The following is a 57,044-nucleotide window of genomic DNA, read 5'->3' as shown; positions in this document are numbered from 1 at the left end:
ATTGAAAAACCGCAATTGGTCCAGTAAATGACTCACGGTGTACACCTCTCAGGCTTGCTGCGGGGTTCTGTGCCCCGCCCACGCAATGGTTGGATTCGGGTCGTCTCAGCAGGGTGTCGCGGCGCCTTTGCGCGCGTACCACCACCAGGTCACGACGATGCAGCTCAGGTAAAAGCCGACGAACATGTAGAAGGCCATCTCCGGGCCGCCGGTCTGGGCCATCGAAGTGCCGAAGGATTTGGGAATGAAGAACGCACCAAAGGCGCCCATGGCCGAACTGAAGCCCAGGACGGCGGCCGATTCTTTGCCGGCATCCTTGAGTGCTTGTTCGCGCACGGCGGCTGGTTTTCCGGCAGCGGATTTTTCATGCAGGGTGCGGAAGATCACCGGGATCATGCGGAAGGTGGAGCCGTTGCCCACGCCGGTGGTGATGAACAGCAGCATGAACATGCCGAGGAAGCCGTAGAAGTTGCCGCCCGAACCGTTCTGGGGCAAAAAGTGCAGCACACCGAAGACCATCAGGATCATCAGCACGAAGTTCCACAAGGTCACTTTCGCACCGCCAAGCTTGTCCGCCAGCCAACCGCCCAATGGGCGCACCAGTGCACCTACCAATGGGCCGAGGAAGGCGAATTTCAAGGCAATGACGTCCGGGAAGGAGGTCTTGATCAGCAGCGGAAACGCCGCGGAAAAGCCGATGAACGAGCCGAAGGTCGCCAGGTACAACCAGCACATCAGCCAGTTGTGCTTGCGTTTGAAGATCACCGCCTGCTCGCTGAACGACGCGCGGGCACTGGACAGGTCATTCATGCCAAACCAGGCCAGCACCGTCACCAACACAATGAACGGCACCCAGATGAAACCGGCGTTTTGCAACCACAACTGACCACCGTCGGCCAGCACTTGCGGCTTACCGCCCATGAAGCCGAACACGCCGAAGGTAATCACCAGCGGCACACAGAACTGCATCACCGAAACGCCCAGGTTACCCAGCCCGGCATTCAGGCCCAGGGCTGTGCCCTGCTGGGACTTGGGATAGAAGAAGCTGATGTTGGACATGCTCGAGGCGAAGTTGCCGCCACCAAAACCGCAGAGCAAGGCGATCAACACGAACACGCTGTACGAGGTGCTCGGGTCTTGCACCGCGAAGCCCATCCAGATCGACGGCAACAACAGTGACGCTGTGCTCACGGCGGTCCAGCGCCGGCCGCCGAAGATCGGCACCATGAACGAATAGAAGACCCGCAAGGTCGCACCGGAGAGCCCCGGCAACGCCGCCAGCCAGAACAACTGGTCGGTGGTGAAGCTGAAGCCGATGGCGTTCAACCGCACGATCACCGTGCTCCAGACCATCCACACCGCAAAGGCCAACAACAGCGCGGGAATGGAGATCCACAGGTTACGGGTGGCGGTCTGTTTGCCGCTACTTCCCCAGAACGCGGGGTCCTCGGGGCGCCAGTCATGAATGACCGGGCCTTTGTCAGGCTTTTGCAGAACGGACATGTTCTTCTCCTTGGGCAATGCTGGAAAACGGGGACGAGGTCGCTGGCGGCTGTTTGCCCAGCAACGGGCGCTTGCGTATTTCGCTGAAGTACATCCAGGTGAGGGAGACCCAGACCACGCCGTACATCAACATGAAGCAGGAAGAGCGCACGCCGGTGAGGTCCACCAGGGCGCCGAACAGGATCGGCAGCACGAAGCCGCCCAGACCGCCCGCGAGGCCGACGATGCCGGACACCGCGCCCATGTTTTGCGGGTAGTCATTGGCGATGTACTTGAAGACCGAGGCTTTGCCGAACGCGAAGGCAATGCCCATGACGAACAGCAGCACGGTGAACAGCGCGGGATTCAGACCGATGTGGAAATCCAATGGGCCGTTGAGGGTCTGCACTTGCAGTTGGGTCTGGGGATACGAGAGCAGGAACAGGCAGATCCAGCTGACCCATAGCACCCACCAGGTCACGCTTTGCGCGCCCCAGCGATCCGACATCCAGCCGCCGACGGCACGCAACACGCCACCGGGCAGAGAAAAACAGGCCGCCAGCAACGCGGCGCTTTGCAGGCTGAAACCGTATTCCTGCACGTAGTACTTGGTCATCCACAATGCGAGGGCTACATAGCCGCCGAAGACGATCGAGTAGTACTGGCAGTAGCGCCACACCGCCGGGTCCTTCAGCGAGTTCAATTGCTCACGAAGGCTGGCGCCGGTAGCACTGCGGTGGTCCTTGTTTTCGGCACTGAGGAACCAGAACAACAACGCGGTAATAAAGAGGATGGCGCTAAAGACTTTCGGTACCAGCTGCCAACTGCCGGCAGCAATCAGTGCCGGGGCGAGAAACTTGGTCACTGCGGACCCCGCATTACCGGCGCCGAAGATGCCCATCGCGAAGCCCTGATTCTCCTTGTCGAACCATTTGGCGACGTAGGCAATCCCCACTGAAAACGAGCCACCGGCCAGGCCGACGAACAAGCCCAGCACCAGGAACTGCCAGTAGGCGGTGGCGTGGCTAATCAGGTACAGCGGTGTCACGCAGGTCAGCATCAGCAGGAAGAACACGCTGCGTCCGCCAAAGCGGTCAGCCAGCAGGCCCAGCGGTAAACGCACCAGCGAGCCGGTCAGCACCGGGGTTGCGGCCAACAGGCCGAACTGGGTTTCGTTGAGCTGGAGCAGTTCCTTGATCGGCACCCCGAGCACGGCAAACATCATCCAGACCATGAAACACACGGTGAAGGCCAGCGTGCTCATGCCCAACACCAAGCCTTGTCGTACACGCGGTGGGGTCACAATGCTCTCCAGTCAGTTAGCCATGGCGGCAGACTAGAGAGGCCAACCCCGCAAAAACTTGATCCATGTCAACGAAGCCCAAGGGGGTGTAGGCCTATGCTTGTGCCGTCTACCTCTAAGGAGGTAGCTCATGGACACCTTGAAAACCTTTATTTATCAGCCTCTTAAGGTTTTCCAGCCATACCATTGCTGACAAGGAGCCGGCGACAACTCTTTAGAGGTAGCGCACCCGGGACTGGATGCAAAACCGCATTCCGGGGCGCCTCATGCTCAGTCTTCGTGCCTTTCCCCAGGATCTGCGCTAATGATGCGCTGGTTGCGCAGCTCCCTGCCCGCTCGCGCCGGGCTGGCGGTGATTCTCATCGCCATACTCGCCCTCGCCAGTTCATTGAGCGCCGGTTTGATCGCCTGGTTCAGCCAGGGCGATGCAGCCGCCATCAACACCGCCGGGTCGGTGCGCATGGAGACTTACCACCTGAGCTGGAAACTGGCCGCAGGCGCCCCCCGCGAAGAAATCGTCGCCATCACCGACAGCCTGCAAACCCGCCTCAATAGCCATTCCCTTAAAGCGGTGCTGGAAGATGGCCCGACCACCGATCTACAAATCAGCTATGGGCAAATCCAGCAACAGTGGAACGAGGATTTGCACCCGGCACTTGAACGCGGCGATGCAGCCTCATTTCAGGCCATGGCCCTGCCATTCGTTGAACAACTGAACCAGTTCGTCAATTTGTTGCAGAGCCAAAGCGAACAGAAGCAAGGCTGGCAACAGATGATTCAGGGACTGGCCCTGTTCACCACCCTGTTCGTCCTGCTGATTGGGTTATACGAATTGCAGTACGGCGTCGTCACGCCCTTGAAAGAGTTGGTAGACGCCACCCAGCGCTTTCGTCGCGGCGATTTCAAGGTGCGGGTCAACCATCAGTCCCAGGACGAACTGGGCCAGTTGGCCATGAGCTTCAACGCCATGGCCGAGACCATCGAAGAGTCGCATCGCACGCTGGAGAGTCAGGTCCAGCAAAAAACCCTGAACCTGCAACAAGCAAACGCCGCCCTCGAACTGCTGTATCAAAGCAGCCGAAGCCTGGCCACGCGCCTGGCCAATGCCGAAGGGCTGGATGAATTGATCCGGCGCTTCCAGCAACGCCTGCCCGGCTTGCGTCTGTCGCTGTGTCTACAAGGTCACTTGCAGGCGCCGGCCCAGCAATTGCTCGCCCTGCATGGCGAAAACAGCCGGGATGTCTGCGCCAGCAGCGATTGCTCCACCTGCCAGAAACACCACAAAACCAGCACGCAAACCTTCAGCATCAGCAACCAGGGCAGCGAACTGGGTGAGCTCAAGGCTCATTTTGTAGACGGGCACCCAACGCAAGCCTGGGAAACCCAGTTGATCCAGGCCCTGGCCAACCTGATTGGCACTTCGCTCTCACTCAAACGCCAACGGGAACAGGATCATCGCCTGCTGCTGCTCGAAGAGCGCACGATCATCGCCCGCGAACTGCACGACTCACTGGCCCAGGCCCTGTCCTACATGAAGCTGCAAGTCAGCCGCATGCAGACCCTGCTGCGCCGTGGCGAACCGGTCGAAACCCTGGAAACCGTCACCGCCGAGTTGCGTGAAGGGCTGAACAATGCCTATCGCCAGTTACGCGAACTGCTGACCACCTTCCGCTTGCAGATTCACGATGCGGGCCTGGTGCAGGAGCTCAAGGACACCGCAGAAGAGTTCTCCCGTCGCGGGGAGTTCCAGGTGCACCTGCACGTCGACGCGTTGGCCTTTCAGCTCTCGGCCAGCGAGCAGATCCACATTTTGCAGATTACCCGCGAGGCGCTCTCCAACTGTCTGCGCCACGCCCATGCGCAAAACGCCTGGCTGCAACTACGCCAGGACGGCGAAACCGTCAGACTCATCGTCGAAGACGACGGGCGTGGATTCAGCGGCAACGTCGACCAGCGCGAACACCACGGTCTGAACATCATGGATGAACGCGCGCGCAGCTTGCGCGGCCAGCTGCAGATATTTTCCAGGGAGCCGCAAGGCACCCGCGTCCAACTGGAATTCCAACCGGAGTTTCTCGGACAGCACACAGAAGGTAGCGTCACATGAACCCATCCCTGCAACACACCATCCTGTTGGTCGACGACCATCCGATGATGCGTCACGGCATCCGCCAGATGCTTGAGCTCGAAGATGATTTCGAGATCGTCGGCGAAGCCGGCAACGGCGAAGAAGCACTCGGCCTGATCGAGCCGCTGCAACCGGATCTGGTGTTGCTTGATAACAACATGCCGCAGATGAATGGCATTGAAACCCTGCGCCGGTTACGGGCGATGCACTACACCGGCAAGGTGTTGCTATTCACCGTGTCGGACGCTGAAGACGATATTCGCGACGCACTGCGCCTGGATGCCGATGGCTATCTGCTCAAGGACATGGAGCCCGAACTGTTGATTCAGTACATCCGTGATGCCCTGAACGGCGCACTGGTGATCAGCCCGGGGCTGACCCAGGTCATGGCGCAGGCACTGCGCGCTCCTGCACGCCAGCCCGTGGTGGAACTGACCGAGCGTGAGCGTCAAGTGTTGAAAACCATCGCCAGCGGTTTCAGCAACAAGGTCATCGGGCACAAGCTGGGCATCACCGAAGGGACGGTCAAGGTTCACGTCAAGAACCTGCTGCACAAACTCGGCTTGCGCTCGCGGGTCGAGGCGGCGGTGTGGGCCATGGAGCATCTGCGCAGTGCGGGCTGACGGCATGCCTCTTCCGAGGTAGGCCTGCAGAGGCATAGGTCATCCGGCTCGCGCTCACTACTATGACCGTTAGCGGAGGTACCCCATGCTGACCCACCCTTCAATTGTTTTAACATTGCGCCGTCATCACCTGTTCAGCCAACTGCCGGAGAAGGTCTTCGAGGAAGTCTGCGGCCTGGCCATGCTCAAGCGCCTGCCGTGTCACAGCACGCTCATGCATCAAGGGGATCCGGCCAAACGCTTTTTTCTGCTGGTTAGCGGCCAGATCAAGTTGTACCGGCTCACCGGCGAAGGCCAGGAAAACCTGGTGGAGATCATTCAGCCCGGCCAGACCTTTGCCGAAGCCTTGCTGTTCAGCCAGGCCCGGTGCTACCCGGTGAGCGCCACGGCGTTGAAGGACAGCGTGCTGGTGAGTATCGAGGGCAACCACTACCGCGGCGCCCTCGAAGACCAGCCGAAGGTTTGCCTGGCCATCCTCGCGAGCATGAGCGTTCACCTGCACCTGCGTCTGCGGGACATCGACACCCTGACCATGGCCAGTGCGAGCCGTCGGGTGATCAACTTTCTATTCCAGGAGCGTCACCCGGTCAGCGGTGTGATTGTGCTGCAGGTATCCAAACGTCTGGTGGCCTCGAAGCTGGGGATTCAACCGGAAACCTTCTCGCGGATTTTGCACCGCCTGGTGGACAGCGGCCTGATCGCCATGGAACGACGCACTATCAGCATCCTCGCCGAACAGGATCTCGCAGCGTTCCAATAAGCGGAATTGACCGCAATCAAGGCGCAATACCACCTACCTTGCACACTGGAGGAGCCCATCAATGGAGAGTGTCAATGTCCCCTTCAACCTTGCCTTTGGTTTACTCCTGCTCCGGCTGCTCCAACGTGGCCCAACTGGCCAATACCCTGGCCGTGCGGCTGGATCGCAGCGGTCTGGCTGAAATGTCCTGCATCGTCGGGGTCGGCGGCCACGTGGCGGCACTGGTCAACAAGGCACGCTCGGGACGGCGGATCTTCGCGCTCGACGGCTGCGCGCTGCAATGCGTTGAAAACTGCCTGAAACAGCATGGCTTGCATGCTGATGTGCACCTGATTCTCAGCCATTACGGGCTGCGCAAACGATACGGCGAGGACTGTACGCAGGCGCAGAGTGATGAGTTGTTTGAAGGGATCAAGCAGTTGATTGGCAAGGGGGATCTTCAGGAGGAGCAGCAAGCTGTTTATGCCGCTTCGCCAATGGCCTGAGTCTGGCATTAGCGCTTTGGCAGCCGCCAAAAGATCGCAGCCTACGGCAGCTCCTACAAGGGAATTCGTTCGACGTAGGCTGCGATCTTTTGACGTTAATGGCTACCCCGCCGCCAACCCCTTCCCTGCCCGCTCCAGATTACGCCACAGCCAGACAGGCAAGACGTCGGGGTCGAGGCTGTCGATCAGGTTCTTCAGTGCCAGCCCCAGTTCGGTATCGCCCTCGATGACCAGGCGTCTGCGAAAAAACAGCGTGTCCGGATCTTCCTGGCGGCTGGCCAGGAGCAGAAACTCTCGCCAGTTACCGCTGATGGTCACCTGCGCCGTGGCCTGCTCGGCAATCCGCAAGCCCTCACGGCTGAGCGTCAGGTACCAGGACAAGCGCAGATCCGGAATTCGCAGGCACAGCCAACGCCCGCGCAGCACGTCGAACTCACCCTCGCGCAACGGCTCGGCGAGGCAGCGATTCAGCGCCTGCTGCAACGCCAGGCGCTGCACCACAAACGGCACCCGGCGTACCAGCGGCAGCAACCGGTCGGCACCTTTCAACAGCCATTTTTTTCGGTTCAACACAGGCCGATCTCCTCGACGCGCAGCATGCCGGCCTGACCATGCCAGTAGCCATTGCAACCTTCGACAAACAGCGGCGGTGTCTCGCCCAGTCGAACCCGTTGATAGGCAGCAATCACCTCGGCCATGCCTTGAGCGCGAGGGCTCAAGCGCAACAGATCGGCACCGCAGGCCACCAGCCCGGAATAATCAGCCAACAGATTGGTCACCTCGGCCGACATCGTTTGAATACCGTTGAGGGTAAACAAGGGTTGTCCTTCCTGGCTGGTCAGCGCCAGGCCGTCGGGGTAGTTGATACAGCAAAACTGGCAGTCGTCTTTGGGCCGGTTCTCCGCCCGGGCTGTAAAGCAGCGAGCGGAATAGGCCAGCGGCAAATGCCCATAGGCGAAGATTTCCACTTCCGGCACCTCACGACCGAGTTCGCGCACTTGCTCGATCACATCGCCAATCAGCGCCGCCGAACACTCCACCGGCGGCACCCAGCGGGTCATTCCGCAGTCCAGCAATTGCGCCAGCGTGTGGCCGTTGTACAGATTGAGTGCGGGACCTGCGACGAAAGGCAATTTGCGCTCAGCCAGGAACTGCACCGCGCCCATGTCGTTGGCCTCCACCAGCAATTGGCCGTTGTCGCAGAGCCGGCGCAAGCTGGAGAGTTCGGACGCGGCTTCGATCAGCGTCAGGCTGGAGATCACCAACTGTGCCTGGCTGCACGCCTGTAACTCGCGTCCCAGCCCCAGCCACTGATCCAATGAAAATGCCCGGCGTTTCGAACACACGGTTTCCCCCAGATAAATCACGTCCAGGGGCAACGCCGACATCTCGGCGTAGAAGTTGCTGAGTTGCTCTTTGTCCCAGTAAAACAGGACCGGTCCCAGGCTGAGCTTCATGTTCCGTCCCTCATTGCCATGATCGATGATAAGCACCCAGGGTGGTCTGGCTGCCTTCGGACAAGCCGGCCAGAACCTGACGCCATTCCTCCTTGACCCGAAAACTGCCTGGGGAACCACGATGGGCATCCAGTGCCGCCCGCCAGACGCGGGTGACTTGTTCGACATAGGCCGGACTGCGTTGGCGACCCTCGATTTTTACTGCTTCGACACCGATGGCCGTCAGTTCCGGGAGCAAGTCCAGGGTATCGAGGCTGGTGGGTTCCTCCAGCGCATGAAAGCGTTTGCCATCGACCAGAAAGCGGCCTTTGCACAAGGTTGGGTAACCGGCCGGTTCGTCAGGGGTGTAGCGGTCGATCAGGACGTCACTGAGGCGCGCGCTCAAGCCTTCGGCGTCTTCGGTCCAGCGCACGGCCTTGGCCGGCGAACAGACACCGCACAGGTTCGGCGACTCGCCGGTAATGTAGGAGGACAGATGGCAACGCCCTTCAGCCATAATGCACAAGCTGCCGAAGCCAAAGACTTCGATGGGCACCGGGCTGCTCGCAGCAACCTGGCGGACCTGCGCCAACGACAACACCCGTGGCAGCACGGCGCGACGAATACCGTAGCGCTGCGCATAAAACTCCAGCGCCGCGGCGTGGGTCGCCGAGCCCTGGACAGACAGGTGTAACGCCAGTTGCGGGTGACGCTGACTGGCATAGTTGAGCACCCCGGGATCGGCGGCGATCAGCGCATCCACGCCGAAATCGGCGGCACGATCCACTGCCCGTTGCCAGCGTTCCCAGCCGTTGGGTTGCGGGTAGGTGTTGACCGCAACGTAGAGTTTGCGTTGATGCTGGCGGATGTGGGCGACCGCTGCGTCGAACTGCTTGTCGTCCATGTTCAGCCCCGCGAAATGCCGGGCATTGGTGTCATCGCGAAAGCCGACATAGACGGCATCGGCGCCTTGGCGCACTGCCGCTTTAAGCGCAGGCAGATTCCCTGCCGGGCAGACCAGTTGCATGGGTAATCCTCATGAAAAAATGCGTCTCGACCGTCGTTTGATGCCCGTGACGCGAGGGTCCGGGCCGATCGAAAAATGCGCTGCCAGTCTAGCGAGACCGGCAGGCACGGCCTTGATGGCAATCAATTGCGATCAATGCATCAGGTCGGCGAAGGACAGGAACATCACGTTGTCGTGCTTGAGCACTTGCTGCTCGCACTCGATCACCGCCAACCCGTCGGCCCAACACGCAGCGGTCAACATCGCCGAGCTTTGCTGAGGGTGCAGTTCCACGCTCAATTGGCCGTCAGTGCCAGGGGTCAGCCTTGCCCGCAGGTACTGCCGACGCTTGTTACGCTGCAACCAGTCGAACCCGGCCGGGATGGCCAATGGCACCGGCAGCACGTCAGTCACGCCCTGGGCCCTGAGCAGGAACGGACGCACCACCACCAACGCGGTAATCAGCGCCGCCGAAGGATTGCCCGGCATGCCGATCCAGGGTTTGCCGGCGACTTCGCCAAAAGCCAGCGGTTTACCGGGCTGAATGGCCAGCCGCCAGAAATCCACGCTGCCCAATTCCTCGATCGCCTGCTTGAGGTGGTCCTCCTCGCCGACCGACACGCCACCGGAACTCAGCAGCAGGTCGCATTCCGAAGACGCCAGGCTCAAGGCATGCCGGCTGGCCGCCAACTCATCGGCCATGACGCCATAGTCGTGTACCTCGACGCCCCAACCGCGCAACAGCGCAGCCAGGCAATAGCGATTGCTGTTGTAAATCTGCCCCGGCGCCAAGGGATCACCCGGCTCGCGCAGCTCATTACCGCTGCTGAGCAAGCACACCTGCAACGGCCGATAAACCTCGACCCGCGCTACGCCAGCGCCGGCGAGCAACCCCAGTTCTTGTGCGCGCAAGCGCTTGCCGGCCTTGAGCAACAGCTGCCCCCGGCGAACTTCCTCGCCCTCCTTGCGCACATGATCGCCATCGCGCACAGACGGGAACCAGACGTGCTCGCCTTCGATTCGGCATTGCTCTTGTGGCACCACCGTATCGGCACCCGGTGGCAATGGCGCGCCGGTAAATATCTGCACCGCCTGATGCGCGAGCAAGGGTGAGCACGCCTGATCCCCCGCCGCAATTCGCCCGCCAATCGGCAAATATCCACCCTCCGATGACAGGTCAGCTGCCCTGAGGGCATAACCGTCCATGGCGCTGTTGTCCCAGGCCGGCAGGTTCACCGGGGAATGAATGTCCGTCGCCAGAACCCAGCCCAAGGCCTGATCCAGACCGATCATTTGCGTCAGGGGGGTGGCGGTGCCTGATCCAACAGACGGTGGATGGCCTCGTCCACGGGCATCAGGTTGCCGAGGTCGCACACCCGACCGGTCATGAGCGCGTCTCGCAGGCGTCGATGCCCCGCTGCGCTTGCGGCTTCAAATGCGGAGCAAAATTGCACGGGCCGGTGCGACTGTCCAGTTGCTCCAGCAGGATCATGTTCCAGGCCGTTCGGCAGGCCCCCGGCGAGCCCGGAACGCAACACACCAGCACACCGTTGCTCATCCCGGCCAATGCCCGTGACTGCAAACTGGACATGCCGATTTCTGCCAGGGACACCTGCCGGAACAGTTCGCCGAAGCCTTCCACATGCTTGTCGAGCAGTGGCAGGACCGCTTGCGGCGTGTTGTCGCGAGCGGTGAAACCGGTGCCGCCGGTCATCAGTACAACCTGCACCTTGGGGTCGGCGATCCACCGCGAGACGGTTGCGCGGATCTGATAAATGTCGTCCTTGACCAGATCACGATCGATCAACACATGCCCGGACGTTTGCAGCAGATCGGTCAGGGTCTGCCCCGAGGTATCGGTGTCAAAGGTCCGCGTATCGCTGATGGTCAGCACGGCGATGTTCAGAGGTTCAAACGTGCGTTGCGCCAAATGGGCCATATCCAAGCCTTCCCGTAGATGAGGGTTTGGCCAAGCCTGAACCGGAATCCAGACCGAGCCTATTCCTCCATGGAGGTACCTCGACGGGGACATTGAGTGAGTGCCGGTAAATTAAGCATTCAGCGCCCCAAAAAGATCGCAGCCTTCGGCGGCTCCTACGGAGTGTGGCGTGCCTCAGTATCAAGGCATGCCCTGGTCGGCGTAGGAGTTGCCGAAGGCTGCGATCTTTTGCGCGCTCAAGGCGCCAGGCGGGTGCGACACCACTCGCCGTTCTGCAAGCGGTAATCGAGACGGTCATGCAAGCGGTCGGCACGCCCCTGCCAAAACTCCAGACGCTCTGGGTGCAGGCAGTAGCCACCCCAATGCTCGGGTCGCTGCACGCTCTGGCCAACAAAACGCTTGATAGTGTCTGCCAACAAAGATTCAAGCGCTGCCCGACTGGCCAGCGGCCGGCTCTGTGGTGAAGCCCAGGCGCCCAGGCGACTGGCCACCGAGCGAGAATCAAAGTACGCATCCGAGAGTTGCGGATCGAGCCTGGACACCTGGCCTTCAATACGCACCTGACGCTCCAGCCCCGGCCAGAAAAACGTCATGGCGGCATTCGGGTTAGCGGCCAGTTGCAGGCCCTTGTCGCTCTGGTAATTGCCAAAAAACGTAAAGCCGTCGTCGCTCAAGCCCTTGAGCAGCAGGACCCGGCAGTGCGGACGCCCCTCACTGTCGACCGTCGCCAACATCATGCTGTTGGCCTCGACAGGCGCGCACTCGGTGTCGCGTGCCTGCTGCAACCACTGTCGAAACATAGCCAGGGGATCGTCCAGCGCAGCCTCATCCTGCAAGCCATTAAGGGTGTAGTTGCGGCGCATTTGGGCCAGGGAAAGGGGCATCGCGGTGATCTCCGGAGGGTTTTGCGCAGTGTGCGAGCCACTGGGCAAAGCCACCTTGATCGCCATCAACATGCCGCGCCGCCCCGGCTTACTTAAGGCGAAGCCGCCGGGCCAGTTTGTGCAGATTGCTGGGATCGACGTCCAGCAGCCGCGCGGCACTGGCCCAGTTCTCCCCGGAAAGACTCAGGGCATGGAGAATTTTTTGTCGCTGACAATCGTCGACGGCGTCGCCCAAGGCCTGGAACGGCGCATCAGATGTCACCTCCAGCGGCCGCTCGACGATCATGCCCGCCGCGCCCGCCGCACTGTCGAGATCGAGGACTGGCGGCTCCAGCGTCATGATCAGCGCGCGACTGGTACCGCGACTGAGCTGTTTCAGCGCAGCGCGACTGATCACATGCTCCAGTTCGCGCACATTACCCGGCCAGCTATACGCCAGTAACGCCCGCTCGGCCGCGGGCGACAAGCGCAAACCGCGCAGGCCGAGTCGTGCCCGATTCAGTTCAAGGAAATGCCCGGCCAGCATCAACACATCATGACCGCGCTCACGCAGCGCCGGAATCGGTACCGGGTACACCGAGAGCCGGTGATACAGATCGGCGCGAAACAGGCCGTCGCGGATACTGTCCGGCAGATGCCGGTTGGTCGCGGCGATGATTCGCACATCGACATGCAACGGCTTGTCCGCCCCCAGTCGCTGGATCTCGCCGTTTTGCAAAGTGCGCAGCAACTTCGCTTGAACGCTTAGCGGTAATTCACCGACTTCATCGAGAAACAGCGTGCCGCCGTTGGCGGCATCGAAACGTCCGGCGCGGTCACTGGTGGCGCCGGAAAAGGCGCCTTTGACATGCCCGAACAACTCACTCTCTGCCAGCGACTCCGGCAACGCGGCGCAGTTAACCTGTACCAACGGTTTGTGGCTGCGCCGTGACAGACGATGCAGCCGCCTCGCAAACAGCTCTTTGCCGACGCCGGTTTCGCCCAACAGCAACACCGGCAGATCGGAGTCGGCCAGTACATCCAGCTCATTGAGCAACTGGTGCAACACCTCACTCTGCCCGAGGATTTCGCCTTCATCGGCGGGCATGCGCACGTCTTGAAGATCGCTGCGGGACAACCGCAGGCTGCGGTTTTCCTGTTCAAGCCGGGTGACGCGCACGGCGGCTTCGATCTGCAAGGTGCAACGTTTGAGTTCCTCCCGCGCACGACTGTCGAAGGTTCCGGCATGCAGTGCATCGAGGGTGATCGCGCCCCAGATCCGTCCCTCCACATACAGACTGACGCCCATGCAGTCATGCACCGGCAACGGTTCACCAACATGGTTGTCGAGCAAGCCGTCATAGGGGTCCGGCAGGCGACTGTCGGGCTCGAACCAGGTCGGCTCGCGCGACGCCATGATCGCCGCCAGTCGAGGATGCTGGGCGATGACAAACCGGCGCCCCAACGCTTCATGGACCAATCCCACGGTCGCGACCGGTCTGAGACTGTCTTCATCCAGGCGCAGCAATCCCACGGCGCCACTATTGAAGTACTCGCGCAGGGTCTGGACCAGTCGTTGCAAACGTACGGCGTTGGGCAACTCGACGATCAGGTCGGCTGCCAGGCTTTCTCGCAGCATGGTAGTAATCACCCTATATGGTTGGATTCACCCTAAAGCCTCAGGGTGACTATCACCACAACTAAAAATTAATTCATATTTATCAATTACTTAACTATGGCATGCCGAATGCAATGACCTTGGGGAACCGTTGAAATCCAAACAAGGAACCCTGATGAGCCAGACCTTACTGGAACAAAGCCTCGGCCAACTGGCCTGCGACATACCCGGTGCCACCCGGATTTTCCACACCTTCAAACTGGACTTCTGTTGCGGCGGGCATAAAAGCCTGCGTGAAGCAGCCCTTGCCAAAGACCTCGACCCGCTACTGATTGCCGATGCCCTGCACATTCTGCAAGACGCCGGCGAAACTCAGCACGACTGGCGCAACGAACCGTCGGAGGCGTTGATCGCCCACCTGCTGACGCGCTATCACGCCCGCCACCGCGAGCAACTGCCGGAACTGATCCGTCTGGCCCGCCGTGTCGAGCACGTCCACGGGGCGCGCAGCAGTTGCCCCAACGGCCTGGCCGATCACCTGACGGACATGCAACAAGAACTCGAAGGCCACATGCTCAAGGAAGAACAAGTGCTCTTCCCGATGCTGCAACAGGGCATCGGGCCTCAGGCTGCTCCGCCGATCCAGGTGCTGCGCTTCGAACACGATCAACATGGTGAAGCCCTGGAGAAGATGCTCGCGCTGACCAACCACATCACCCCGCCGGCTGATGCCTGTAACACCTGGCGTGCCCTTTATCGCGGGCTGCTGGAGTTTCGAGACGATCTGATGCAGCACATCCATCTGGAAAACAATGTGCTGTTCGTAAACGCCTTGAACCCTCACCATTGACCGATTGCCGCTCACACCAAACCCGCGCCAGCCAACCGGTTGCCGCGGGTTTTGTCTGCCGGGGACTTTTTGCGCTCAGCCATGCCAATAGAACATCGCCTTGGCGAGGATCACGATCAACACCATGTGCCCGAGGATGCTGCGGCGAATCCAGCTCGCCCGGGTGGTGGTCAGTTGAGCGCTTTTCAGCCAATACGCCAGCAAAAAGTAATGGCCGATGATGCTCAAGGCCAGCAAGATTTTCAGGCTCAACAAGGTGCCAAAACTGCTGGCCAGCGGCTGGCTCAATGCGCCCCGGTATTGCCACGCCAAGCTGATGCCGGCGCCATACAACAGCAACACCACACCGTGCAGCACCTTGCGTGAGCGCACCGCGATCGCTTGATCCGCCGTCGCTTGCCCGGCATCCGCCAACTGCTGGCGCGCGTGATGCCAGATGATGACCTCGAAAAACAGCGTCCCGATGAAGGCAATCGCCGCCAGCAGGTGTGTCACCAGTAAAAAGGGATACATCACCGGTAGCCTCCATCAGTTCACTTGATCATCCCGGATGACCGTCAACCCGGGTTCGCAGCAGCATCGGCCCGTAACGCCAGGCGTACAGCGCAAACGCCAGCGCCCAGCACAGACCCGCCAGCCACAACGCCGGCAAGGGAAAGAAGTTGATCAATACGACCCGACTGAGACACGCCAGATTCAGCAAAATGAACGCCAGGGTCATGCCCGACGGCGGTTCCAGTGCGCGGCCGGTATGCCCCAGGCTGACCCGCGCGATCATCGCCAGCACCAGGCCCCCCATCGCACCTATCGTCAGGCAATGCACCGCCAGGCTCGGGTTCAGCGGCACGCCGAAATGCCACAGCGCCATCCCCAGACACGCCAGCGCCAACCAGCCATAGGCCAGGTGCAACGACCACAGCAACGGCACGCGCCAAAGTGCCCGATCATGCCAGCGAACCAGGCGCACCAGATGCCCTGCGGCCAACACGGCGAACAGCAAACCCACCCAGACATTGGGGTTGAGCGCAGGCCCCACCGCATACAACAACGCCACCAGCGGTGAGCCCACCAACAGTAGCCAATCCAGCCAGGGCCAAGGGGCAACGCCATCGACCCGACCGAGGCCGCGCTGGGTGAAAAACGGAATGACCCGCCCGCCGATCAAACCCATCATCGCCGCCACCAGCCAGATGCCGGTCAGTACGCCTTGGCGCTGCCAGCCTTCATGACCTTCGAGCAAGCCACACAGGGACAGCCCGTCGGCCGCGGCTAACAGCAGCAACACCACCACAATCGGGTAGTTACGCTTCTGCCGCACCTTCCACAGGGTCAAGCCCATGAGAAACGCCACCGCCAGCGGAAACGCCAACTCCAGCGCCGCGAGCAACGGCCACGGCAGATTGGCCAGCCACGCCACTCGTGCGCACAACCACAGCAGCGCCAGGGCAGCCAACGGTTTGCCGCTGAGGCCGGGGCGACCGGACCAGGTCTGCACGGCGGTCAGCAGAAAGCCCGCGATAATCGCCAGCCCGAACCCGAACAGCAATTCATGCCGATGCCAGCCCAGCCAACCGCCCGCAGGCGTCCAGTTTGAGACTGAGCCGCTGAAGGCTGCCAGCCAAAGCGGTATGGCCAGCACCGCCAACAGACAGCCTGCGAGGAAAAATGGCCGAAAGGCCAGCCGTAACAGCGGTGGGATCGCCATCGCTTTACGGCGCTCAAGCACTTGCATAAAGCCACTCCTCTGCCTTGTTGCTGACCTGACACCCACCTGCAAGCGTCGAGGTAAATCCGCGGGCAATCATTGGTTATTCGCAACCAAACGCCTTTGTCGCAGATCAAGAGTGCAAGGGCCGTGCCTCCGGCACCGATCCGTGCAGGGGCTGGCTTGCGTTGTCAGCGCAGCCATCCATTTAGGGTACAAATGACCCTTTAATGGTTATTTAAACCCTAAAAAACATGGTCTTTTTTACCTCATATTTTGATGAGCCCAAGCAAACAACGGCTTGGGGGCATGGCCCGCGTCTTGCTCAGCATGGGCAACCTTATAGAAACCTTCGCCCCCTCTCGATTACCCGGAGTCGTCATGAAAAAACTCATCCAGCCACTGGCCTGGTTTGTGGTGTTGAGCTCAATCCTGGCCCTGGCCAGCAGTCTCTCTCTGGGCCTCGTCTGACGGGATAACCTCCCCTTCCTCAACCTTCAGGATGAACTTCCATGGTGCTTCATCGCGTCCACCACCAGATTCTGCGCAGTCATCATTTGTTCGAGCCGCTGAACGAAGAACAGCTGGATGAATTGATGAGTACCAGCCACCTGCTGAGCATCGACAAAGGCGAACCGCTGTTTCGTCAGGGCGAACCGGCCGACTCGTTTTATTTCGTGATCGCAGGGGCGGTGAAAATCTACCGTTTGACACCTGATGGGCAGGAGAAAGTGTTTGAAGTCATCGGCGATCGGCAAACCTTCGCCGAGGCGATGATGTTGATGGACACCCCGAACTATGTGGCCTCGGCAGAGGCGGTCTGCCCTACTCAGCTCTACCGGTTATCCAACAGCACCTACATGCAGCTGCTTCAGAGCAATAGCCGGCTGACCTTTGCGCTGCTCGGCAAGCTCTGTGTTCGTTTGCATCAACGGGTCAACGAAATCGAAACCCTGTCCCTGAAAAACGCCACCCACCGGGTCGTGCGTTATCTGCTGACGCAGCTGGTGCGCTTGCAAACCGTAGAAAGCCAATTCGAACTGCCGATGGCCAAGCAACTGATCGCCGGGCATCTGTCGATCCAGCCGGAAACCTTTTCGCGGATCATCCGGCGCCTGATCGATGAAAAAATCATCACCCAGGACGGCCGCCAAATCGCCATTCTTGATCGTCTGCGCCTGGAACAGTTCGAGTGAGTGCCATGCCCGTCTGCCTGTATTGCCAACACACGAATCCGCCACAGCAATCCGAATGCCGCCAATGCGGCATGCCGCTGCCGGTGATGGCCGAACGCGTCCAGGAACGTCGACTGCGCCGGTTCAGGTGGTTCTGCATCGGCCTGACGATCTTTTGCGTCGCGATGTTTTTCTGGCTGCCGCGCAGCATCAGTTGATGCTGCTTGATTCAAACCCGGGCTCAAGGCTGGGTCAGTTGGCGATACAGCTGCGGCAAGCGCAGGGGTAGTTGTTCAGGCTGGCGGATCAAGGTGTAGCCATTGGCGCCGAACATGTACGGCAGGTAATCCCCGGCCTCGCGATCAATCGTGATACAGAACGGCGTCAGCCCCTGACGCCGAGCCTCCAGCACTGCCTCGCGGGTGTCTTCAACACCGTAGCGGCCCTCATACAGATCCAGATCATTCGGTTTGCCATCCGTCAGCAGCAGCAACAGTTTGCTGCGCCGCCTGCTCGTGCCCAATAGTTGCGTGGCCTGGCGAATCGCCGCGCCCATGCGCGTGTAGTACCCAGGCTTGAGCCCTTGAATACGACCTCGACTGTGATCGTCATAACGCTGGGTGAAAGACTTGAGTTCCTGCAGGCGCACTTGCTGACGACGCAGCGAGGAAAATCCGTACAGGGCGAAATCATCACCCAGCCCCGACAGGGTTTCGCCGAACAGCAGCAGGCTGTCGCGGATGACATCAATGATGCGATGCTCATCGTTCAGGTGGGCATCGGTGGACATCGACACATCAGCCAGCAACAGGCACGCCAGGTCGCGGCGAGTCTGGCGTTGCTCCATGAACAGACCGCGTTCAGCGCACTGGCCATGCTCGCGTTCAACGTGAAAATCCAGCCAGGCCTGCATGTCCAGTTCTGACCCTTGAGTTTGCTGGCGTAACCATTGGCGATCATTGCGCAGGTGCTCAAACTGACGCCGCAGACGCTGTGCCGAGGCCTTCAGCCGTGGCGGCAGCGGCTGCGCCTCACAGTCACGGGGCACCATCATTTGCAGATTGACGAAGGCGTCCTGCATCTGCTGTTTGCGATAGTCCCACTCAGGCAACTTGATGCCCTCGCCCAGGGGAATATCGTCGACATCGGCGGGTGGCAAATCCAGGTGCAGCTTCAAGCCGCCGCCCTTGCGCAGCCGGGTACGCGACAGGGTCAACTCGTCCAGATCGTCGGCGACCCTGGCGGCGTCCGGGTCTTCGCTGTCATCCGACCAACGATCCAGATCCACGTGTTCGGTCCAACTGAACAGGTTCTCCAGACGCACCACCAATAGCCCGCCCGCTCGGGTGCTTTCATCAATCCGTGTGGCGCGCTTGCGCCCGCCTTTCTGCTCGCCGGGAGGCGTAGCCAGAGACTCTTCCGAGTCCTCGCCCAGATCCGCAGCCTGCGGGCTGGCAAGATGTTGCGGCGGGTACAACCACAGCGGCAGCGGCCAGGCCGCCCGTTCGCTACGGGGAAAATGTTCGACACTGCCCGGCTCGCGCAGCGCCTGGCATAACGCCCTTTCCAGTGCCGCTTCGCTGCGGTTCAACGAGGCCGGATCCGGGCGCAATTGCAGATGGGCATCGACCAGGCGTTTATAGCGGGTACGCAGCGCTGGATAGCGCCGCAACAGCCGTTGCGTCCAGCGTTGGTTGTCACGACCCCAGTGCCGCATCTGACCGGCCTGCGCTGCCAGCAACGCAAGCCAACGATAGAGCTCCTCATTGAGTGCGACTTCAGGGAAAACCGCGAGGCTCGCCGGCAGCCGAAGGCTATTCTCGTCACACCACGCCAATGGCACTTGTTTGCAGGTGCCGGCGATCTGTTGCAGTACGTTGCGCCGCAGCAACAGGTCGCGGTCACTGGCCGCTTCCACACTGATGCCATTGGCGCCGCCCATGGCGCGAAACAACAGCGCCAGCAGGCGTTGCTGGTTGGCCAGTTCGACGCGCGCTTCGGGGAAATCCGGGCTGGCGCGCCGGGTGATGAAGCGATGCCAGACACTGCCGACCCACTCTTCCAGTTCGACGGTAAAGGCCATGCTGTTTACCCTTCTTGGAAAGCCAAAAAACGGCCCGCTGTATCAGCCGGGCCGACCTTTTCTAGCCGTTATCCCGGCTCATGAAGGAACCACCGCCGCCGGGGCACGCAAAGCGGCGCGTCCCCGCTGCTTGAAGCTGAACAAGTAACAGAGCAGCCCTGCGAGGAAACCGACGCCACTGGCCAGACGGGCCCAGAACAGCACCTGCAGATGTTCGACCGTGGCCATGAACGGCAAGGCAATCCCGTCGGCGTGCCAGCGTTGCAGATAGATCTGTACGACACCGGCAGCGGTGAGCAACAGCGTGATCATCACCATCGACAGGGTCATCAACCAGAAGCCCCAGATCTCGATGGTCTGCGAGCGCTCGTCCGCTGCTTCACCCAGCCCGCGCAAGCGTGGCATGGCATAGCTGATCAAGGTCATCACGATCATCGCGTAAGCACCGTAGAAGGACAGGTGCGCGTGAGCGTTCGTCAACTGCGTGCCATGGGTGTAGAAGTTGACCGGTGCCAGGGTATGCAGAAATCCCCAGACGCCTGCGCCGAAGAAGGCGGTCACCGTGGTGCCCTTGGCCCACAGCGTCGCGACGCGGTTCGGATGTTGCCGACGACGGTTCTTCACCATGCTGAAGGCGAATATCACCATGGCCAGAAAGGGCAGCGGTTCCAGTGCGGAGAAAATTGAACCTACCCATATCCAGACCTCAGGCGCACCGATCCAGAAGTAGTGGTGGCCCGTACCGATGATCCCGGTAATCAGCGCCATGGCGATGATCACATAGAGCCATTTCTCGACCACTTCCCGGTCTACCCCGGTGATCTTGATCAGCACGAAAGCCAGCATCGAGCCCATGATCAGCTCCCAGACGCCTTCCACCCAAAGATGCACCACCCACCACCAGTAGAACTTGTCGCGGGCCAGATTTCCGGGGTTGTAGAAGGAGAACAGGAAGAACACTGCGAGCCCGATCAGCCCGGTCATCATGACCATGCTTACCGTGGTCTTGCGACCTTTGAGCAGGGTCATGCCGATGTTGTAGAGAAAGCCCAGGCACACCACCACAATGCCCATCTTGGCGATGGTCGGCTGTTCCAGATAGACGCGACCCATGGTCGGCAGCAGCTCGTTGTGGGTCAGCTTGGCCAGCCCGGCATAAGGCACCAGCAGATAGCCCAGGATCGTCAACACACCCGCGGCGGCGAACACCCAGAACAGGATGATTGCCAGCTTCGGACTGTGCAGTTCACGGTCGGCCTCTTCCGGAATCAGGTAGTAAGCAGCGCCCATGAAGCCGAACAGTAGCCATACGATCAGCAGGTTGGTGTGCACCATCCGCGACACGTTGAAGGGAATGGTCGGGAACAGAAAGTCCCCCACCACGTATTGCAGGCCCATGATCAAACCGAACAGCACCTGACCGAGAAACAGGATCAGGGCAAACACGAAGTAAGGTTTGGCCACGGCTTGCGAGGCAAATTTCAGATGCGGATTAGCGATACTCATCTCTTAGCCCTCCTTGTTTGGCGGCCAGCCATTGGTGTTGATTTTCGAGCTCCATTTGAGGAACTCGGCGATGTCATCCACCTCCTGGCCACTCAAGTTGAACTGAGGCATCGCTCGCCGGCCCGGTACGCCCAACGGCTGCATTTTCATCCAGGCATGCAGGAAAGGCTTGAAGCCCTCCTCCCCGCCGCGACGCTGGAACACGTTGCCCAACTCAGGCGCAAAGTAGGCGCCCTCGCCCAGTAACGTGTGGCAGCCGACGCAGTTGTTTTGCTCCCAGACCAACTTGCCGCGCACCACTGACTCGCTTAGCTGCGCTTCATTGGTGCGGGCGGGAAAGGTCTGTTCCGTGTGATAGGTCAAGGCCAGGAATATCAGGAAGAAGAAGACACTTCCCCCGAAGTAGATATTCCTGGCCATGCCTTTTGTGAAGGTCTCTGACATGGTCGCTTCCTCTTTGCTTGGCCCGTCCATTCTAGGAAGCGCAGGGTGGAAACCTGCTTGATGGCAATCAAGAAACTCCGATGGTTTTGGTCAGGTATTCGTCCGGTCCGACAGCCGTGGTCACAGGATCAGGGTCAAGCCCACCACTGCCGCCAACACCAGCGCCCAGCTCAGTATCAACCGGCGCCACAGTCGCGGCGCCCGACGCATCTCCATGAAGCCGTCGGCGATCAGCCAGGCCTTGCCGACCGCCACCAGCAAGATGGCAATGGACAGCCGCCACGTCGCGCCCACCTGTGCCAGCACCACCGTGCAGACACTTAACGTGGCCAGCGCTGTCCAGCAGGCCAACAGAAAACTGGAAGCTGACACAAAATGCCCTCCGTCAATTCAAAACGTAGACCAGTGGAAAAAGCACGACCCAGATCAGATCGACCATGTGCCAATACAGCACACCCGATTCAAACCCACTGCGGTTGCTCGCATTGTGCAGGCCACGGCGACAGCGCTCGGCCAGCCAGCCGAGAATGAACATGCCGAGCAATACGTGGAGAAAATGAAAACCGGTGAGAATCCAGTAGAGGGTGAAAAACGTGTTGTGCTCCATCCCCAACCCGGCACCCAGCAAATGTCGGTATTCAGTGAGCTTCAGCACCACGTAGACACTGGCGGCCAGCAACGCTGCCAACAGGAAGATGGCGCCGTGGCGGGGTCGTGAGTACCTGATTTGCTCTTGAGCCAGTGCAGCGAACAGCCCTGCGGTGAGCAGACTCAGGGTCATCGCCAGGCCGGTAGAGGTGTTGAGCAACTGACGGCTTTCGCCGAACATTTGCGGTTTGAGTGCCTGGGTCACGGCGAACGCCAGAATCAGGATGGCGAACACCGACAGCTCGGCCAGAATGAAAAACCACATCGCCAGATCGCCTGGCAGGTGGCCACGGGAAACACCCCTGGCTTCAGCCGAAGTGGACATCTACCACGTCCATCAGCGCCGCAACGGTCAACGGATCATCGCTTAACGGCTCGGCCAGACAAGCCATGCACGCCTCACGCGGGCTCATGCCGGAGCGGATCATTCGCGCCGTGAAAATCAGCAGCCGCGTCGAGGCGACTTCCTCCAGATCATGTTGATCGAGCCGGCGCAGGGCCTGCCCCAGCCTGACGACTTGCGCCGCCAGCGCGCTGTCCACCTGAGCCTCCCGGGCGACAATGCGCTCTTCATCGGCCACGGGCGGATAGCCGAAACGCATCGCCACGAAACGTTGTCGGGTACTGGGTTTCATGCCTTTGAGCAGGTTCTGATAACCGGGGTTGTAAGACACCACCAGCATGAATGAGCGCGGTGCCTGCAACACTTCGCCGGTGCGTTCCAGGAACAACTCCCGACGATCATCCGCCAGCGGATGCAGCACCACCACGGTGTCTTGGCGCGCCTCGACCACTTCGTCGAGGTAGCAGATGCCCCCTTCTCGCACCGCGCGGGTCAACGGTCCATCCTGCCACCAGGTCCCCTGGGCACCAATCAGATGGCGGCCAATCAGGTCGGCAGCACTCAGATCATCGTGGCAAGCCACGGTGTACAGCGGCAGTTTCAGCCGATGGGCCATGTGCTGGACGAAACGGGTTTTGCCGCATCCCGTTGGCCCCTTGATCAAGACCGGCATGCCGTGTCGCCAGGCTTGTTCGAACAGCACCTGCTCATTGTTCAGCGGTTGGTAGAAGGGTTCGCAAGACGGGATACGGTCCATGGGCTTCCTGTTCCAAAAGCGGATTCAAGGAACACGCTACGGGCGCCTGCGACAACCTGGCAAGTGACATGGCCGGCAAACTTGATCGCCGTCAAGCGAGCATTGGCCTGCTCGGGCATAGCCTTGCAGCGCACTAAGAACCTGCGTTCTGCGCTGCCGTTCCAGCACATCGCAAAGGTCTTGCCTGAGGAGAAATGGAATGCTGATCAGCAATAGAAAAACGTCCCGCCAAAGCCTCGATCCATTGCGTCAAACAGTGCGTGAAAACCGGCCTTTTTGATCACCGCCCAGATAGGCATCAAATGCCATCGCCGCACTGCGCATCATCAAATGCCCGTGGGGCAACAACACCAACGCGTCTTGGTGAATCTGCAGCAATCCGTCGCGAACATGCTCGTCCAGTTGCGCCAGTGCATCGGCAAAATACTCGGTAAAGCAGATGTCATGGCGCACTTCAAACTTGCCGAAGTCGATCCGACCGTGACACATCAGGTCGCTGATCACCTCGCGACGCAGCAAATCGTCCGCGCTCAAACGGTAACCCCGATGCACTGGCAACAAGCCTTGATCCAGACGGGCGTAGTACTGCGAGAGTTCCTTGACGCTCTGGCTGTAACTGTCGCCGACCTTGCCGATCGAAGACACCCCAAGGCCGATCAAATCGCAGTCGGCATGGGTTGAGTAGCCCTGGAAATTGCGCTGCAACGTGCCATTGGCCCGGGCCAGCGCCAGTTCATCGTCCGGTAAGGCAAAGTGATCCATGCCGATATAAACATAACCGGCGTCGGTCAGACGGCGGATGGTCAGTTCAAGCAACTCCAGTTTGCGCTCCGGTGGCCGCATGTCTGCCGGACGAATCAGCCGTTGCGCGCGCACCAGCTCCGGCAAATGAGCGTAACTGTACGCCGCAATCCGGTCCGGACGCAGCGCGATGATCTTGCCGAGGGTGACATCGAAACTTTTCACGGTTTGCAGTGGCAGGCCATAGATAAGATCGACGCTGACCGACTTGAACTGCGCCTGGCGCGCCGCAGCGACCAACGCATGAATTTGCTCTTCACTTTGCTGGCGATTGACCGCGGCCTGCACGTCGGGATCGAAGTCCTGTACGCCAAAGCTCAGACGATTGAACCCCAGCTGACGCAGCGACTGGATCTGCTCGGCGGTGATGGTACGAGGGTCGACCTCGATGGAAAATTCATGGTCATCGCTGTCATCCATGTCAAACGCCTGGTGCAGGCAGTCCATCAGGTCAGCCAGTTGCTCGCTGGTCAAATAGGTCGGCGTGCCACCGCCCAGGTGCAGTTGCGTGAGTTTGCGTGTGCTGTCGAACAAGGCGGCCTGCATGACGATTTCACGCTTGAGGTACGTCAGGTACTCGACGGCGCGATGGGTTTTGCGGGTAATGATTTTGTTGCAGGCGCAGTAGTAACAAAGGCTCTTGCAGAATGGAATGTGGATATACACCGACAGTGGCTTTGGCACAGCCGCCAGGTTGCTGTCGGAGGCGGCACGTTGATAGTCATCGACGGCGAACGCCTGATGAAACTGCGGCGCGGTCGGGTAAGAGGTATAACGCGGCCCGGGGCGGTCATACTTTTCGACCAGGGCGCGATTGAAATCGAATGAAGGCTTCATGATCAATCAACTCGTAGTTGGGTTAATGCCTCGCACCGCCCAAATCCTTTTCAAACAGGTTGCATATGGTATCCACTTCCGGCCGACCGGCAGAAAGAATGCTGATGAAACGGTCCGACAGCTCAATCAACCCATCGCGACTCAATTGCTCCAGCACAGGCCAGATGGATGAGAAGTACTGGCGAAAAATCAATCCATAGCGCGTCTCGATGGCGTGGATATCCAGCTCCAGATCGCACGCCAGTCGCTCCATGACCATTTGCCTGACCTGCCCCCCCGACTCACAGCGCCAGCCACGACACGTCGGCAGTTGATCCATGTCGAGTTGCTGCTGATAACGTTCAAGTGCGTCGGTGTTCTGCGTATACAAATCGTCGATCTGACTGATACCACCCAGACCGAACCCGACATGATCGCAATACCCATGACGGGTAAACCCCTGACAGTGGCGGCGTAACCGGCCTCGCTCTTGAGCAATCGCCAGATCATCATCGGGCCGGACAAACTGCCCCAGGCCGATGTAGTGATAACCCGCTGAAATCAACTGATCAAAGCAGATCTGGCGCATCGCGCCTTTATCATCCTGGCAGCACAGCTCTCTGATTTCGTCCCCAGTCACCGGCCGATAGCGTTGTGGTGGCCGGGCATAGTCAAACACCAGCAGCCTGTCCGGCTCCAGTTCGATGATCGTCGCCAGTTTCAGCGAGAAACTCTCTGGCGTCTGCCAGGCACGGCCAAACCCCAGATCAACATTGATGGATCGATAGCCAAAGGTTCGAGCGGCATCGATAAGCGAATGGATCGGTGCCGGGTTCTGGTAGCAGGCCACTGACATCTCACTGTCCGCACCGATGTCCGGAACACCGATGCTCACGCGGTTGAATCCCTGGTCGCGCAGTACGCCCATGGTCGACCAATCGGTATGGTGAAGATCCACCTCAACACTGTAGTCGCCGCACTCATGTTCAAGAAAATTGAACCGATCACGCAGATGATTCATCAACCGCTTTAGATGGGCGGTGGCGGGTGTTCCGCCCCCAGATGAAACTGCTCGACCCGTTGCTCGGCACCCAGGTGGCAACCGACCAGGTCGATCTCATGTTCCAGACGCTGAAGATACTGTTCGATACCGCTGTGCTCGCATGAACTATCGCGAGGGGAACAAAATGAAGGTTTGACGTTAGAAGGTAACTGCACGCTCAGGGACAGCGGACGTCGCTTCTGCCGACTGGCGCGCAATGCACGAAGCAAATCCAGAGAGCCAATGGCGTCATGAAACTTTTGGGTGTCGACATGGCCGTTGGGGTCGAGCACACCTTGATCGTGCCGAACGCTCAGCTCGCCGGGGTTGTGAAACAAATCGAGCATGACGGGTCTCCGAGACTGGCTGCGGATCAACAGTGTCCGGGATTGGCGATCAATGCTCCTTGATTTGCATCAAGCACGAGCCTGGTGCTTGCAAGACACACCTTCGGTCATGGCCGGTCACCACGTCAGATAAAACATACCCTTGGCCAGCAGTACGATGACGACCATATGGCAGAACAGACTGCCATGGATGAAATGCAGGAATCGAGCGCTCATTCGGTCGCTTTTGAACAAAAACATGGCGGCCAGAAAATGCAGCAGGACGCTAATGGCGACAATGATTTTCACCATCAACAATGTGCCGAACGATGAGGCCAGTGGTGATGCAAGGGCTGGCAAATAACGCAGCCAGACCATGCCCAGCCCCGCACCGAACAACACCAGCAGAACCCACGGAATCAGCGTGCGAGCGCGTCGACCAATGCCCTGCTCGACCAGCAGCATCACCTTGACGGGCAATTGTTTGCGGATGCTTTCCAGGAACAGGACTTCGAAGAACACCGTGCCGATAAAAATCAGCGCGGCAAACAGATGCAATGTCAGAAACAGCAGATAGATCATGGAGTTCTCGCCTTCAGTTCAGCGGGGCGCGGCTCACTCATGCAGAGAGAAACGTCAATCCCATCGTTGCGCCGCCTCGCGATCACTGTTGCGAGCCTCGACCCAATGGGAGCCCTCGGCCACCCGCTCTTTCTTCCAGAATGGCGCACGGGTCTTCAGGTAGTCCATCACGAACGCACAGGCCTCGAAGGCCGCCTGGCGATGACTACTGCCGATGCCGATAAAGACGATCGGCTCCCCCGGTTGCAGCGCTCCGATTCGATGGATGAGCACCAGTCCAAGTAACGGCCAGCGCTGCCGAGCTTCGTCAGCGATCTTGCCAAGTACCTTTTCGGTCATGCCGGGGTAATGCTCAAGAAACATCCCGGCGACTTCTTGTCCGGCATTGAAGTCACGCACATACCCGACAAAACTCACCACGGCGCCAATACTCAGGTTCGACGCATGCAGGGTGTTGATTTCGACGCCGGGGTCAAAGTTGCCTGTCTGGACTCGAATCACCGATTTATCCCCCCGTCACGACAGGGAAAAACCCCACTTCATCACCGTCGCTCAACGGCTCATCAAGGCCACACATGTCCTGATTGCGGGCGCACATGAGGTTCTGTTCGGCCAGTATCCGCCAGGCTCCGGAACGATTGGCCAAGTGCTGGCGCAATTGATCGACAGAGGTGAAGTCACCTTCAATCGTTTCCTCGCCACATCCCAGCGTTTCGCGATACCGCGAGAAATACAAAACATTCAGCTTCATAGTTCCTGCGCCTGATACCAACCGCTCTTGCCGCCCCGTTTCTCCAACAACCGCACAGATTCGATACTCATGCCCCGGTCCACAGCCTTGCACATGTCATAAAGCGTCAAGGCCGCCACACTGACAGCAGTCAGCGCTTCCATCTCGACACCGGTCTGCCCGGCCAACTTGCACCGCGAAACAATGCGTACGCGATGGTCACCTTCAAGACTCAACTCGACGTTGACGCTGCTCAAGAGCAGTGGATGACATAGCGGAATCAACTCGCTCGTGCGCTTGGCCGCCTGAATGCCAGCAATGCGCGCTACCGCAAACACGTCACCTTTAGGGTGAGCACCACTGACAATCAGTTGCCTTGTCTCGGCAAGCATATGTACCCATGCCTCAGCCACCGCCTCTCGGGACGTCACGCTTTTATCCGTGACATCGACCATGCGCGCACGCCCCAGAGAGTCGAGGTGAGTCAGCGTAACTTCACTCATGAGCAATAGGCCTTGTATTTTCGCACCAGGGGCTGGACACGTTCGACAAACCAGCCTCGCCATTGAAGCTGTCGGTTTCTCCGGAGAATACAGAGCAGGCCAACTGATGCCGTTGACATCAATCAAGAAACTCGCAAACCCCGCCGGCAGCTCATGGCGGATGTGTTTTACGTTGTTCATGGATAACTTCGCGACACCATTCGTCGCCTATGAAAACGTGGCGCAGGGTAAGCGACCATGCCTGGCTTAAGGATTGCTAAGTACGCCCGTAGCGGCCCCAGAACGACGTAATTCTGACGCGGCGGCAATCAAAATTAATGCTTAAGGACTTCAGCGATACGCTTGGTCAGTCACCGGAGATGTCACGTGTCAACTCTCAATGAAATCGCAGCGAACCACGCGAGAATGGCTAAGGTAAACGAAGAAAAGTCGACCGGACTGAGTGAGCGACACCTTCAAATCGTGGGTAACTTCGAAATCCCGTCCATCGATGCGCAACAGCACATTGCGCTGCACCTGATCGTCGGAGCGCAGGACAATCACCTCGTACACGCCCAAGGACTGGGATTACACCCAACCAGCGGACTCCACTGAATAACCTTTGGGATCTCAACCGTTAGGGCGCTGACGCCCAGATAACGTTCGAGCTATTGATGACGGGACACCGATCAGGGTTAATCTCGCGCTCGCGATGAAGCCAGACCTTGGTTCGCTCGACATCAAATTTTCGCTCGTTACTTTCCCTCATGACGATGCCAGATACGCCGAAATGCCCGCACTCAGGGCAAATCAGTTCAACGCCATCCATTCCGGACTCAATACATCGCGCGTCTTCCGAGCAGATCAAGCACCACATGAGCCACTCCCAAGCATCTGTCTGTTTCCACGACCAGGCAATCTGGCCGCCAACTCAATACCGTACCGCCGAGCAGCGCCGAACGTCTTCCAGGCGCTGACTTCTCGCCGACCTTCACGGTGCAGGTTGCCAATTAATAGACCTTTTCCAACCGTCACGCTACCTCGACGAAAAGGAGAGTTTTCCAGGGACAGGCCAACGCCTTTGGCGCTGCATCGACAGCACTCACCCTGTCGCCGAGGCATCGTGCAGCCGGTTCCGCACTCACGAATCCCAAAGACAACAAAGCCCAGTATCCGACTGGGCTTTGTCATTCCGTTGACTTCATCTTTTCGGAGGTTTTTTAGGGCTATCCAATCGACCACTCTCCAGCAAATCCTTGTACTTCAACGCATCTGCTTCACTGTGATAGACGCCTACGAGAACATCGCCTTGAAATACATCCCACATCCTGACTCCCGCGCTAGTTGATTCATGAGACATGTGATGCTCATCGCGCTCTTTGATAGTAATGACCATTTGCACATCCTCTGGATTGAGGCAGGTAAGGTATTTTTTACTCCAGTAATCCCCAAGATTCCATACCGATACGGGCTGCGCATCACTGCCGAGAATAGCGAAGTAACCGCGCGGGACTCAAAAGCCGGCCAACCCCAGCTCAAGCGTCATGGCTCGACAAATGGAAGTGGTGCATCGGCGTCACGCCGCACAGCAAAGACATTCAACGTCATCGCCACCAGTGCGTAGTAGCCAAGGACACCGATCAACTCGACCACCGCCGGCTCACCAAATGCCTCGATGGCTTCGGCGTACAGCGCATCATCAACACGACGATTCACATAGAGTGCCTTGCCGACGCGATACACCAGCGACTCGTCTTCACGCTCGAAATCAGGTGCAGCCTGTTGCCGCAGCGCCTCGATAACCGTATCCGAAACGCCAGCCTTACGCGCAATAGGTTCGTGGATTTGCCACTCAGCCTGAGACTGCCACCAGGCGGCAGTAAACAGGATGGCCAACTCCGTCAGGCGCAACTCCAAACGCGTGCTGTACCGACAAAACGCACCGAGTCGTTGCGCATGGTTCGCCAGTTCCGGGCTATGAATCCAGGCCAGGAAAGGACCGTCCAGGTTGCCCCGGGGGCCACTGAGAATCTCCTTGAGAACGGCGCGTTGAGCATCATCCATCTGATCTTCAGCAAGCGCGCCGAGGCGTGATTGAATGGCCATACCCCAAACTCCTTAAGGAAGGTCTGAAGTAGTCAGCGATTTTTGATGCCCTCGTTGGTAGAGGTTCAAAAAACGCTGGCTGGTCAGAAATCAGACCTTTCCTATTCTTAACTCATCGTTTCACCCTTGAGCGACGCCTTTTCAAGGCGCTTTTCCCGCATTACAGGCGCATCTCTCCCGCGACCAGCAGCCGTTTTCGCATCATCCACAGGTTCGACAGGGCAAATAGCGTGGCCTGTTGCGCGGTGTTTTTCATCAGGCCGCGAAAGCGCACTTTCGTATAGCCAAACTGACGCTTGATCACTCGGAATGGATGCTCAACCTTCGCCCGGACTTGTGCTTTCGCATATTCGATTTTGCGCCGCAGGCGCCCGATCAAACTCTTTTTCGCGTGTTTTTTATAGCTGCTGGGCCGTGCGGCAATCGACCAGATCATCTTGCGATTCTGATGCTCAGGACGCTTGTCCACACCGGTGTAACCGGCATCGCCAGACACGTATGATTCCTCGCCATGCAGCAACTGATCGACCTGCGTCACGTCCGCCACATTGGCCGCCGTGCCCACCAGGCTATGCACCAAACCCGACTCGGCATCGACGCCGATATGCGCTTTCATCCCGAAGAAATACATGTTCCCCTTCTTCGTCTGATGCATTTCGGGGTCGCGTTTACCCTCTTTATTCTTGGTCGAACTCGGCGCATGAATGATCGTCGCATCGACCACCGTACCTTGGCGCAACATCAGGCCACGGTCGCCCAGATAACCGTTGATGACCTGCAAAATCCCGCCGGCCAACTCATGTTTTTCCAACAGACGTCGGAAGTTGAGGATCGTGGTTTCATCGGGAATCCGATCCAGATGCAGCCCCGAAAACTGGCGCAGGATAGTGGTCTCGTACAGCGCTTCTTCCATCGCCGGATCGCTGTAGCCGAACCAGTTCTGCATCAGATGAACCCGCAACATCGCCATCAATGGATACGCCGGACGACCACCTTCGCCTTTCGGATAATTCGGCTCGATCAAGGCAATCAGACCCTTCCAGGGCACGACCTGATCCATCTCGATCAGGAAACGCTCGCGGCGGGTCTGCTTACGTTTGCCGGCGTACTCGGCATCGGCGAAGGACATCTGTTTCATCGGGGCTCAACCGTCGTGTTCGGATCAGGCGGCTATTTCACCAAATCTGAAAGTCTTTTTCAGAGTTTCCTTAAAGACTTTTCAGTGTGCTGCGAATGGCATTGACCAACTTCATGGCTATCTCGTCCAGATGGCTGTCATCAAGGATAAAAGGTGGCGCCAAAAGAATGTGGTCACCGTACTGTCCATCAACGGTCCCCCCCATGGGGTAGCACATCAGACCTTCGGCCATGGCCGCTTTCTTGATTCTCGCGTGAAGCTTGAGTGCAGGGTCAAAAGGCTTTTTGGTTGCACGGTCGACCACCAGTTCCACACCCTGAAACAAACCTCTGCCCCGAATATCTCCCACGTTCGGATGGGTGCCCAACAATTCAATCAAGCGTTCCTGCAAGCCTTGCCCCAGTTCGTTGACCCGAGCCAACAAGCCGCGTTTCTCAATGACTTTCTGTACCGCAAGCGCCGCGGCGCAAGCCGTGGCATGCCCTATGTACGTGTGGCCGTGCTGGAAGAATCCGGAACCATTGGCTTGATGGCCGTTGGATAGCTCTGCGTAAGGCTGCGGTGAAAAACGTGGCTCATGATCCCTTCCAATGCTTTTGCACATAATAATTGACCGAGAGTGATTGCCACGGCTGAAGTGGCAGCAGGGCATAGCATTAAAGTCATTGCACTGACCGATTCTGCGTGGAGCGTGAGGGCGGGAGTAATTCAGGGTCAATAGCGCTGTCGTCACTTGACAACCTGCGCATTTGGCAATAAGCAAGATGGGCATATGGCAAAAACGAATACCCAAGCTGAAAATATCTCAACGATATAAAAAAAATAGAATACGCTAACCATTGATACCCACGTCTGATGGCAGGATTTCATGTTGACAAGGAAGGTTTCTTTTTTTTCCGCCGGGTGGACCGATGCCAAACTCAAAGTCGGACATGTCATCCTCTTTGTTGCTGTCGTATGCGTCTCACTAATAGCGATAAGCACGTGGGGAGTTTTCAACTCCCTGGAGTACCATTTGCACGACAAGGAAACCGAGATGTCAAATCTCTCGAAGACTTTATCGTCCAATATCGAGGCAACCCTTACTCAGGCCGACACGGTACTTATAGGGGTCAAGGAACGGCTGGAAACTGAAGGCAGTGACGCAGAAAACCTAAAAAAACTGGAAGAACTACTTAAAATACAACAAAAACGCCTGCCTCAAATACATGGTTTCTTTGTCTATGATGAACAGGGACGCTGGCTGCTGAATTCAAACGGCGTCATCCCCGCCAGTGCAAACAACTCAGACCGCGACTATTTCATTTATCATCGCGATCATACGGACCCAGGACCTTATCTGGGCCCTTCCATACGCAGTCGTTCAACAAATGAATGGATCATGACTGTATCGCGCCGCGTCAATCATCCAGATGGGAGTTTTGCCGGCGTCACGATAGCGACCATTTATCTCAACTACTTCCTCAGTCTTTACGAGGGTGTAGACATCGGAACGAACGGCCTCATCAATCTGGTGACCTCCAGCGGTAACATTGTGGTGCGCAAACCATTTCGCGACCAGGACATCGGGATTAACATATCAAAAGGAGAGGTGTTCGCCCTGCTAAAGCCTGACGTAAAGTCAGGCACGGCGACCATAAAATCGTATATAGACGGCGTAGAGCGGGTCATAGGCTTTCGACGCATTAATGGGTACCCTCTTATTGTCGTCGCCGCATTTGATAGAGATGAAGTACTGGCTGACTGGCGGAGCGAATCCCTTGCCAGCCTGATCATATCCTCCATATTATTAATAATCCTCAGCTTTATTGGCTATCGACTCATCACGCTCATGAGCCAGCAAATTCAAGCGCAAAGAGAACTGCAAGCCTCCCAAAAAGACTACATTGAAGCCAATAAAATCCTTGGCTTAATGGCCCTCGAAGATGGACTTACGAGGCTTGCCAACCGACGTCATTTTGATTTTTTTATCGAGGCCGAGGTTGCCAGGAAAAAACGCAAGAAGTTAGACGGTACTGCACTGATCATGATCGACGTTGATCTCTTCAAGCTCTACAACGACCTATATGGCCACGTACAGGGTGATGAGTGCCTGAAGGCCGTGGGCGCAATAATCAGAAAGCATGTCAACCGAATCGGCGATCTTGCCGCCCGGTACGGCGGGGAAGAATTTGCCATTGTACTTTCAAACACAGATTATGTTGGGGCTTTCCTGCTGGCCGAAAAGATCCGACTCGATTTAGAGCAGAGTAAAATACAACACCGTGAGTCTCCGCTAGGGGTGGTCACTATTAGTATTGGCATTAGTTCACTTTCCGAACTGGAAGTCGATACGGCAGAGGGCCTGGTAGATATCGCCGACAAAGCGCTGTACATCGCCAAGTCCAGCGGAAGAAACAGGACCGTCATTTCAAATTAGCAAGGATGGCAAACAACCGTAAAAAGCAGCCAAGTGCATTGATTGCGCTGGCTGCCTCACCCGATTGAAGCAACAACATCCTCCCTCTAATCCGACGTTACCGATTGCCTGGAGCGATTTGGCAGGCCGGCCGTTCTCTCTTCGGCGTCGCGATGCAATAAGGAAACGTTGTAATCGTAGGTCGATATCAAGGGCACTGGCTCATCATTCCGAGCCATCTCAAGCCATCGCCTTGTGCGCTCGAGGTCAAAGGACTCGTGCTTCAACGTCATTTTAGCAACAAGATTCGCCGAGACCCTGAAGTGTCCACAACCGGCTGGGCATTTGACCTCTGACCAGTCTCCCAGCGCGTGAACAGTCCTCGCGGCAGCCTGACAAATTAAGCACTTCATATGAGATCTCCCTATCGATGACCTCTCAACTGTAGCCGATCCCCGGCCAATGACCTCGACTCATGCCCACAGAAAACCAAATCACCGCGAAACAGCAGCAGCGCGCCGATCCCTCTCCATCAGGTCATCCGAATTATCGGCGACCACAGGCGTTGGTTCTGCTTCAATAAAAAAGCCGGGCAACCCATGGTTTTCCCGGCTTTTTGAACGCTTTGCGCTTAGCGGATTTTGTCGGCGGTCGAAGTCACTGCCTTACTCAAACTTTTTGCATTGTGATCTCCGGGCGTAGTCGCCGAGATAGCAGTAGCTTTCGTCACCCCTCGTGTTGCTTTCGAGTGTGCAATACCCGAAGTGACCGCCCCATGACCACGATGGTGATGATTGCGATCACGTCCAAGGTGGTTACCGCTCACGCCATGGTCTCGAACAGCCCTGCCATCGTGATCGGTTTCCTGACCTTCAGCGCGACCATTGCTCTTGGCACCCGCTGAGTGACCGTCACCCGCATGAGCACCACCGCCGCCGTGACCACCACCGTCTTTAGCATAGGCCGTGCCCATGATCGACAATTCGGCAGGGAGTAGCGGCGCGGCAGCAAGCATCAACGCGCACGACAAAACCGCAGCTAGCTTCTTGTTTTTTAAAGGCATGATTGATTCCGTGAGGGTTCGTTTTTTACAGATTGTCTGACAAAAGCGGCTACCTGTAGTTCAGAACGAACGACGAACGGAAACATGACCCTACGCTTATGAAATCGGCTGCACTGCGGCTCGCGGATGGCCGTCGACCACCCGCGAGCCAGTACCATCAAGCCAGCAGTTTACGTTCGTCTTTACCGTATTTGAGCGACTTTTCGTCCGGAATCATCAGGCCCGTGTGCTCATCGCGCCCCTGCAGGATAAAACGGGCGTCCGGCTTGCCCAACTGGGCGGCAGCCTGCTGGCTGTCAGCACCGATCTCGCCCTTCTTCATGCGGTTGACGATCACGCCCACCGCCGTGTCTTTGAAGTCACGCAGCATCCAGGCATCGCCGTCGCTGTCGCCAGCCACCAACACCGGGCCATAGCCCTTCTGTTTCACCAGTACGTTGTTGATGCCGACGGTCTTGCCCGGCCCGTAATTGAAGTGCCAGTCCGGCTGATAGCGACTGGTGTACTTGCCGTCTTCCATCGCCAGGCGCAGGCCGATCACGTTCTCAGGCGGCACGCCGTAGCCGTAATTGGAATGGCCGGCGAACACCCGCACCACATCGTCGATCGAGGCAGTGCTGACATACACGTCAATGCCGTTGGCGCGCAGCGTGTGCATCAGGCCACGGATTTCCTCATGGATACGGATGCCATGAAAGTGCGTGTCCGCCACCACCCCTGCCTTGCCCGGCAACGTGCGTGAACTCTCATACTTGACCTTGCGCAACGCGTCGCCGATGGCGTAGTTGTTGGAGGCCTCGGCCATGGCCTGCAACTCGGCCGTGGTCATGTTTTTGTAGAAGTACAGAATCCACTTGTAACCAATCTCCACCGGGTAACTGTCGCAGATCGCGTCGTACATGAAGTAGAGCTTGGCGAGAAAGTCCTTGTACTGCTCGCTGGCCTGGATCTCTTCCAGGCTTTTGTCGCCAGCCAGTCCCTTGTAATTGGCGTGCAACCAGCGGTAGTCAGCTTCCACGTCGCTGGCGATGTCTTCCATGTTGACCGGCTTGCCGTCCACCGTGGTGTAGTCCTTCATGAACGCGCCGTTCGGCACATCTTGGCGCAGCACGGCGGCGAACTCATCGGGCGTCAGCTTGTACTGCAGATGATTGATCTGGTAGACCAGCAGCGCTTCTTCACAGTCGTTCATGATGCAGGTGTTGTCCCAGTCGAACACCGCGTACGGGCGTTGCTCTGGACGGTAGGACGCGCTTTTGACGCCGTGCTGGTCGATCACCGCCTGCAGGCGCTGGGTGTTCAGCGGCGACCAGCGCGCCGGATCCAGCGCGCTCGGTGTGGCCGGGGGCGTGGCGGCTTGCGTTATACGGGAGGACAACAACAGCGGGGTTACGACGGAAACGGTAGCGAGGGTGTTCAGAAACTGGCGACGCTGCATGGTATAGCTCCTACTTCTAGACGATAGGTTACAACCGAGGCGATGGCGAAAGCGTGTTTCGAAATAAGGACGAGGGGGAAAAACCGTCCCGCGACGAGGCTATCTTCAAACACACAAAAATACAATATTGCCACAATATTACATTTTGATGATTCGCAGGCTGCGCCTGAACAATGCTGATGGGGGCCGGGTCGAACTTGACAGTGACCGACGCCCCTCCACAATGCGTGTTCGGACAGCGACTCAAACAGCAGGGACACCCGGCATGTGGCAAGAAGAGCGTTACCAGCGAATTCGCGCACTGCTATCGACCTTGCAGCGCGTCACCACCGACCGCATCGTCACGGAGCTGAATGTTTCACGCGAGACCGTGCGGCGTGATCTGGTCGCTCTGGAAGACCTCGGGGAGTTGAAGCGGATACACGGCGGTGCCATTCGCGTCGAAGACGAAGCCCCCATCGCCGAGCGGGCGCACAGCAACGTCAAATTCAAGCGTGACCTCGCGCGTGCAGCGGTGGGCCTGCTGTCGCACGGACAGACCGTGTTTATCGACGCGGGCACCACCACCGTCATCCTCGCCGAAGAGCTGGCCAAGCTGGGCGGGCTGACCGTGATCACCAACTCGTTCAACGTGGCGCTGCATTTGCGTAATCCCGCCGCGCCGGGCGGCCAGCACAACGAGGTGATTGTACTGGGTGGTTCGCTCGACGACCGTGCTCCCGCTACGGTCGGCGGCATCACAGTGGCGGAAATTGGCCGCTATCGGGCCGACCTCGCGCTGTTGTCGCCCGTCGGCATCGACGCCCAGCGCGGTGCCAGCAACTACGACCACCGTGAAGCCGAAGTGGCCCGCGCCATGGCCGAGCATGCCGAGCGCGTGGTTATCCTCGCCGACTACAGCAAGATCGGCGTGGAGAGCCGTGTAGCCTTCTGCCCGCCAGAACGCATCGACGTGCTCATCACCAACCACAAGGCCAACACCGAAGCGGCGTTTGCTGCACTGAACGCCAAGCTGAAACACATTGTCCTGGCGTAGCTCAAATCGGTGCTGATTCTCTACTGAAAGAGAGATTACGGACTTGGCCCGGTGTCCCGCAAGCCGGCTGCAGAAAGCCGAGTAAGGCCTGCTGTGTGTCATGCCAGGCCGCCGGGTGTTCCATATCGAGGAAATGCCCGGCGTTCTTGATCGTATGGAACCGGGACTGACGGGCATGAGCTGCAAAAAGCCGGGCGTCTTCCACCGAGGTGTACTCATCCCATTCGCCGTTGACAAACAACAACGGGACTTCGATCGCATCGGCACAGGCAGCGTAGCAGTGGATGTCCTGGGTCAGGACCTCATTGACGTGGAAATGCATCTGCCTGTATTCGTGTTCGGCCAGGCTGCTGACATGGCGGTGATTAAAACGCTTGAACAACGATGGCAGGTGTTTGCCGATGGTGCTGTTGATCAAGCGCCCGACATTGAGCCGATCACAGGCCTGGAGAAAGTTCAGGCCGCTCTCCAGGTAATCGCGCATCGGGGTATTGATCCGCGCTGCAAATGAGTTGATCACCGCCTTCTCGATTCGTCGCGGCCGCTGGGCCAGCGCCAGCAAGGTAGCCGCACCGCCCCAGGAAAAGGACAGCACATGGTGCACGGAAAAGTGTTCGATCAATTCCAGCAGTATCTGCGCCTCGTCTTCCTTTCGAATCGGTCGGCCATGGAGGTTGTGTAGTCTCGATCGACCGGCGTAAGGCTGGTCGTACAGCACCACATTGAATCGCGGCTGCAGGTAACGCACCGTTTGGGCAAAGGATGCGGTAGTTGCCAGCGAGCCGTTGACCAGAATGATCGTCTTGTCAGCGGCGGCGTTGAGATAGTGCTCGGTATAAACCTTGTACTTCTTGCAAATCTCGACGATGGCAGTTTTCGGCATCATGTCATTTTCTTCCCTGAACAAATTGGACTAAGCGCACAGCATGAGCGACTGCCCAGACGGCATTCATGACTGATCAGTCACTGACTGACCAGAGGCTCAGAGTTAAGCAGGGATTTTCCCGTCTGCAAGAACGCAAACGAGTTATTTCGTCGATCCGCAAGCGATGATCCGACTCGCAATCGCGGATTCCCAAACCTGATGCAGAGGCCTCGCCCGGAGTCGCTGCCATCGCATAACCCCTGCACCTATGGGAAGATGTTTACCGCCTTGAGTCGGCGATGAGTTGAGTCAACCCTCTACTTCCAATGTGGCGCTTTTCTGGTTGACTTCGGCGCGATACTGGCATGATCCATTCATTTGTTGAGCGACTACGGATCGAAGGGCCAAGATAAGGACCGAGGTCGGTATGGTCCCGATGGTAGAAAAAATAGCGACCTGAGTTGTTTGCGCCGACTGGAATTTTATCGTTTGAGTTAAGTAGTCGGCGCCCTTGTTCATCATACATAGAAAGCCCTGTATTTGAGGCAGGCGCTTTTGTTGGGCTCTAAGTAATCCATCTAGTCTTTTTAAGACTTTCGCGCCATTACCTTCAGACTCCAGGCGTTCTTTCACGCCTTACAGCACCGTATCCGCCGGGATGATAGTGGCCTCGATATTAGACGACAAGGTCTTGGAGAGAGTTGACGTCTCGGTTTCTTTGTCGCGCAGATGGTATTCCAGGGAGTTGAAGCCCCCCCGATGCTTATCGCGATGAGTGAGAAGCACACTACTGCAACGAAGAGGACTACATGACCGACCTTGAGTTTGGTATCGGCCCACCCGGTGGCAAAAAATGAGGCTTTTTTTGTCAGCATTGAGTCTCACCCCTAAGACAGAGGATCGAGACAAGCGTAGCTCATATTTCGCCGGGGTAGAATTTTTTTTCAACTAATACGGATGGACATACAGGGTCAGCTGTGCGGTCTCGAAAAACGGGGGCTTGTTCATTGGCCTCCGCCCTGGCGTGCCGCTCTCGAAATAATCGATACGGAAATTCAAGACAACTATCAATTCATTAACGGTAGACTTTAATTTAGTTTCCGCCATTACGACCCACCCGAGCACCTCACCTTTTACCAGCTAACGCCCTGTTTTCTGGAAGGAACGGGAGAACAATGGAACAAAAAACCACACTTAAGCAATTTTGTCTGTGCCGACTACACTCACACGCTTCCGGGTTATTGCAGTCAGCCGAGGCAGGTTAAAAAATCAATACTGAACGACATCCACCTCATGACCAAATCGATTGAATTGCAAGAGCATTTATGGAGAAATATTGCACATTGCGACAGACCGACTACCTTGAGAGAAAAGACTGCCACATCGCTGTAAACGGCAGACAAGAAATTGACCCGTGATTACCGCTCATGCTCTACGCTATACCCACACTGTGTTTTTATGATGATCTTAATGTTCGTGCACCACCGTTATAACGACGCGCAGAAGCCTACCCATTAGATTATAAAAAGGAGACACCGTGATAAACCATAAAGAGAAATTACGGGTGTCGTCCCTTCCTTTCTGGGTACTCTCTGCAAGGCAGCTCTGCGATCTGGAGTTGATCCTTAACGGTGCCTTCTCCCCGTTGGCAGGCTTTTTGGGCGAAGACGACTATGTCTGCGTTGTTCGCCATATGAGATTAACTTCTGGCGCCCTTTGGCCAATTCCCATCACATTGGATATTCCGCAAGCACTGGCCCACGAGCTGACGCTGGGCGGGGAGCTGGCTCTGCGTGACCCGGAAGGGGTTACGCTTGCCGTACTGACCGTTGATTCAATCTACCAACCAGACCATGACATCGAAGCGCTAGAGGTACTGGGCACCCTCGACAGAGACCACCCGGGCGTAGCGGCGTTGTATCGCCAGCATCGTTTCAATGTCGGCGGCCCCCTTAAAAAAGTTGAACCCATTACACACTATGATTTTACTGACTTGCGTTTGTCGCCCATTCAAGTCAGGGACGAAATAGCACGTCGCGGCTGGGGGGCAGTCGTCGCCTTTCAGACACGTAATCCAATGCACCGTGCCCATGTGGAGTTAACGCAGCGAGCCATGAAACAGGCCAATGCTGCCTTGTTGCTACAGCCAGTAGTGGGACTGACCAAGCCTGGCGACATTGATTATTACACCCGTGTCAGGTGTTACAAGCATGCACTCAAGTCTTACGCCCCTGACGTTGTTTTGCTGTCATTGCTGCCGCTGGCCATGCGCATGGGCGGCCCCCGCGAAGCCATTTGGCATGCCCTGATTCGCAAGAATTTTGGGGCGACGCACTTTATCGTGGGCCGTGATCACGCCGGACCTGGCAATGATAAGCACGGCAAGGCGTTTTACGCCCCCTATGCCGCCCAAGAGATGGCACTGGAGTATGCGCAAGAAATCGGCCTGCATATTCTTGCCTTCGAGGAAATGTTGTATCTCGCACAAGAGCAGCGTTATGTCCCTGCCTCGCAGGTGCCGCCTGGCGCAGACGTGCTGAGCTTGTCGGGAACTGCCTTCAGGGAAAAACTGGCCAGCGGCGCCGAGATTCCAAATTGGTTCAGTGCACCCGATATCGTGGCGGAATTACGTCAGTCTTATCGTCCGAAACAACAGCAAGGATTTGTCCTCTTCTTTACAGGGCTGTCTGGCGCTGGCAAATCGACGGTCGCCAATGGCGTTGCCGTGCGACTGCGGGAGGGAGGAGGACGGGTCGTCAGCTTGCTGGATGGCGATGTTCTCAGACAAAAACTCTCCAAGGGCCTGGGCTTTTCAAAAGCAGACCGTGAGACCAATGTCGAACGTATTGGCTTCGTGGCGGTAGAGATCGCTCGGGCCGGTGGTGTCGCGCTGTGTGCGTGCATTTCACCCTATGCAAGCACACGCCAGGCATGCCGAGAGTTGGCCATAGATCATAAGACGGCCTTTTTTGAGATCTACCTGGCTACGGATTTGGAGGTCTGCGAGCAGCGTGACCGCAAGGGTTTGTATGCCAAAGCGCGGGCCGGGGAATTAAAGGGAATGACCGGTATTGATGCTCCCTATGAACCGCCTCTTTGCCCCGACTTGCAGATTGATACCGCATGTTTAAGTGTGAGCCAGGCGGTGGAGTTGATTTTTTCCACCCTGATCAAGCTGGGGTATCTCCCCCCACCACTCATGAACCCTGAGGAGAAAGTCGACTTCCAATGATCCCGTATGCCAAGGCACGGAAGCCAAATTTCTTTGATTAGTGTTAAACAAGGAGCGGAAATGGCATCCACCCTCCAATTCATCATGTCGGGTTTAGTGGTCGGCTTTTTCGTTGGTTTAACGGGGGTCGGTGGTGGTTCATTGAGGGCGCCGTTACGGGTTCTTCTTTTCGGATACGCGCCGGGAGGCGCAGTCGGGACAGATCTATTTTTTGCATCGGGTACAAAGGTGGCTGGCACGCTCGTCCATCGACAACATTATTCAGTGAATTGGAAGGTGGTTAAACTGCTGGTATTGGAGAGCTTTCCGACTTCTGCGCTGCCCCCTCTTTATTGCTGGATAACACACTCAAAGGAGAGTGAGTATAGCAGGATCATGGTCCTGCCATGGATCGCTACTTGCGCCCGACTCATTCCCGCTTGCCACAAGAGTGCTGTTTAAATTCAATCGCTTCGAAGCATGTTGAACCCGTTGCACTTCAAAGGAGAAGGATATGAAGATCGTTAATAAACATGTGTCCGACGGCAACGCACGTCCAAGGCCCATATTGATGATTCCATTGCGTCGGTGCGGTAGTCACGCGTTGCGGCTACGCCTCAATCTTAATCCACAGTTCCATTCACCTTATCCAGTGCACATCGCTGATTTCATGCCGGTTGTTCCCCTGTACGGTGATCTCGCAGATGACAATGCTTACTTTCGCATGGTGGTCGATGTAGTCGGTCTGCAGGCAGCAAGTATCGTCAAATGGCCAGGCGCTTCCTTCGACCCGATCGATATCTTCGAGAGGGTCCGCTACGAGGAGCCACGAAGTGTGCATCGAATTGTTTGGGAGCTGCTGCTACGTTCTGCTGAACAGCATCAAGCGCACGTGGTAATGGACAAGTCTCTCGACAATGTGCACTACGCTCATGAACTGATGCAGATGCTTCCACACATGCTACTTCTGAATGTCGTGCGAGATCCACGCGCTCAAGTTGCATCGATGAACCGCGCAATCATTCATGACTTCGACACGTTGATTAACACGCAGACATGGGTTGCTGCGCATCATGCAGCCCAGTCCTTAATCGAGCGATACCCGGAGCGCGTGCTGACAATACGTTATGAGGACTTTCTGCTTGATCAAGAGACTACGCTTAAACGGATATGCAATTTCTTCGGCATTCAATTTTTGGACAACATGCTGGAAATTTCCGAATCGCAGGAGGCAAGACAGCTCTCACAGATATCAGCGCTTTGGTCATCAAACTGCTTTCCACCTATTGCTGCGAACATCGACAAATTTAAAGTGCAACTGAACATTCATGAAATCGAAATTATCGAGACCTTGGCAAAGGAGTTCATGTTGCGATATGGATATGAGCTGATGACGAATGCTAATTTCGCATTTGATACTCACACGCTGGTGACCGCCACTGAACGCTCAAATGATGCCAAGGGACTTGCGTGGCGAGAGTTAGAGCAGAGGAATTTCCAAGACTACATTTTGCGCCAGTACCGTGCAGACTACCTGGCGTCCGTGCGCGGCCGGCTCGAACGAAGGATAATCGCATCCGCTCCATCCCTGCAGTAGCGGTCATAAGGGTTCTGTCATCACCTGGCTGGCATCTCTATTTTAGCTTTCGAGACACCTCTGGCTTACGTTGCGGCAGCGAATGCGTGCTTCAAATCCTCTATCAACGCCTCGACATCCTCAAGCCCGATGTGCAATCGCAGCACCGGATTCCATGGGCGATCCGCAGCGCTGATGCGCGCCTTGATGTCGGCGACGGTGATCAGGCTTTCGTAGCCGCCCCAGGAGGCGCCGAGACCAAACAACCTGAAGGATTGGATAGTTGGGCAAAGCTGATGGGGCGGATTCTAAGGAATGGGCCAGGCGAGACAAGATGACGATCAAACAGCCGGAGTTGATGTTGGGGCAGCGGCAGTGCGGTGGACAAAACATACATTTCTGCTGCAACGAATATTCGGTTTTTATCGCAGACACTATAAAAACCACAACGTGGTTTTTTCGGTTATTGATATGCAACTGCAGTCTATTTAAATAACCGAAAGAAATAATCGGTCTAAATAACGCCGTGTTTTTTTGAAAAAAGGCTCTGACTCAGGTGTTACGGCTAATGCATCGTGCTCTAGCCGTTATCGCCAGGCTGGTCAGGGAGCGCACCAACCGGTCACCGAGGCTCTGTACACCCTGGACCAGGATCACCAGCACCACCACGGTGGCGACCATCACCTGGTTGTTGAAACGCTGGTAGCCGTAGCGGATCGCCAGATCACCTAGCCCACCACCACCAATGACACCGGCCATTGAAGAAAATCCGATCAGCATTACCAAGGTTAAGGTAATGCCCGCCAGCAACGCGGGCAGCGCTTCAGGCAGCAGCACCTTGAAGATCACATGGCGAACATCACCGCCCATGGCGAGGATGGCTTCGATCCGACCCTTGTCGACTTCGTCCAGGGCGTTCTCGACGATACGGGCAAAGAACGGAAATCAGCGAAAAAGTTGTAGACCCAATCTTCCTCTCGCGTTCTGTTGAAGCTAAACGATCTTAAAAACCGGCAATAAATATCTTATTTGCATTAGCTTAGGTTCGGTTCTTGACAGAACGTTGAGCACTCGAGGTCACCCACTCGATATAGCCCGATACACGCCTGTTATTCCATTAAAGAAGTACACATAGATTTTATAGTGCGTTTCAATCTATGAGTTCTTTTTAAATAACCGCCTGAGTACTCGCCTTTGAAAACAACTGCCCTTCTTCCGCTTGGTCTCGCTCTGCTTGCTACCTGCTCCGTAGCACTCGCCGGTTCCACTCTTGATCGAGTGACAAAAAAAGGTGAGTTGACCGGCGTCTTGATGGAAAACTATCCGCCGTTCTCCTTCCTTAACGAGCAAAACCAACTGGACGGTTTTGACGTCGATGTTGCCAAAGCCGTGGCACAGCGCCTTGGGGTCAAGCTGCATCTGGAAACACCGTCGTGGGATGTCATCGCTGCAGGCCGTTGGAGCGGACGTTATGACATCTGTGTCTGCTCGATGACCCCAAGCAAAGCGCGCGCCGAAGTGTTTGACTTCCCGGTGGAGTATTACCAGTCGCCGGCAGTCATCGTGGTGAACGCCGAGGATAATGACATCGTCTCGGGCAAGGATCTGTCGGGCAAGAAAGTCGGCGTGATCAGCGCCTCCACCTACGAAGCTTATTTGAACAAGGATCTGGTGATCGAGGGGGCCGAGGACAAGCCTTTGAACTACCCGTTCGATCAGGTTCAGGTGGCGCCCTACGACAATGAAACCGTGGCCTTCCAGGACCTCGCCCTGGGTACTGGCGTGCGCCTTGATGCCATGGTCACCAACCTCATCACCGCCCGCGAACGTATTGTCCAGGACCCTCGTTTCAAAATCGCCGGCGACACTCTTTATGCGGAACCCAACGTAGTGGCCATCGAAAAAGGCGATGCCGAATGGAATGCCAAAGTCACTCAGGTTGTTACCCAGCTTAAGGCCGACGGTACGCTCAGCAAGATTTCGCAGAAGTGGATCGGTGCCGATATCAGCCAATGACCGCCTTTGAGCCAAACCCGATACGCGCGACGTCAGCACCCGACATCAAGCCACGTCGCTGGCGCCATCTATTCAGCTTTCGGACCCGACTTTATCTGACCTGGGCGATCATGCTTGGACTGTGCATGATGTTTTTCATGAGCTTCGATCTGAAGTTCTCGATCATTCTGGACAAGTGGCCGAACCTTGTCGGCCTGCATCTGGGACCGAACGGCTTTCTGCAGGGCGCCGCACTCACGCTGTTTTTGTGCTTTTGTTCGATCTGGCTATCGCTGCTTCTTGGCTTCGTGACGGCGCTGGCGCGCCTGTCATCCAGCGCAGTGGCTTTCGGCGTTGCCAGTTTCTACGCCTCGTTTTTTCGCGGTACACCGCTGCTGATCCAGATACTGCTGATCTATCTGGGGCTGCCGCAACTGGGTGTGGTCCCCGGAGCGATCAGCGCAGGCATCATTGCGCTCTCGCTGAACTATGGGGCCTACCTCAGCGAGATCTTTCGCGCGGGCATCATGGCCGTAGCACCCGGCCAGCGCGAAGCGGCGGCGGCCCTGGGCCTCAGACCCACAGCGACGTTTCTCTACGTCGTCCTACCGCAAGCCATGCGCACGATCATTCCACCGACAACCAGTCAGTTCATTTCAATGCTCAAGGACTCGTCACTGATTTCGGTCATGGGCGTCTGGGAGGTGATGTTCCTGGCGCAGTCGTATGGCCGGTCTTCTTATCGCTATATCGAAATGCTCACCACCGCGGCCGTCATCTATTGGCTGCTCTCCATCGGCCTGGAGTTGATACAGGTGCGCCTTGAGCGACATTTCGGCAAAGGGTTCAAGAACCAGCGGTGAGTCCGTCCCTTCAACTACCTTTTTTGGGAGCTACGATGTCCGATCCAAAACCTCTGTTGTTTGCACTCTACGAACAAGCCAGTGTGGGCTGCGGCGGTGCGCCGAGCCTCTGGACGCACCCGGCTGACGAGCGTCTGGCAATCAACTCCCTGGGCTACTGGTCGAACCTGGCGCGCATTGCTGACCAGGCTAACCTCGACATGCTGTTCTTCGGCGACGTGCTGGGTTTCTATGACGTCTTTGGCGGCAATGCCGATGCCGCGATGAAATGGGCCGTGGAAGCTCCAGCCAACGATCCGCTGATGATCATTCCCGCCCTGGCCGCGGTAACGGACAACCTCGCGTTCGGCGTCACGGTCACCACCAGCTATGAACACCCCTTCACCCATGCCCGGCGTTTCAGCACCCTGGATCACCTGACCAATGGCCGGGTGGGCTGGAACATCGTGACCTCTTATCTGTCCAGCGCCGCGCGTAATTTTGGCCTTGAACAGATGATCAAACACGATGACCGCTATGAACGCGCCGAAGAGTTTCTCGATGTGGTGTACAAACTCTGGGAAGGCAGTTGGGCCAACGACGCCGTGGTCGCTGACAAGGCTCGTCAATTGTATGCCCGAGGTGATCGGGTACGGCCGATCAATCACGCTGGCGAGCACTATCGGGTGGCTGGACCGCACCTGACCTCACCGTCGCCGCAGCGCACACCGCTGCTGATCCAGGCCGGCTGGTCGGGTCGAGGTCGCGAGTTCGCCGCGAAGCACGCCGAGCTGATTTTCATCGCCAAATCCAACCCTCTGGAAATCCGCCAGGGCCTGGAGGACATCTGGACCAAGGCCCAGGCACGAGGCCGCCAGCGTGAGGATGTGAAGTCCCTGACCGTGCTGCGGATTGTCACTGCCAAAACCGAGATTGAAGCTCAGCGCAAATATGACGTGTTGCAAAGCAACTACCATCTTCAGGCGCAACTGGTCAGTTATGCGGGCGACACCGGTATCGACATCAGCCGCTACGCCGACAGCGATGCACTGTCGACCCATACCGAAGGGCTGACGTCTTATGTCATGCACCCCGATGGCAGTGGCAAACCGTTGACCGCCGGGGATGTGAAGCAACGTTTTGCCAAGGTCACCCGCGGCAGCGACCTGATCCTGGTGGGCACCCCGCAACAGGTAGCCGACCGTATCGAAGAGCACGCGCGTATTTCCGGCACCAGCGGTTACATGATCAATCCATTGATCAGTCCCGGCACACTTGAAGATTTCGTGGAGTTGATCATTCCCGAATTACAGAAGCGCGGCCTCTACAGAACCGAACCGCAAAGTGGAACCTTCAGATCCAGACTAAGGGAAGATGGCAGCAGTCATTTACCCGATTCGGCTTACGGAGCCTCATTCCGTTTCGGCAACAACCTATAGCCCGAAGGCGACTGCTTATGAGTTATCAAGCAGTCGCCGAGGTCCAGACTCTGGACTGATCCTGCTGACGGGCGCAAATGAACACCGGCACATCTTAGACCCGGATTTCGATGTACATTTTGAGGTACAAAAAAAGTGTGGCAGGAGGTGATTTTCGGTAGAAATAGCCAGAAGAAAAAAGAGGCCAAAGCCTCTTTTTCAATGCTGACAACAAAATGACGCGCAAAAAAAACGCCACTCATTGAGTGGCGTTTTTCTGTATTTGGAGCGGGAAACGAGACTCGAACTCGCGACCCCGACCTTGGCAAGGTCGTGCTCTACCAACTGAGCTATTCCCGCGTCTTGGTGTGGCGCATTTTATAGAATTTGGAAGTCTCGTCAACCCCTTGATTCAAAAAAGTTTTATTTTTTTTCTACATCGGTTTTCAGATGCGGCCAGGCAGCACACAGATACTGCACCATGGACCACAACGTCAGGCCTGCGGAGACCATCAGCAAGGTGTAACCCACCAGGACCCAAAAGCTGAAGTCCGACGGATTGGCCAGCAGGATCACCAGCGCCAGCATCTGCGCAGCGGTTTTCCATTTGCCCAGGTTTGAGACGGCAACATGCGCACGCGCGCCCAGTTCGGCCATCCACTCCCTGAGAGCAGAAACGACGATTTCACGACCGATGATGACCGCTGCCGGTAATGTCAGCCACACGTTACCGTGCTCTTGCACCAGCAGCACCAGCGCCACCGCGACCATCAGTTTGTCGGCTACCGGATCGAGAAACGCCCCGAACGGTGTGCTTTGTTCCAGGCGACGGGCCAAATAGCCATCCAGCCAGTCCGTCGCCGCAGCGAATGCGAAGACCGAGGCGGACGCCAGGTAGCTCCATTGGTACGGCAGGTAAAACAGCAAAATGAAGATCGGGATAAGCAGAACGCGTAGAACGGTGATCAGATTAGGGATATTCATCGGCACAACTGGCTACGAGGTGAGTTGGGCATTCTACTCGCTGTGCAGGTTTGCATAAATCAACTCAGCGAGCTTTTTACTGATCCCCGGTGCTTTGGCGATCTCTTCGATGCTTGCACGAGACAGCTCCTGCAATCCACCAAAATGTTTCAACAGATCACGCCGCCGTGTCGGCCCTACCCCGGCAACGCCTTCAAGCGTTGAAGTGCGGCGAGTTTTGCCACGTCGCGCGCGGTGACCGGTAATTGCAAAACGGTGGGCTTCATCGCGGATCTGCTGGATCAAGTGCAGCGCCGGAGAATCCCCGCGCAAGGTGAACTCATGGGCGGCGTCATTGAGATAAAGCGTTTCAAACCCGGCCTTGCGCGTCGCACCTTTGGCCACGCCCAGAAGAATCAGGTCAGGCACGGCCAACTCGTTGAGCACATCACGCGCCATGGACAACTGCCCCTTGCCACCGTCCACCAGCAAGATGTCCGGCAACTTGCCCTCGCCGTCCTTCAGCTTGCTGAAGCGTCGAGTCAGCGCCTGATGCATCGCTGCGTAGTCATCGCCTGGCGTGACGCCTTCGATGTTGTAGCGGCGGTAGTCGGACTTCAGCGGCCCTTCCGGGCCAAACACCACGCAAGACGCCACTGTCGCTTCGCCGCTCGAGTGACTGATGTCATAGCATTCCAACCGTTGTGGCGGCTCGTCCAGGTCAAGCACTTGGGCCAAGGCTTCAAACCGTGCGGCAACGTGCTGACGATTGGCAAGACGCGCCCCAAGCGCCTGCTCGGCATTGGTCACGGCCAGTTGCTGCCAACGTGCTCGCGTGCCGCGAACCCGATGGCTGATGGTCAACTCACGACCACGCAGCTCTTCAATGGCCGCGATCAGGGTCGGAAAGTCTTCGTGGACCACATTGACGATCAATTCGCTCGGCAAGTCGCGCTCAGGACTGCTGATGAAGTACTGGCCAAGAAACGCCGCCATAACCTCTGCAACATCCTCTTCAATACCCACCTGCGGGAAAAAGTTCTTGCTGCCCAGCACCCGTCCGCCGCGCACGCTGATCAGATGAACGCAGGCGCCGCCCGGATTGATAAATGCCGCAATGACATCGACATCCCCCGTCCCGCCTTCCATGCTCTGTTGATCCTGCACCCGGCGCAGCAGGGAAATCTGATCCCGCAGCTCGGCCGCCCGCTCAAAATCGAGGGTGCTCGCCGCCTGCTCCATACCTGCAGACAGCTCGTCTGTCAGCGCATTGCTACGACCTTCGAGGAACATCACCGAGTGACGCACATCCTCGGCGTACACCTGCGGCTCGACCAGGCCGACGCAGGGTGCCTTGCAACGCTTGATCTGGTACTGCAAGCAGGGCCGCGTGCGGTTCTTGTAGTAGCTGTCTTCGCACTGACGAACAAAAAAGGTCTTTTGCAGCAGGCTCAGGCTTTCGCGAATCGCACCGGCACTCGGGTAAGGACCAAAGTACTTGCCCTTCAGCTTTTTCGCACCGCGATGGATGCTCAGGCGTGGAAAATCACCCTCCGAAAGAAACACGTACGGATAGGACTTATCGTCTCGCAGGAGGATGTTGTAAGGCGGCCGCCATTCCTTGATCAGCGTCTGCTCAAGCAGCAGCGCTTCGGTTTCGTTGGCGGTGATGGTGGTTTCAATTTGGGCGATTCGGCCAACCAATGCAGCCGTTTTGGGGGCCAGGCCGGTCTTGCGGAAATAACTCGCCAGACGTTTCTTCAGGTTCTTGGCTTTGCCCACGTACAGCAGGCGCGCATCGCTGTCGAACATGCGATACACACCGGGGCGCCCACTACAGGTCGACAGAAAGGCGCTGGGATCAAACGGGTCGGTCATTGTCAGAGGCTGGCATCGACCATGCCGTGACGAACCGCCAACAGCGTCAACTCAACATCGCTGCTGATCGAAAGCTTCTCGAAAATGCGGTAACGGTAGGTGTTCACGGTTTTGGGTGACAGGCATAGCTTGTCGGAAATGATCTGGACCTTCTGGCAGCCGACAATCATCAGGGCGATCTGGATCTCCCGCTCTGACAGTGCGTCGAAGGGCGAATCATTGCTCGGCTGGAACGATTTGATCGCCAACTGCTGGGCAATTTGCGGGCTGATATAACGCTGCCCGGCAAATACCAGGCGAATCGCCTGCACCATTTCATTAAGCCCTGCGCCCTTGGTCAGATAGCCCGCAGCACCTGCCTGCAGCAGCCGGGTAGGAAACGGATCTTCCTCGCACACGGTCACAGCGACGACTTTGATGTCCGGGTGGCTGCGCAACAACTTGCGCGTGGCTTCAAGACCGCCGATCCCGGGCATCTTGACGTCCATCAGCACCACATCCGGTTTCAACTCACGCGCTTTAAGCAGGGATTCCTCCCCCGACTCAGCCTGGCCGACTACTTGCAGACCATCGATGTCAGCCAACATTCGTGTAATACCTGTACGAACGAGATCATGGTCATCGACTACTAGCACCCTAATCAAGCAGACACCTCGCGATAATGGTCTTATTGGTTGCCGAACACCTTAGCAAAAAGCATCCGACAGACCTAGCAGCAAGCGTTATATAAAAAGTTTCAATTCGTCTTGAATGGCTTGAGCTACACGCCTTACAGACGTTTCAGCGGGGACATTTACGCTCCATCCTCAGGAAACAGTCGTCCTGCCCGACAATCTGCAAGCCCATACGCTGATAAAGCGCTTGCGCGGGATTGTCCTTGAACACCGTCAAACGCAACGCCGGACGGCGCTCTGCACAGGCTTTCGAAAACACCTGCTCGAGGGTCCAGGTGCCAACACCCTGACCGCGAGAGGCCTCGACCACATGCAACTCGCGAATGTACAGGGCCTTCGAGTCGCGGCTCAGACTGGTAAAACCCAGCACCGATGCATGTTGGCAAATCAGCCAGTTTTCCCGACCCGCCCAGGCAACATCGAAGGCCTCGTCGATCCACGGTAGGTCATGCCGAATGTAATAGCCAAGCATGGTTTGGCACGTCAATGCTCGCGCAAACGGCAAATGTTCCGCCGAGGCCAGCCGCAGCTCAAAATCCATTTGCCCTCCTCATGTACTGACCACGGTCACGACCTCCCCGCTCCACTCGCTGGCATTTCGGCGGGCGATCACCAGTAAATCCCCGGTTCCCGGGGCCGCCGTTATCAGCGAACCGTCCGACGCCCAGATTGCGCTACGCCCTGCCGACTCCCAGCCGCCCGTCGCACCGCCATGATTGGCCATCAGCACCACCATCGAGTGCTCGCCGGCATACCCCTGCAGCAAAGCGGTGTCCGGGGCATAACCACCTTCGGTAATCAGCACTCCGGCTGCATAGAAGTTCGCGCCCTTGTCAGCGGCCGCAGCGGCATGACTGGCATGCGAAAAGTCAGCGCACACCGCCAACGCGATCGTATCGTTACCCAAGGTCAGCAAAGAGCCGCCCGAACCCGGCGCAAATGCCACCTCCTCACCTGAGTGCAGATGCTGCTTGGTATAAACTCCCAGCGAACCATCGGCAGCCAGTACCAGCGCGCCAATCAGTACCGGCGAATCGGCCGACAGACGAATCGGCATTCCGACTACGGTGGTGACACTCAACTCCCGAGCCAGATCCCGCAGTGGCTGCAAGACCGCTGCATCCGGTGCGATCGCCAATTGCGCCGCCAACCCGCGCTCGTACCCTGTGAGTGACAACTCGGGGAACACCAACAGTTGCACGCCTTGCTCAGCGGCGACCTGAATGAAGTGTTGGTGCCGAGCAATATTGGCGTGAAGGTCCCCGGCAATCGAGATCGATTGAGCGGCGGCGATGGTCAGTGTCGTCATCTGCGTTTTCCTTGATGAGTGCCCGCGAGCAATCTCGGAGTGTGTCACAAAGCTGCACTGTGCTTAACTCATAGAAGTTGGCCACCGCACCGATAGCATTTTCTGATTGAATCTGCGCACCCGCCTCTAGTAAGCTCGGTCCATTCATCGGAGACAGACCATGTTGCATAGCCCTTCACAGCCTCGTATCGCCAGCGCCCCGCGCTCGGTTGCGGCTGCACGGGTGAATGGCGTCTGCGCACCGGTAAACTTTTATTTTGGGTATTGGTTTAGCCACTGGCGCGCCTGATACCCACACGGCGCCCACTACTCAAGGGTCGCCTACCAGAGAATTCTCAACCCCCGGTCGGCCTCCCGACCGGGGGTTTTGTTTTTTCAGCCCCACACATTTTTCAGCGACATCACTGACTTCAAGGAATCACGAAATGAACTACGCCACCTACGACAGTTTTTCCGCCTGGCGATTTACCAGCCTCCGCTCGGGACAGCCTGCCGCCTCCGATCGGTCACCCACAGGTGGCATGCACACACTCGAAGCCAACCCGGCCAATTGTCGAACACCCCAGTAGGGCCGAGCGCGCGGGACTGAACCCGCCGCCAGCCCAGGAAGCCCGAATATGAACTCGTCCATCTCTGCTCTGCCGCTGTCCACCTTGAGCCCAGCCAATGAAGCGCTGACCCTGCGTCTGCCCAGCTCGTTGCAACTCAAGCAGCAATTGCCGCTCACCCATACGCTGACCCAGCAGGTCGCGGCCCACCGTGAAGCGGTCCGTGCGATTCTCAACGGTGAAGACTCCCGCCTGCTGATCGTCGTCGGCCCTTGCTCGATTCACGATCCGCAATCCGCCCTCGAATACGCTGGCAAGCTCGCCCGCCTTGCGGCCGACGTCAGCGATGAAATGCTCGTGGTGATGCGCGCCTACATCGAAAAACCTCGCACCACGGTGGGCTGGAAAGGCCTGGCCTACGACCCGCACCTGGATGGCAGCGACGACATGGTCGGTGGCTTGACCCTCTCCCGTGAATTGATGCGTGAAATGCTCCGCCTCGGCTTGCCGATCGCCACTGAACTGCTGCAACCCATGGCCGCCAGCTACTTCGATGACCTGCTGAGCTGGGTCGCGATCGGCGCGCGCACCACTGAATCACAGATTCACCGTGAAATGGCCAGCGGCCTGAGCATGCCGGTTGGCTTCAAGAACGGCACCGATGGCGGTGTCGGCGTAGCCACTGATGCCATGCGCTCGGCAGCTCATCCGCATCGGCACTTCGGTGTCGACAGCCAGGGGCACCCGGCAATCATTCAGACTCAGGGCAACCCGGATACACACCTGGTACTGCGCGGCGGCCATCGCGGGCCAAATTATGACGTCCAGAGCGTCGCTCACCTACAGAATGACCTGCAGAAACTGAAGATTGCGTCGCGGATCATGGTCGATTGCAGTCACGCCAACAGCGGCAAAGATCCGTTGCGCCAGCCAGCCGTGTTCAATGAAGTGCTTGAGCAACGCCTGAACGGCAATCGCTCACTGATCGGCATGATGCTTGAAAGCCATTTGTTTGAGGGTTGCCAACCGTTGAGCCAGTCACTTCGCTATGGGGTGTCGGTGACTGACGGCTGCCTGGGCTGGGAGGCGACCGAGCAGTTGTTGCGCAACGCCAGCCTGAAACTGCGCGTGCCTGAAGCGGGTATCTGAACAACCGGAATACACGCACTCAACGATCAATTGCCTGGCACTGCCGTTCCAGCGGCACCTCTGGAACGGCTGCACACCCAATCACGGACCAAAAGTTCTCTAAATGTTCCAAGCAATGCCTCGCCAATATCTGATCTTTCCCGCTACTTTTATTCCATTTTCAACAGTTTCTAGCGGTTTTTTCGCACACCGCTCGCCTGCCGCCCTGCATTAGAGTGAGGACCTGAACCCCACTCGAACTGACGGAATACAGGTACGCACATGCAACGGAATGCAATCACGCAACACCCTATCCTGCTGGTCCACGGCCTTTTCGGATTCGAAAGTATCGGCAAACTGGAACTCTTCCATGGCGTCAAACAGGCACTGAGGAACACTGGGGCTCAAGTATTCATACCCAACCTCTCGGCCACTCACTGCAACGAGGTCCGTGGCGAGCAACTGCTGGCGCAAATCGACCGGGTGCTGGCAGGCACCGGTGCGAGTAAAGTCAATCTGATCGGCCATAGCCAAGGTGCACTGACCGCTCGTTATGCCGCAGCGATAGCGCCCCAAAACGTCGCTTCGGTGACCTCGGTCAGCGGACCGAACCATGGCTCCGAGCTCGCCGACTGCTTGCGCAAGGCATTGACCCCTGGGCACCTGCCAGAACACGTCGCGGTGGCGGCCTCGACCCTGTTCGTCGAATTCCTGTCGTTTATCAGCGGCACTCCGAAAATCCCGCAGCATGCCATCGCTGCGCTCAACGCTTTAACGACTGAAGGCGTCGCTGCGTTCAATGCCAAATACCCTCAAGGCCTGCCGAAGACCTGGGGTGGCAACGGCGAAGCACAGGTCAACGGCGTTCGTTATTACTCCTGGAGTGGCACGTTGCAGGGCAACCCATTGGATGAAGGGCTGCATGCGCTCGATCCACTGCACGCGTTTTGTCGCGGGTTTTCCAGATTCTTCACTAAAGAGACTGAGCACAACGACGGGATGGTCGGCCGCTTCAGCTCGCACCTGGGCACGGTCCTGCGCTCTGACTACCCGATGGACCACCTGGACGCGATCAATCAAACGGCAGGCCTGGTACGCAAAGACATCGACCCCGTCGAGTTGTATCTGCTGCATGCCGAACGCTTGAAAGGCATCGGTCTCTAAGGGCTGTTGATGTTGGGTGACGACCGCGACGGCAAGACGCTGCGAAAGCAGACAATGGATTCACGGAACTTTGACGAGAAATAGACTACTGAATCCGGTAGGCTCAGCACTTTATTGAACGTAGAACGGAGTATTTTCTCATGGCCAAAGCCACTGCCCGCCACATCCTGGTTGCCACCGAAGCCAAGTGCAACGAACTGAAAGCCCAAATCGAAGGTGGCGCTGATTTCGCTGAAATCGCCAAAGCCAACTCCACTTGCCCGTCGAGCCGTGACGGCGGCAACCTCGGTTCGTTCGGTCCAGGCCAGATGGTCAAGGAATTCGACACCGTGGTATTCAGCGCCCCGATCAACGTGGTGCAAGGTCCGGTCAAGACCCAGTTCGGTTACCACCTGCTGGAAGTGACCAGCCGCCAGGACTGATCAATCCGCGATTTGCTCAAACAACGGCCCGCCTTCTGGTGGGCCGTTGCGTTTGTATCGAATGATTATGGCTGGCGAGTCACGCGCCGCTAGCGTACAAATTGTGCTTATCGATCACCCGGCTCTTAAGGCTGACAATGCGACTGGCTTTCCCCCCATTGATCATCACGGCCCTGACCTTGCTGCTGAGCACCACAGGCGTTAACGCTGCTCCACAACACGCCTTGACCGTGTATGGCGAACCGGCCAAATACCCTGCCGGCTTCAGTCACTTTGCCTACACCAACCTGCAAGCCCCCAAGGGCGGCAGCATGCGCCGCTCGGCGATTGAAATCGGCCGCTTCGACCACGTGTTGCCGTACATCGACAAAGGCATTGGCGTAACTCAGCTCGACGGGATGATTTACTCGCCGCTGGCCCAGCGTTCGCTGGATGAGCCTTACACCGTATACGGATTGGTGGCAGAGAAAATGGAGCGCGCCGACGATGGTTTGTCGCTGCGTTTCTACCTGAATCCCAAGGCTATCTTCGCCGATGGCACGCCCATCACCGCCGAAGACGTGCGCTACACCTTCGACCTGCTGATGACCCAGGGCAGCCTGCGCTATCGCACCCAATTCGCCGACATCAAAGGCGTCGAAGTCGAGTCGCCGCGCACCATCCGCTTCGACTTCAAGAACAACGAAAACCGCACCCTGGCACTGGACATCGCGACCTTGCCGGTGTTTCCCGAGCACTGGTGGAAAACCCGCGACTTCGCCAATGGCGGCGGTTACGAAGCACCGCTGGGCAGCGGCCCGTACCGCGTCGGCAAAATTGATTCGGGACGCAGCATTACCTTCGAACGCAATGCCGACTGGTGGGGCAAGGACCTGCCCGTTAGCCGCGGCCTGTACAATTTCGACCATTTCAGTATTGAGTACTTTGGCGACACCGATGTCGCTCGCCAGGTACTGCGCGGCGGCGCCTATGACTACAACCGTGAGTTCTCGGCCACCGCTTATTCCATCGGTTACGACGGTCCGGCGCTGAACGACGGCCGCTTGCAAAAGGCCCATTTGGCCAAAGAGGCACCGCAGCCGGCCCAGGGCTTTGTGTTCAATCTGCAGAAGCCAATGTTCCAGGACCGCCGCGTACGCCAGGCCCTGGTAATGCTCTGGGATTTCGAGTGGAGTAACCGGCAGATGATGCGCAACCTGTACATCCGCCAGCAGAGCTTCTTTTCCAACACCACGCTGGCGGCCAGGCAATTGCCCGATGCCGGCGAACGGGCGATTCTCGAACCCTTGCGCGGGCAGATTCCGGACGAGGTGTTTACCCAGGTATTCGAAGCACCGAAGACCGACGGCAGCGGCCTGATCCGCGACAAACAATTGCAGGCACTGGCGCTGCTCGAGCAAGCCGGCTGGAAACCTGATGGCGACCGACTGGTCAACGCCGAGGGCGAGCCGCTGGCGTTTACCTTCCTGATCAGCCAGAACGGCATGGACCGTCTGCTACTGCCGTACAAGCGCACGCTGGCGCAGATCGGCATCAACCTGGACATCCGCCGGATCGATTCGTCGCAGTATGTAAACCGCTTGATGAGCCGTGACTACGACATGATCGTCACCGGCTACCCGGTGACCACCTCGCCGGGGACCGAACTGTACAACTACTTCGGCTCGGCCGCCGCCACCGACCCCGGCGCCAATAACTACATGGCGCTTAAAAACCCGGCCGTCGACACGCTGATTACCGGTCTGGTCAAAGCCACCACCCAGGCCGACATGCTACGTTACGCCCACGCACTGGACCGGGTGCTGCAATGGAACTACTACTGGATTCCCAACTACTACCCGCCAGGCTCCTCGACCGTGTGGTGGAACCGCTTCGGCATTCCGACGGTACAAGCAAGCAATGACGAAGCCATCGAAAGCTGGTGGGAAATGAGCACCAC

Annotated in this window: 55 protein-coding genes, 1 tRNA gene and 4 pseudogenes (2 of these 60 only partly in view); 20 read left to right on the top strand and 40 right to left on the bottom strand. The window is 57.6% G+C overall.

Annotation, left to right across the window (positions count from 1 at the left end; translation table 11 throughout):
* From BLL42_RS25275 to BLL42_RS25265, 3 genes are all read right to left on the bottom strand, one after another.
* On the bottom strand, positions 1–36 hold the beginning of the coding sequence (locus tag BLL42_RS25275) for a nitrate reductase subunit alpha (RefSeq protein ID WP_071555853.1). Its footprint begins 3,738 nt before the window's first position; only the first 36 of its 3,774 coding nucleotides appear in the window; it begins with the start codon at positions 34–36; the stop codon falls past the left edge of the window.
* 69 nt (positions 37–105) lie between these two features.
* On the bottom strand, positions 106–1,503 hold the full coding sequence (locus BLL42_RS25270) for a NarK family nitrate/nitrite MFS transporter (protein WP_071555225.1): 1,398 nt from the start codon (positions 1,501–1,503) through the stop codon (positions 106–108).
* Complete coding sequence (locus tag BLL42_RS25265; protein ID WP_071555223.1) at positions 1,481–2,785, bottom strand: MFS transporter; 1,305 nt, start codon at positions 2,783–2,785, stop codon at positions 1,481–1,483. Before BLL42_RS25265 ends, BLL42_RS25270 begins: the two co-directional genes overlap by 23 nt.
* Before the next feature lie 304 nt (positions 2,786–3,089).
* On the opposite strand from BLL42_RS25265, the gene BLL42_RS25260 reads away from it, so the two are divergent.
* From BLL42_RS25260 to BLL42_RS25245, 4 genes are all read left to right on the top strand, one after another.
* Positions 3,090–4,892: a HAMP domain-containing protein gene (locus BLL42_RS25260; RefSeq protein ID WP_071555221.1), complete on the top strand. Its 1,803-nt coding sequence runs from the start codon at positions 3,090–3,092 to the stop codon at positions 4,890–4,892.
* On the top strand, positions 4,889–5,536 hold the full coding sequence (gene narL, locus BLL42_RS25255) for a two-component system response regulator NarL (RefSeq protein WP_071555219.1): 648 nt from the start codon (positions 4,889–4,891) through the stop codon (positions 5,534–5,536). The genes BLL42_RS25260 and narL overlap by 4 nt, the downstream gene beginning before the upstream one ends.
* A gap of 85 nt (positions 5,537–5,621) precedes the next feature.
* The gene (locus BLL42_RS25250; protein WP_071555217.1) at positions 5,622–6,296 is read left to right on the top strand and encodes a Crp/Fnr family transcriptional regulator; all 675 of its coding nucleotides are present in this window, start codon (positions 5,622–5,624) and stop codon (positions 6,294–6,296) included.
* Between the two features lie 74 nt (positions 6,297–6,370).
* Positions 6,371–6,781 (top strand): putative zinc-binding protein, encoded by a 411-nt coding sequence (locus BLL42_RS25245; RefSeq protein ID WP_071555215.1) that lies wholly within the window; start codon positions 6,371–6,373, stop codon positions 6,779–6,781.
* Positions 6,782–6,883: 102 nt separating this feature from the next.
* On the opposite strand, the gene ubiT is transcribed toward BLL42_RS25245, so the two are convergent.
* From ubiT to norR, 7 genes and pseudogenes are all read right to left on the bottom strand, one after another.
* Positions 6,884–7,354, bottom strand: coding sequence for a ubiquinone anaerobic biosynthesis accessory factor UbiT (gene ubiT / locus BLL42_RS25240; RefSeq protein ID WP_071555213.1), 471 nt, complete (start codon positions 7,352–7,354; stop codon positions 6,884–6,886).
* Positions 7,348–8,238: a U32 family peptidase gene (locus tag BLL42_RS25235; RefSeq protein ID WP_071555211.1), complete on the bottom strand. Its 891-nt coding sequence runs from the start codon at positions 8,236–8,238 to the stop codon at positions 7,348–7,350. Before BLL42_RS25235 ends, ubiT begins: the two co-directional genes overlap by 7 nt.
* Before the next feature lie 10 nt (positions 8,239–8,248).
* Positions 8,249–9,244: a ubiquinone anaerobic biosynthesis protein UbiU gene (ubiU, locus tag BLL42_RS25230; protein WP_071555209.1), complete on the bottom strand. Its 996-nt coding sequence runs from the start codon at positions 9,242–9,244 to the stop codon at positions 8,249–8,251.
* Positions 9,245–9,376: 132 nt separating this feature from the next.
* A pseudogene (locus BLL42_RS25225) lies at positions 9,377–10,611 on the bottom strand (molybdopterin molybdotransferase MoeA).
* Positions 10,608–11,162, bottom strand: coding sequence for a molybdenum cofactor biosynthesis protein B (gene moaB / locus BLL42_RS25220; protein ID WP_071555207.1), 555 nt, complete (start codon positions 11,160–11,162; stop codon positions 10,608–10,610). Before moaB ends, BLL42_RS25225 begins: the two are co-directional and overlap by 4 nt.
* Before the next feature lie 236 nt (positions 11,163–11,398).
* Positions 11,399–12,046 carry a pyridoxamine 5'-phosphate oxidase gene (gene pdxH / locus BLL42_RS25215; protein ID WP_071555852.1) on the bottom strand — a complete coding sequence of 216 codons (648 nt, stop codon included), beginning with the start codon at positions 12,044–12,046 and terminating at the stop codon, positions 11,399–11,401.
* Between the two features lie 88 nt (positions 12,047–12,134).
* Positions 12,135–13,664 carry a nitric oxide reductase transcriptional regulator NorR gene (norR, locus tag BLL42_RS25210; protein ID WP_071555205.1) on the bottom strand — a complete coding sequence of 510 codons (1,530 nt, stop codon included), beginning with the start codon at positions 13,662–13,664 and terminating at the stop codon, positions 12,135–12,137.
* Between the two features lie 154 nt (positions 13,665–13,818).
* Between norR and ytfE the strand changes: the two genes are divergently transcribed.
* Positions 13,819–14,493: an iron-sulfur cluster repair protein YtfE gene (gene ytfE, locus BLL42_RS25205; RefSeq protein WP_071555203.1), complete on the top strand. Its 675-nt coding sequence runs from the start codon at positions 13,819–13,821 to the stop codon at positions 14,491–14,493.
* Between the two features lie 75 nt (positions 14,494–14,568).
* Here ytfE and BLL42_RS25200 read toward each other — a convergent pair whose 3' ends face one another.
* A complete protein-coding gene (locus tag BLL42_RS25200; RefSeq protein WP_071555201.1) occupies positions 14,569–15,006 on the bottom strand; it encodes a hypothetical protein in 438 nt (145 codons plus the stop codon).
* A 28-nt stretch (positions 15,007–15,034) separates the two neighbouring features.
* The gene (locus BLL42_RS25195) at positions 15,035–16,225 is read right to left on the bottom strand and encodes an NnrS family protein (RefSeq protein ID WP_071555199.1); all 1,191 of its coding nucleotides are present in this window, start codon (positions 16,223–16,225) and stop codon (positions 15,035–15,037) included.
* A gap of 485 nt (positions 16,226–16,710) precedes the next feature.
* Between BLL42_RS25195 and BLL42_RS25190 the strand changes: the two genes are divergently transcribed.
* Positions 16,711–17,394, top strand: coding sequence for a Crp/Fnr family transcriptional regulator (locus BLL42_RS25190; RefSeq protein ID WP_071555197.1), 684 nt, complete (start codon positions 16,711–16,713; stop codon positions 17,392–17,394).
* Between the two features lie 5 nt (positions 17,395–17,399).
* Complete coding sequence (locus BLL42_RS25185; protein WP_081427364.1) at positions 17,400–17,591, top strand: protein DnrP; 192 nt, start codon at positions 17,400–17,402, stop codon at positions 17,589–17,591.
* A 23-nt stretch (positions 17,592–17,614) separates the two neighbouring features.
* Here the strand turns inward: BLL42_RS25185 and BLL42_RS25180 are convergent, their stop codons facing one another.
* The 12 genes and pseudogenes from BLL42_RS25180 to moaC all read right to left on the bottom strand — a co-directional run bounded on the left by BLL42_RS25180 (position 17,615) and on the right by moaC (position 27,954).
* On the bottom strand, positions 17,615–19,456 hold the full coding sequence (locus BLL42_RS25180; RefSeq protein WP_071555193.1) for a nitric oxide reductase activation protein NorD: 1,842 nt from the start codon (positions 19,454–19,456) through the stop codon (positions 17,615–17,617).
* 78 nt (positions 19,457–19,534) lie between these two features.
* Positions 19,535–20,962, bottom strand: a complete 1,428-nt coding sequence (locus BLL42_RS25175; protein ID WP_071555191.1) for a cbb3-type cytochrome c oxidase subunit I — start codon at positions 20,960–20,962, stop codon at positions 19,535–19,537.
* Between the two features lie 3 nt (positions 20,963–20,965).
* On the bottom strand, positions 20,966–21,406 hold the full coding sequence (locus tag BLL42_RS25170; RefSeq protein WP_071555189.1) for a c-type cytochrome: 441 nt from the start codon (positions 21,404–21,406) through the stop codon (positions 20,966–20,968).
* Between the two features lie 120 nt (positions 21,407–21,526).
* A complete protein-coding gene (locus BLL42_RS25165; protein WP_071555187.1) occupies positions 21,527–21,778 on the bottom strand; it encodes a cytochrome C oxidase subunit IV family protein in 252 nt (83 codons plus the stop codon).
* A 13-nt stretch (positions 21,779–21,791) separates the two neighbouring features.
* Positions 21,792–22,379: a cytochrome c oxidase subunit 3 gene (locus BLL42_RS25160; protein ID WP_071555185.1), complete on the bottom strand. Its 588-nt coding sequence runs from the start codon at positions 22,377–22,379 to the stop codon at positions 21,792–21,794.
* On the bottom strand, positions 22,363–23,154 hold the full coding sequence (locus tag BLL42_RS25155) for a CbbQ/NirQ/NorQ/GpvN family protein (protein ID WP_071555183.1): 792 nt from the start codon (positions 23,152–23,154) through the stop codon (positions 22,363–22,365). Before BLL42_RS25155 ends, BLL42_RS25160 begins: the two co-directional genes overlap by 17 nt.
* Positions 23,155–23,403: 249 nt before the next feature.
* A complete protein-coding gene (hemN, locus tag BLL42_RS25150) occupies positions 23,404–24,792 on the bottom strand; it encodes an oxygen-independent coproporphyrinogen III oxidase (RefSeq protein WP_071555181.1) in 1,389 nt (462 codons plus the stop codon).
* Positions 24,793–24,814: 22 nt separating this feature from the next.
* A pseudogene (locus BLL42_RS25145) lies at positions 24,815–26,160 on the bottom strand (oxygen-independent coproporphyrinogen III oxidase).
* A gap of 117 nt (positions 26,161–26,277) precedes the next feature.
* The gene (locus BLL42_RS25130) at positions 26,278–26,721 is read right to left on the bottom strand and encodes a CopD family copper resistance protein (protein WP_071555175.1); all 444 of its coding nucleotides are present in this window, start codon (positions 26,719–26,721) and stop codon (positions 26,278–26,280) included.
* 54 nt (positions 26,722–26,775) lie between these two features.
* Entirely contained in the window at positions 26,776–27,222 is a 447-nt protein-coding gene (gene moaE / locus BLL42_RS25125; RefSeq protein WP_071555174.1) for a molybdopterin synthase catalytic subunit MoaE, read from the bottom strand.
* A 4-nt stretch (positions 27,223–27,226) separates the two neighbouring features.
* Positions 27,227–27,472: a MoaD/ThiS family protein gene (locus BLL42_RS25120; protein ID WP_071555172.1), complete on the bottom strand. Its 246-nt coding sequence runs from the start codon at positions 27,470–27,472 to the stop codon at positions 27,227–27,229.
* The gene (moaC, locus tag BLL42_RS25115) at positions 27,469–27,954 is read right to left on the bottom strand and encodes a cyclic pyranopterin monophosphate synthase MoaC (protein ID WP_071555851.1); all 486 of its coding nucleotides are present in this window, start codon (positions 27,952–27,954) and stop codon (positions 27,469–27,471) included. Before moaC ends, BLL42_RS25120 begins: the two co-directional genes overlap by 4 nt.
* Before the next feature lie 366 nt (positions 27,955–28,320).
* Here moaC and BLL42_RS25110 point away from each other — a divergent pair, with 366 nt between their 5' ends.
* Positions 28,321–28,548 (top strand): hypothetical protein, encoded by a 228-nt coding sequence (locus BLL42_RS25110; protein ID WP_071555170.1) that lies wholly within the window; start codon positions 28,321–28,323, stop codon positions 28,546–28,548.
* A 586-nt stretch (positions 28,549–29,134) separates the two neighbouring features.
* Here BLL42_RS25110 and BLL42_RS25100 read toward each other — a convergent pair.
* The 4 genes from BLL42_RS25100 to BLL42_RS29330 all read right to left on the bottom strand — a co-directional run bounded on the left by BLL42_RS25100 (position 29,135) and on the right by BLL42_RS29330 (position 31,781).
* Positions 29,135–29,329 (bottom strand): hypothetical protein, encoded by a 195-nt coding sequence (locus tag BLL42_RS25100; protein WP_071555166.1) that lies wholly within the window; start codon positions 29,327–29,329, stop codon positions 29,135–29,137.
* Positions 29,330–29,475: 146 nt separating this feature from the next.
* Positions 29,476–30,039: a carboxymuconolactone decarboxylase family protein gene (locus BLL42_RS25095; protein WP_071555164.1), complete on the bottom strand. Its 564-nt coding sequence runs from the start codon at positions 30,037–30,039 to the stop codon at positions 29,476–29,478.
* A gap of 160 nt (positions 30,040–30,199) precedes the next feature.
* Positions 30,200–31,177: an IS5 family transposase gene (locus BLL42_RS25090; RefSeq protein WP_071550144.1), complete on the bottom strand. Its 978-nt coding sequence runs from the start codon at positions 31,175–31,177 to the stop codon at positions 30,200–30,202.
* Between the two features lie 70 nt (positions 31,178–31,247).
* Positions 31,248–31,781, bottom strand: coding sequence for an aminotransferase class III-fold pyridoxal phosphate-dependent enzyme (locus BLL42_RS29330; protein WP_236721933.1), 534 nt, complete (start codon positions 31,779–31,781; stop codon positions 31,248–31,250).
* A 432-nt stretch (positions 31,782–32,213) separates the two neighbouring features.
* Between BLL42_RS29330 and BLL42_RS25080 the strand changes: the two genes are divergently transcribed.
* On the top strand, positions 32,214–33,596 hold the full coding sequence (locus tag BLL42_RS25080) for a sensor domain-containing diguanylate cyclase (protein ID WP_236721932.1): 1,383 nt from the start codon (positions 32,214–32,216) through the stop codon (positions 33,594–33,596).
* Between the two features lie 610 nt (positions 33,597–34,206).
* Here the strand turns inward: BLL42_RS25080 and BLL42_RS25070 are convergent.
* Positions 34,207–34,638: a hypothetical protein gene (locus BLL42_RS25070; RefSeq protein WP_071555158.1), complete on the bottom strand. Its 432-nt coding sequence runs from the start codon at positions 34,636–34,638 to the stop codon at positions 34,207–34,209.
* A 157-nt stretch (positions 34,639–34,795) separates the two neighbouring features.
* On the bottom strand, positions 34,796–36,076 hold the full coding sequence (locus tag BLL42_RS25065) for a haloacid dehalogenase-like hydrolase (protein WP_071555156.1): 1,281 nt from the start codon (positions 36,074–36,076) through the stop codon (positions 34,796–34,798).
* Positions 36,077–36,341: 265 nt separating this feature from the next.
* Here BLL42_RS25065 and BLL42_RS25060 point away from each other — a divergent pair, with 265 nt between their 5' ends.
* Positions 36,342–37,112: a DeoR/GlpR family DNA-binding transcription regulator gene (locus BLL42_RS25060; RefSeq protein ID WP_071555154.1), complete on the top strand. Its 771-nt coding sequence runs from the start codon at positions 36,342–36,344 to the stop codon at positions 37,110–37,112.
* Position 37,113: 1 nt separating this feature from the next.
* Here BLL42_RS25060 and BLL42_RS25055 read toward each other — a convergent pair whose 3' ends face one another.
* Entirely contained in the window at positions 37,114–37,998 is an 885-nt protein-coding gene (locus BLL42_RS25055; protein ID WP_071555153.1) for an alpha/beta fold hydrolase, read from the bottom strand.
* A 288-nt stretch (positions 37,999–38,286) separates the two neighbouring features.
* Positions 38,287–38,610, bottom strand: coding sequence for a hypothetical protein (locus BLL42_RS25050; RefSeq protein WP_129586979.1), 324 nt, complete (start codon positions 38,608–38,610; stop codon positions 38,287–38,289).
* Between the two features lie 904 nt (positions 38,611–39,514).
* Here BLL42_RS25050 and BLL42_RS25045 point away from each other — a divergent pair.
* From BLL42_RS25045 to BLL42_RS25035, 3 genes are read left to right on the top strand one after another with little or no spacing between them, the layout of a single operon-like run.
* A complete protein-coding gene (locus tag BLL42_RS25045; protein ID WP_071555149.1) occupies positions 39,515–41,209 on the top strand; it encodes a bifunctional sulfate adenylyltransferase/adenylylsulfate kinase in 1,695 nt (564 codons plus the stop codon).
* A 6-nt stretch (positions 41,210–41,215) separates the two neighbouring features.
* Positions 41,216–41,650: a sulfite exporter TauE/SafE family protein gene (locus BLL42_RS31170; RefSeq protein WP_408004013.1), complete on the top strand. Its 435-nt coding sequence runs from the start codon at positions 41,216–41,218 to the stop codon at positions 41,648–41,650.
* 52 nt (positions 41,651–41,702) lie between these two features.
* Positions 41,703–42,785: a sulfotransferase family protein gene (locus tag BLL42_RS25035; RefSeq protein ID WP_081427331.1), complete on the top strand. Its 1,083-nt coding sequence runs from the start codon at positions 41,703–41,705 to the stop codon at positions 42,783–42,785.
* Between the two features lie 65 nt (positions 42,786–42,850).
* Here BLL42_RS25035 and BLL42_RS25030 read toward each other — a convergent pair.
* Together BLL42_RS25030 and BLL42_RS25020 are read right to left on the bottom strand one after the other, a co-directional pair.
* Positions 42,851–43,045: pseudogene (locus tag BLL42_RS25030) on the bottom strand (PLP-dependent transferase); the annotation flags it as partial.
* A 271-nt stretch (positions 43,046–43,316) separates the two neighbouring features.
* Positions 43,317–43,709, bottom strand: a pseudogene (locus tag BLL42_RS25020) (ABC transporter permease subunit); the annotation flags it as partial.
* Between the two features lie 249 nt (positions 43,710–43,958).
* Between BLL42_RS25020 and BLL42_RS25015 the strand changes: the two are divergent.
* Genes BLL42_RS25015 through BLL42_RS25005 form a run of 3 tightly spaced genes read left to right on the top strand, consistent with a single transcriptional unit; the run spans position 43,959 to position 47,040 of the window.
* Positions 43,959–44,780: an ABC transporter substrate-binding protein gene (locus tag BLL42_RS25015; protein WP_071555143.1), complete on the top strand. Its 822-nt coding sequence runs from the start codon at positions 43,959–43,961 to the stop codon at positions 44,778–44,780.
* The gene (locus tag BLL42_RS25010) at positions 44,777–45,622 is read left to right on the top strand and encodes an amino acid ABC transporter permease (RefSeq protein WP_071555141.1); all 846 of its coding nucleotides are present in this window, start codon (positions 44,777–44,779) and stop codon (positions 45,620–45,622) included. The genes BLL42_RS25015 and BLL42_RS25010 overlap by 4 nt, the downstream gene beginning before the upstream one ends.
* A 35-nt stretch (positions 45,623–45,657) precedes the next feature.
* Positions 45,658–47,040 (top strand): LLM class flavin-dependent oxidoreductase, encoded by a 1,383-nt coding sequence (locus tag BLL42_RS25005; protein ID WP_071555140.1) that lies wholly within the window; start codon positions 45,658–45,660, stop codon positions 47,038–47,040.
* A gap of 263 nt (positions 47,041–47,303) precedes the next feature.
* Here BLL42_RS25005 and BLL42_RS25000 read toward each other — a convergent pair.
* From BLL42_RS25000 to BLL42_RS24975, 6 genes are all read right to left on the bottom strand, one after another.
* Positions 47,304–47,379: transfer RNA gene (locus BLL42_RS25000), tRNA-Gly, on the bottom strand.
* A gap of 63 nt (positions 47,380–47,442) precedes the next feature.
* Positions 47,443–48,003: a CDP-diacylglycerol--glycerol-3-phosphate 3-phosphatidyltransferase gene (gene pgsA / locus BLL42_RS24995; protein ID WP_071555138.1), complete on the bottom strand. Its 561-nt coding sequence runs from the start codon at positions 48,001–48,003 to the stop codon at positions 47,443–47,445.
* A gap of 33 nt (positions 48,004–48,036) precedes the next feature.
* Entirely contained in the window at positions 48,037–49,860 is a 1,824-nt protein-coding gene (gene uvrC / locus BLL42_RS24990) for an excinuclease ABC subunit UvrC (protein ID WP_071555136.1), read from the bottom strand.
* A 2-nt stretch (positions 49,861–49,862) separates the two neighbouring features.
* Positions 49,863–50,504, bottom strand: coding sequence for a response regulator transcription factor GacA (gene gacA / locus BLL42_RS24985; protein WP_071555134.1), 642 nt, complete (start codon positions 50,502–50,504; stop codon positions 49,863–49,865).
* 136 nt (positions 50,505–50,640) lie between these two features.
* Positions 50,641–51,075 carry a GNAT family N-acetyltransferase gene (locus BLL42_RS24980; protein ID WP_071555132.1) on the bottom strand — a complete coding sequence of 145 codons (435 nt, stop codon included), beginning with the start codon at positions 51,073–51,075 and terminating at the stop codon, positions 50,641–50,643.
* Between the two features lie 9 nt (positions 51,076–51,084).
* Positions 51,085–51,843, bottom strand: coding sequence for a carbon-nitrogen hydrolase family protein (locus BLL42_RS24975; protein WP_071555130.1), 759 nt, complete (start codon positions 51,841–51,843; stop codon positions 51,085–51,087).
* A 617-nt stretch (positions 51,844–52,460) separates the two neighbouring features.
* Here BLL42_RS24975 and BLL42_RS24970 point away from each other — a divergent pair.
* The 4 genes from BLL42_RS24970 to BLL42_RS24955 form a co-directional block, all read left to right on the top strand.
* Positions 52,461–53,540, top strand: a complete 1,080-nt coding sequence (locus BLL42_RS24970) for a 3-deoxy-7-phosphoheptulonate synthase (protein ID WP_071555128.1) — start codon at positions 52,461–52,463, stop codon at positions 53,538–53,540.
* 261 nt (positions 53,541–53,801) lie between these two features.
* On the top strand, positions 53,802–54,683 hold the full coding sequence (locus BLL42_RS24965) for a lipase family alpha/beta hydrolase (RefSeq protein WP_071555126.1): 882 nt from the start codon (positions 53,802–53,804) through the stop codon (positions 54,681–54,683).
* Between the two features lie 140 nt (positions 54,684–54,823).
* The gene (locus tag BLL42_RS24960; RefSeq protein ID WP_071555124.1) at positions 54,824–55,105 is read left to right on the top strand and encodes a peptidylprolyl isomerase; all 282 of its coding nucleotides are present in this window, start codon (positions 54,824–54,826) and stop codon (positions 55,103–55,105) included.
* 137 nt (positions 55,106–55,242) lie between these two features.
* Positions 55,243–57,044, top strand: partial view of an extracellular solute-binding protein gene (locus tag BLL42_RS24955; protein ID WP_071555122.1) — the 5' portion only. Its footprint extends 67 nt past the window's final position; the window shows 1,802 of its 1,869 coding nt (coding positions 1–1,802); it begins with the start codon at positions 55,243–55,245; its stop codon lies off the right edge, out of view.

The sequence above is a fragment of the Pseudomonas frederiksbergensis genome (assembly GCF_001874645.1).
Taxonomy (GTDB): Bacteria; Pseudomonadota; Gammaproteobacteria; order Pseudomonadales; family Pseudomonadaceae; genus Aquipseudomonas; species Aquipseudomonas frederiksbergensis_B.
Note: the sequence above shows the minus strand (reverse complement) of the source record. Positions and strands in the feature narration are given on the sequence as shown.

Bases quoted from the DNA above. Each gene is read 5' to 3' on its own strand.
- BLL42_RS25270 (WP_071555225.1), bottom strand. From the start codon at position 1,503: ATGTCCGTTCTGCAAAAGCCTGACAAAGGCCCGGTCATTCATGACTGG.
- BLL42_RS25260 (WP_071555221.1), top strand. From the start codon at position 3,090: ATGATGCGCTGGTTGCGCAGCTCCCTGCCCGCTCGCGCCGGGCTGGCG.
- narL (WP_071555219.1), top strand. From the start codon at position 4,889: ATGAACCCATCCCTGCAACACACCATCCTGTTGGTCGACGACCATCCG.
- BLL42_RS25250 (WP_071555217.1), top strand. From the start codon at position 5,622: ATGCTGACCCACCCTTCAATTGTTTTAACATTGCGCCGTCATCACCTG.
- BLL42_RS25245 (WP_071555215.1), top strand. From the start codon at position 6,371: ATGTCCCCTTCAACCTTGCCTTTGGTTTACTCCTGCTCCGGCTGCTCC.
- BLL42_RS25235 (WP_071555211.1), bottom strand. From the start codon at position 8,238: ATGAAGCTCAGCCTGGGACCGGTCCTGTTTTACTGGGACAAAGAGCAA.
- ubiU (WP_071555209.1), bottom strand. From the start codon at position 9,244: ATGCAACTGGTCTGCCCGGCAGGGAATCTGCCTGCGCTTAAAGCGGCA.
- moaB (WP_071555207.1), bottom strand. From the start codon at position 11,162: ATGGCCCATTTGGCGCAACGCACGTTTGAACCTCTGAACATCGCCGTG.
- pdxH (WP_071555852.1), bottom strand. From the start codon at position 12,046: ATGCCCCTTTCCCTGGCCCAAATGCGCCGCAACTACACCCTTAATGGC.
- norR (WP_071555205.1), bottom strand. From the start codon at position 13,664: ATGCTGCGAGAAAGCCTGGCAGCCGACCTGATCGTCGAGTTGCCCAAC.
- ytfE (WP_071555203.1), top strand. From the start codon at position 13,819: ATGAGCCAGACCTTACTGGAACAAAGCCTCGGCCAACTGGCCTGCGAC.
- BLL42_RS25200 (WP_071555201.1), bottom strand. From the start codon at position 15,006: ATGTATCCCTTTTTACTGGTGACACACCTGCTGGCGGCGATTGCCTTC.
- BLL42_RS25195 (WP_071555199.1), bottom strand. From the start codon at position 16,225: ATGCAAGTGCTTGAGCGCCGTAAAGCGATGGCGATCCCACCGCTGTTA.
- BLL42_RS25190 (WP_071555197.1), top strand. From the start codon at position 16,711: ATGGTGCTTCATCGCGTCCACCACCAGATTCTGCGCAGTCATCATTTG.
- BLL42_RS25185 (WP_081427364.1), top strand. From the start codon at position 17,400: ATGCCCGTCTGCCTGTATTGCCAACACACGAATCCGCCACAGCAATCC.
- BLL42_RS25180 (WP_071555193.1), bottom strand. From the start codon at position 19,456: ATGGCCTTTACCGTCGAACTGGAAGAGTGGGTCGGCAGTGTCTGGCAT.
- BLL42_RS25175 (WP_071555191.1), bottom strand. From the start codon at position 20,962: ATGAGTATCGCTAATCCGCATCTGAAATTTGCCTCGCAAGCCGTGGCC.
- BLL42_RS25170 (WP_071555189.1), bottom strand. From the start codon at position 21,406: ATGTCAGAGACCTTCACAAAAGGCATGGCCAGGAATATCTACTTCGGG.
- BLL42_RS25160 (WP_071555185.1), bottom strand. From the start codon at position 22,379: ATGTCCACTTCGGCTGAAGCCAGGGGTGTTTCCCGTGGCCACCTGCCA.
- BLL42_RS25155 (WP_071555183.1), bottom strand. From the start codon at position 23,154: ATGGACCGTATCCCGTCTTGCGAACCCTTCTACCAACCGCTGAACAAT.
- hemN (WP_071555181.1), bottom strand. From the start codon at position 24,792: ATGAAGCCTTCATTCGATTTCAATCGCGCCCTGGTCGAAAAGTATGAC.
- BLL42_RS25130 (WP_071555175.1), bottom strand. From the start codon at position 26,721: ATGATCTATCTGCTGTTTCTGACATTGCATCTGTTTGCCGCGCTGATT.
- BLL42_RS25120 (WP_071555172.1), bottom strand. From the start codon at position 27,472: ATGAAGCTGAATGTTTTGTATTTCTCGCGGTATCGCGAAACGCTGGGA.
- moaC (WP_071555851.1), bottom strand. From the start codon at position 27,954: ATGAGTGAAGTTACGCTGACTCACCTCGACTCTCTGGGGCGTGCGCGC.
- BLL42_RS25100 (WP_071555166.1), bottom strand. From the start codon at position 29,329: ATGGTCATTACTATCAAAGAGCGCGATGAGCATCACATGTCTCATGAA.
- BLL42_RS25095 (WP_071555164.1), bottom strand. From the start codon at position 30,039: ATGGCCATTCAATCACGCCTCGGCGCGCTTGCTGAAGATCAGATGGAT.
- BLL42_RS25090 (WP_071550144.1), bottom strand. From the start codon at position 31,177: ATGAAACAGATGTCCTTCGCCGATGCCGAGTACGCCGGCAAACGTAAG.
- BLL42_RS29330 (WP_236721933.1), bottom strand. From the start codon at position 31,781: ATGTGCAAAAGCATTGGAAGGGATCATGAGCCACGTTTTTCACCGCAG.
- BLL42_RS25080 (WP_236721932.1), top strand. From the start codon at position 32,214: ATGTCAAATCTCTCGAAGACTTTATCGTCCAATATCGAGGCAACCCTT.
- BLL42_RS25070 (WP_071555158.1), bottom strand. From the start codon at position 34,638: ATGCCTTTAAAAAACAAGAAGCTAGCTGCGGTTTTGTCGTGCGCGTTG.
- BLL42_RS25065 (WP_071555156.1), bottom strand. From the start codon at position 36,076: ATGCAGCGTCGCCAGTTTCTGAACACCCTCGCTACCGTTTCCGTCGTA.
- BLL42_RS25060 (WP_071555154.1), top strand. From the start codon at position 36,342: ATGTGGCAAGAAGAGCGTTACCAGCGAATTCGCGCACTGCTATCGACC.
- BLL42_RS25055 (WP_071555153.1), bottom strand. From the start codon at position 37,998: ATGATGCCGAAAACTGCCATCGTCGAGATTTGCAAGAAGTACAAGGTT.
- BLL42_RS31170 (WP_408004013.1), top strand. From the start codon at position 41,216: ATGCCAAGGCACGGAAGCCAAATTTCTTTGATTAGTGTTAAACAAGGA.
- BLL42_RS25035 (WP_081427331.1), top strand. From the start codon at position 41,703: ATGAAGATCGTTAATAAACATGTGTCCGACGGCAACGCACGTCCAAGG.
- BLL42_RS25010 (WP_071555141.1), top strand. From the start codon at position 44,777: ATGACCGCCTTTGAGCCAAACCCGATACGCGCGACGTCAGCACCCGAC.
- BLL42_RS25005 (WP_071555140.1), top strand. From the start codon at position 45,658: ATGTCCGATCCAAAACCTCTGTTGTTTGCACTCTACGAACAAGCCAGT.
- pgsA (WP_071555138.1), bottom strand. From the start codon at position 48,003: ATGAATATCCCTAATCTGATCACCGTTCTACGCGTTCTGCTTATCCCG.
- uvrC (WP_071555136.1), bottom strand. From the start codon at position 49,860: ATGACCGACCCGTTTGATCCCAGCGCCTTTCTGTCGACCTGTAGTGGG.
- BLL42_RS24980 (WP_071555132.1), bottom strand. From the start codon at position 51,075: ATGGATTTTGAGCTGCGGCTGGCCTCGGCGGAACATTTGCCGTTTGCG.
- BLL42_RS24975 (WP_071555130.1), bottom strand. From the start codon at position 51,843: ATGACGACACTGACCATCGCCGCCGCTCAATCGATCTCGATTGCCGGG.
- BLL42_RS24970 (WP_071555128.1), top strand. From the start codon at position 52,461: ATGAACTCGTCCATCTCTGCTCTGCCGCTGTCCACCTTGAGCCCAGCC.
- BLL42_RS24965 (WP_071555126.1), top strand. From the start codon at position 53,802: ATGCAACGGAATGCAATCACGCAACACCCTATCCTGCTGGTCCACGGC.
- BLL42_RS24960 (WP_071555124.1), top strand. From the start codon at position 54,824: ATGGCCAAAGCCACTGCCCGCCACATCCTGGTTGCCACCGAAGCCAAG.